The sequence below is a fragment of the Vibrio sp. 1580 genome (assembly GCF_033340055.1).
Genome location: NZ_JAWOVT010000008.1, coordinates 1 through 57671, shown reverse-complemented (window position 1 = coordinate 57671; position 57671 = coordinate 1). Strand labels below are relative to the sequence as shown.

The following is a 57671-nucleotide window of genomic DNA, read 5'->3' as shown; positions in this document are numbered from 1 at the left end:
TCAAACGGGCTGATGTTTGCCATACCTGATGTCGCAACGATTACGCCAGATACTGGTGAGATAGTACGGCCTAGGTTTGATGCTTGAAGCATCGGGATAATTAGGAAAGCAGGGTTTAATCCCATTTTCGCAGCCAAAGATGGTGCTAACTCCACGAACGCATAGAAAGGCGCGTTACCCGAACCCGTTGCAATTGCTGCTGCAACTGTCAATGCAGTTAGAATAAGCATTAAAGCAACGCCGCCTGCACCAGCATTATCTGCTAGATGAAGTAGGTTATCGATAGCTCCGATAGACATCAGACCTTGTGCAAAAACCCCAGCGGCAACCAAAAGCATCACAACGCCTTTGAACGCGTCAGCCATGCCTGCGTAACAAGAATCTAAATCTTCTAGTGATTTCTTACCATCGAACTTATTTACAACATAATGGATCAGAGCTCCAAGGAAAATCGAACCAACCACAATAGTGTAGATGTCTAGACTAAGTCCTGGAATGGTACGACCGTTGAATAGGAAAACGCCGATGATAGGTAGAAAAGGAAGAGCTGCATAAAACGCTGGTGCGTCAGCTTTGATCTCTGATACATCAATTTTTTCCATTGGTGTATTTTCTTTCTTATCTAAGTATTTGTTCCAGAAGAACGCTGCCGCTGCCATGACGATGATTGCGCAAATAGAAACAGGCAACACAGTTTGTACCGCAAACACATCAAGCTCTAAACCAGACTTTTCTGCTGCGATAACAACATCACCAGAAGTAGGAGAAAGGATGATTGCCGCTGGAGAGGCACACACTGCAACGGCTGCTGGACGAGAAATGCCCATCGCGACCATCATTGGGAATAATGTCGCCATTAATAGTACGCCAAGGCCTGTTGCAGAACTTACCGCAAGAGACATTAAACACGCCACAATGTAAGCCGCTACCAAAAGGACGTAAGGAGACTTGATGACAGAAAGCGGTTTAGAGAACTGTTTCACTACCACGTTGTTCGCGCCGATATGAGTCATGTATGACGCAAAACCACAAAGCAGCATGATTTGCATACCAAGACCGCCACCGCGGTATTGAAGCATGTATTTCACGTATTCCAGCGCATCTGTCACCATGTTACCAGTTGAGGTGATTTTTGACGGCAGCACGTCGTGCCCCAAAACGCCAGTCATAAGAAGTAAAGCAATACCAGCTGTCAGTAACACGCCCGCAGCTTTATAGCCTTTGACAATAAAGTAACCCACCGCAATGGTAACCACTAAGCCAATTAAGAGCTCTAACATAGGGATCTCCGAATGTTATGTAAAAAACAAAGAAACTGTTTCAGTTTATGACAAGGAATTTACAGAATTCTTAGCTGTGGCACGAGACAAATATGGGGCTTGCATGATCTGAGACAAATAATAATTTAATAAATAATTTCGTTAGATTGTATTGTTGGAATTTGGTTTTCTAAGTGTTATGTGCTGGTTTGAAGCTATTTATAGGAAGGAAAATATGACTAGGAAAGTGAATGAATAATGAGTGAATTGATTCACAATAGGAAAAAGACTTTACTCAATAAGCAATTATTGGAAAACACTCTTCACAACAAAAAAGCTTCGCCGAAGCGAAGCTAAGTAATCGTAAGAATGAGGATAAACTATGCGTATCGACGAACCATAAGGTTCCAACTACGCTGCTGCCGTTCGAACTCTGCTTTAATTTGCTGATACTTCATTTTTGTTACAGAACATTCGTATTTTTTTACCACACTGGCAGTTTTGGCACCGAGTACTTCTTTGCGCATCTCGTAGTATTCCTGCATGTGATGAACTAAAGTATCAAACTCTTGCTGTAGCTGATCGAGGATCGTTTGCGTGTTCGGTTTCGATTCTAGCTTTTCTCTTGCTTTCTTCAAAAGTTGACTCGCACGGGCTTTTTCAATTCTAAATGCAGGCGTTGTGCGCAACTTAGATGTGAGTCCTAGCCAAGAACATGACTTTATCAACCACTTCGTTGGGTCGTAATGCCACCAATACACGCCATTGCGATAGTCATTCTCGAAAATATGATGGAAATTATGGTAACCCTCTCCAAATGTGAAAAAGGCGAGTACACCATTATCGCGAGCAGTGTTTTTGTCTGTGAAAGTTTGCTTACCCCAAATATGTGCGAGGGAGTTAATGAAAAAAGTCGTATGGTGACTCATAAAGAGTCGAGCCGCACCAACGACCAATAACATCCCCCAGATATCACCGTAGATCAGTCCGAGCATGACTGGGAAACCAATATTAGTCAGTAGCGCAAGTGGAACATAATACTTATGCTGCCACATGACGATTTTGTCGCGCTTTAGGTCACGGCAGTTTGTATATTCGTTTTCCTTTGACTTATTGTAATCACGTAACATCCACCCAATGTGAGAATACCAAAAACCCCGCTTGGCTGAGTACGGATCTTTATCGTTATTGTCGACATGTTTGTGATGCACACGATGATCAGAAGACCAATGTAATGCACTATTTTGCAAAGAAAATGCTCCTCCAATCACAAAAATGGCGCGCAAAATAGGATGAGCTTCGTACGTTTTGTGGCTCCAGAGACGATGATAGCCTGCTGTAATAGAAAGGTTAGTAAAACTAAATGCAATCACTCCCCAAATTAGATGTTCCCAACCCAGCCCAAAATGATATGCATACCAAGGCATTACAATAAAAGTCAGAACAAAAATGGCAGAAAATATTAATGTATTCAACCAGATAACAGGTGGTTTGTTTTGAGTCACAGGTGTATCCCTAACTTTGAGCTAACAACTGTTCGCCAGAATATCAGCGTACACATGTAAGTCAAATTAAAGTTAGACAAATGTGACTATTCCTTTGGGTGTAGATTAAGGAACTTGATGGGATATTTTGCTTTTAATTGAATAATGAGTAGTATTAAAAAATGAGCTCTGGCTTAAGGTGTATAAAATCTGCCAAGAAACAAGTGTTATAAAGGTGGAATATACCGAGACTCTATAAAGAAGCAAAAATGTAAGAAAATAGGAATACGTAATGGATTTACGATTAGCGGAATATAAGGACTACGAGCGCATTGCGCATCTTCATGCGGATAGCTGGAAGCGTCATTACCGTGGCATTCTTAGTGATAACTATCTTGAGAAAGAAGCGATTGACGACAAACTACTGATTTGGCAAACCCGTTTGACCAACCCACCATTCAATCAGCACATTGTCTTGGCGGAGGAGGGAGGTTTGCTACTTGGCTTTGTTTGTGTGTTCGGCAACCATGATTTCGAGCGTGGAACCTTTATTGACGCATTGCATGTTGATGACAGTTACCGTGGTCGTGGGATTGGTAAGCAGCTATTACTTGCTGTCGCAGAATGGCAACAGCAGTACTTTAAAGACACAGGTCTTTATTTAGAAGTTGTGTCGCAAAACATTTCTGCGATTGAATTCTATCGCCACATTGGTGGTCAAGAGGATCAAGAGCGAACTTGGCGCGCACCTGATGGCAAAGAGGTGTTAGAAAAAGTATTCCGTTGGAAGAACGCCCAGTCATTAGTTAGTGGGATTGAGGAAAACGTGATTTACTCCTAACCTAGCGTTCTAAAACATTAGATAAGAGCAGTCTCAACACTGCTCTTTTTTGTTTATGCACCCTAACGTTATGTTTTATTAAAAGCTTTCTAGAAGTTAACCCCCATAGCTTTTAGTTCGAGCTCACATTGCTGAGCATTTTCAAACTGAATAGCAGCCATGCCAACTGCTCGGGCACCTTCAACATTGTAAGGCATGTCATCAATAAATACTGTCTCTTCGGGGTTAAGCTGATACTTTGAAAGTAGAGTTTGGTAGATCTCCGCTTGTGGTTTTAGTAATTGAACTTCAGAAGAGATGATTGCTCCATCAAACAGTGGCCAAAACTCATAGGTAGTACGAAGATGTTCCACAATTTCGTTGATGTTGTCTGTGAGCGCATATACGCCATATCCGGCACTTTTTACTCGTTTTAACAGCTCTATACTGCCGTAAAGTAGTATTTGAGTGTGTTTTACATAATAAAAGAAGCGGTCTATTTCTTCCGTCGTTACTTGGTGTTCACGTTGATAACGCTGTTTTGCTTCCCTTTCGGAGATCGTCCCTTTATTTAAATCTTTCCAGATTTGTGATGAAAATAGCATCTGAGCCATTTTCTCTGACTCTACGGAACCACCAAATGTTAAGCGAACGATTTCTACTGGAGACCAGCGTACCAATACATTACCTACATCAAAAATGACATTTTTTATCTGGACAGAATTCATAACACATCCCAAGCCAATTGTTCTTCACCACGCTATATGCGGTGAGTACTGTTTTTGAATCGTTGGAAAGTCGTGCCAAAGGCGCGACTTAAGTTTCTTGCACAAAATGAGATTAACATCCAATTGGATACAGAGCGATTATCGCAAAATTGCACTAAACTATATGCAACTTTGTTTATTTGGTTGTAAATCAAGTGTAGCTGTCTTAAAAGATTGAAACTAAAGATAAGTATTGCGAGCTGTTTACGTCATTTCGCGCTGCTTATAAATGATGATTAATATATAATTAGTTAATAATAAAACGATAAAAGTGAATCAAAATCACACTATTGTGCGTCAGGCGGAGTAAGCAAAACAGATTATATGGACTCGATACGTAAGGTTTATCAATATGCAGAACCAAACCTAACTCTCGTTGGCTGGATGGGGTTTCTTGGCTTTCCGCTGTACTACTTTGTCTGGGAGTTTGCCTTTCCACAGGCTTATGAAAATTTACCTCTTAGATTGTTTTGCTCGTTATTGTTTTTCGGCATCATTTTTAGAAACCGCTTATCATCGACTTGGAGAGATTATGTTCCTATTTACTACCAAGTGACGATAACGCTGTGCTTACCGTTTTTCTTTTTTTATATGTTACTGATGAATGACTGGTCCAATGTATGGGTTATGTCGTTTATGTCTGCAATTTTCTTACACATTTTACTGGTTCATGTTACTAGGGTCATGTTTGCTCAAACCTTTGCTGGGATAGGTTTAGCAACATTCTTCGCTTGGGTTGCAAAAGGGTTCCATCTTGACTTGACCATGGATTGGACTCATGTGCCAATCTTTCTGTTTATTTATGTCTTCGGTAATTTGTTCTATTTTCGTAACCAAGTTGAACATGAAGCGAAAGTCTCGCTGGCAAAATCATTCGGGGCAGGGATCGCACATGAAATGCGTAACCCGTTGAGTGGGCTTTGCACTTCAATAGATGTTATCCAGTCGATCTTGCCCAACATGAAAGAGGCAGGAAAAGAGCAGTACGTCATGAGTGTAGAGGATGTCACCTTATTACGTGAAGTGAGTCAGGATGCAATGAACATTATCCAATCGGGTAATGAAACCATCGATTTATTGCTAACTTCGATTGATGAAAATCGAGTTTCTCGTTCTAGCTTCAAAAAATATTCAGTTCACTCGGTCGTTGAACGGGCAATTGAAAGCTTCAGTTATAAACGTGCCACTGATCGATTTGCCATATCGCTGGATGCGAGAAGTGAGTTTGAGTTTCTAGGTAGTGATACATTACTTAAATACGTTATGTATAACCTCTTCAAGAATGCCTTCCATCACCGTAAATCTGAAGATTTTCACATACATGTATCCATGATAAGTTCAGAACGCTTTAATCAAATTGTTGTAACCGATAATGGTGCTGGCATTGCTCCTGATGTTCTACGCAATATCTTTCAAGACTTTTACACCACTGGCAAATCAGGAAGTTATGGTTTGGGTCTACCGTTTTGTAAAAAAGTCATGCGTTCATTTGGGGGGAACATTGAGTGTCAATCTCAGTTAGGGGAGTGGTCTCAATTTACGTTAACTTTCCCACTAACGACATCTGATACCGTTACTGAAATCAAAAACGATCTGACTAAACTCAAAACCATTCTAACGGTGACTAGCCAAGATATCTTGGTGTCTAAAGTAACAGATATTAGCCGTTTTATGGGCTTTGACTCGACGATTTTAGATGCCAACCAAGTACTCAAAAAGAAAGAGTACGAGTTCGAATTCGATCTGATTTTTATCGATCTTGAGAGCTTAGATCCAAGAGCAAACCAATTGGATAGATTAGAATCTCTCTTGTCTTTCACTGAAGCACGCATAGTTTATCTTTTTGAGCATCATCCGACTCAGAGAGCACGTAAGGCTGCATATGAACCTATTTGGATCGAAACGCAAGCCTGGTTATTGAATACTAAACCAACTATTGAGCGTCTCTTATATGATTCAAGCTATGTATCGACACCAACGGCCTCGGTGACGTTAGATAATTCAAATAAGCGCACAATTATGGTCGTGGATGATAATGAATCTTTGCGTAAATTCACGGCAATGTTACTTGAAAAGCAAGGCTTTGAAGTGATTCAGAAAGAAGACGGGCAGCAGGCTCTGGATACACTAGAGCAAGAAGATGTTGATCTCATTCTGATGGATATCGAAATGCCAATTATGGATGGTGTAGAAGCGTCTAGGCGAATTCGAAGCTCGGATAAAAACTATGCGTCGGTACCTATTATTGCACATACAGGGGATAGTTCACCTGTCACGTTGGACAAAATTGGGTCTTCGGGTATGTCTGACTTCATCGTAAAACCGGCGGATAAAAATCGCTTGTTCGATAAAATCGCAAACTGGATCTAATCATTCGCGACTTGTTTTCTTGAGGCGAGTTGCTCACAACGAATAACACGAATAAAGAGCTCAGCAAAACTGTTGAGCTCTTTAGTTTTATCTACACACTAACTTACACAAACTCTAAGTCAGGGTGTGCAAATGCTTGTTGGCAGACAGTGAGTACATGATCAACTTCAGCAGCTGTCATGTCGGCATTGACTGAAAAACGGATGATGTTTTTGTTCCTTCCAGTTGCAGGGCGGCAAAACACTGCGCCGTAAACATTTCGCTCTTCGAGAAAATCGCGGACTCGCTCAGTGTTTCTCTCGTTGCCGCATTCTAATGAGATAATTTGTGATTCACTGCGAATAGTAAATCCAATGCGTTTTAAACCAACGGCTAAAGACTTGGCTCTTTCAAACAGAATATCTCGCTTATCATCTGATTTTCTTATGACGTCCAGTGTTTTCTCTAGCCGAATGATCTCTTGCGGTAATACGGTAGAACTAAATATTGCAGGGTACGCCACAAACGGAAGCGTCTTCGACAGTTTTTCTGGGCCTAAAATCGCGCCAGCACGATAAGCAAAGGTCTTGGCAAGACTAACGGTAATAAAATCTACCTTATGAGTTAAGCCAAGACCCTGCAGTATCCCCGCACCTTGTGGACCGTGTGTACCTAAAGAGTGTGATTCATCTACAACCAGGCCGCAGTCAAACCCCTGTGCTATTTCGTAGATATCACGTAGAGGAGCGATGGTCCCGATAGTGCTGTAAACCGAATCCACAACAATGATCCCTGAACCGTGACGTGAAATCTGTTTTCTTAGGTGACTGGTGTTGTTATGCATGAACGGATGAATTTGTGCTCCGGCAATACGTGCGCCTTCCCACAAAGACATATGTGCAAAGAAATCAATGTACACAGGTATGTTCGGTGCACAAATAGTCTGCAATAAACCGACATTCGCAGCCCAACCAGATTGAGAAAGTAGACAACTAGGCATACCAACGAAACTGGCTAGTTGCGTTTCAAATACAGGTTTCGATTCATCGTCTTGTAAGAAAATCGCGGACATCACGACGTTGTCATCGTGCTGGGAAATCGCATCACGATGCGCGTTTTGAATCTCCTTATTATGAGACAGTGCAAGGTAATCATTGCTTTGCAGGACAACGGCATTACACGGTGGGCGTTTACCAAGAACAAGGTGTTTTTTATTCTCATTCGGTTCGATTAGATCTTGAATATAAAAATCTAGGCGTTCCTCGATAAAGGAGGGAAGTGGTTTGCTTTGTATAGTTTCACTCATAATAAATCTCTTCTTCATATGGAAAAACGCCAGCGCTGACACTTATTCATATTGCGGATTTTGGGGAGAGTGTCACTAACCAGGTTGCATAAGTTTGCAGACCCTTGCAAACTCGACATTTGAGGGTTGGATGGTGGCTGTAACTCTATAGGGGCCCGGGGTCTAAACTAGTTTGTGCTTAAAGTTTATACGGCGATTTTGCGGTGTTTTTTCGTGCTTCATATCTGGGATTTTGGATGAGGAATATAAAGTTTGAAAAGTGAAAAAAATGGGCGCATTAGATAACAAAAAAGGCGCGAAAATCGCGCCTTGAAACATGAGTAGATAAGAGACAAGCTTATCGCTTATTACGTAAATAGCGCTTACGACGCTCTTCTTTACGCTTCGCTTTTTCTTCTTCTTTACGGGCGGTCTCAATCTCGACTTCAATCAGCTCTTGAGTGATCATTTCTGGGCGTTCTAATGTAATTTGGCCCAAAGTGCCTTGGCGAAGTTCGTGTAATAAGATCTCTGATACTTTGTGCAAGTCAACACGTCCACCTGCACGTAGTGCACCGCGGCGACGACCAATTTCTTCCATGATCTCGATATCTGATTCTGGAAGCTCTTCAATTTGATAACGCTCTTTAAGCTTGTCTGCATAATGAGCTGCTAGGTATTCAATGGTATAGAATGCGACTTCGTCATATTCCATCGCTGTATCTTTTACCGCGCCAGTAGCCGCAAGGCGGAAGCCACTGTGTGGATTTTCCACTTTTGGCCATAAAATTCCTGGAGTATCAGATAATACGATGCCATTTTGCAGGTTGATACGTTGTTGACGACGTGTAACCGCGGGTTGGTTACCTGTTACAGCGATTGTTCGACCTGCGAGGGTGTTAATGATCGTCGACTTTCCAACGTTTGGGATGCCCATGATCATGGTGCGAATGTTTTTACCAATCTCTTCTCGGTGTGGGGCAAGTTTGCGGCAAAGCTCCATGATTCGATGCACTTCTTGTGGTTCAGAAGTCGTGATCGCCATTGCTTTTACATGTTGCTCTTGCTCCAAGTGCTCAATCCACAGTTGAGTTAACTCTGGATCGGCCAAATCACGTTTGTTCAAAACTTTAACGACAGGTTTGTCACCACGGATTTGAGAAATCAAAGGGTTTTCACTACTGAAAGGAATACGAGCATCCAGTACTTCGATGATCACATCCACTTGAGGGATTGCTTCTTCGATCTCTTTACGTGCTTTGTGCATGTGGCCAGGAAACCACTGGATTGAGTTATTAACCATTTGAATTTAATACCTTAATTTTTCTAATGCTCCAGCGGTTGTAAAAGTAGCAATGTGAGTCTTGAGTAATACAATACTAGAACGCATTTTCTAAAACTGTGTTTACTTCAAGCTGCTCGAAACCGCGGAGTTGAGCTTTCTTTCATGTTAATACGCCAGTTTATCATGGAATGATGATGAATCATTCAAGATGAAAGTAAAAAGCTATGGCGTGCAAACCTAAAAGCACACATCTCTTATATATACCGACTCGCAGTGAATATCCGTCTGGGTGAGAGACCGAACGCAAACGCTGTGTAGTCAAAGGTGGATTGTGTTGTCAGATTGTTCTGACGGATTTTGGTTTTTTGATTTTATATCAAAGCTTTATTTTTATTTCGCTATTGAGCGAAGTTTGACTTTTATCTGACAAAAACTAGTCTGAGCTTCCATTCAGAGGAAGCAGTCATGCTCAGTATTCTTAGAAGTATTACGGTATCGTCCGTCGCCTTAATTTTTTTAGCGAGTTCTTTTTGCTCAACTGCCAAACAGAGTCCTAAACCGAAGGTCATCGTTGGTGTTATTGCGCAAGACGAAGCTAAAGACTCGTTTGACGGTAGCGTTGGTCCTTCGTACGGAATTAGTCTTGAGTATTTGTCTAACATTACTAAAGCTTTGGATTATGAGTTAGAACTTCGGACTTACAAGCATATTCCGTCTTTACTTGCGGATGTCGAAAGCAAGAAGATTGATGGTGCGGTTGGATTTAGTAAAACAGCAGCAAGAGAAAAGCGTTTCTTGTTTTCGATGCCTTTCTTTTCGAGCACTATCGCTGTTTGGTATCGGAATGCCACTTACCGAGATAGTGATGCGCGTGATCTTAAATGGGTGTGTGTTGAGGGCAGTGTGTATTGTGACAACCTCACTGAACGCGGTATCGATAAGATACATTACGTTAAAACACGTTTAGAGGCGTTTAATGAAGTTAAGCGAGGTAAAGCGAACGCGCTGATTTACACTTATGTTGGTATTACCCAATATTTGGATTTGAATGACATTGTAAAAGGGGTTGTCGATATTCCCAGTTGGTTGAAAAACGAAGAGGTGAGTTTTATCGCTTCGTTGGACAAACAGAGTCTGATCGATGACATCAACAAAATCCTTCAGTGGGAGCAAAATGGAAAAAACATTCGCTCCGTCGCCTCGAAAAATCCTTACCATATCAGTGATAAGTTATTGGTAGATTACCGACGTAATCATCAAAACAAACTAGTGATAACTTACAGCAGCAGTGACGAAGCTTATCCGTTTCTCTACCGAGATTCGCAAACGGGCGAGTTAGATGGCTTCTTTCCAGATTTTGTCGACTTATTGCAGTCTCGTACTGGCTTGAGCTTTAAGTATGTGAAGCCGACGTCGAGCCTTTCTAACGGATTAACGGCATTTGATGCCGATATAGTCCCCATCTCTTATGTGGGTGAGCTACCTAAGTCAGATTGGTTGTTCACTAAACCATTCATGCACAGTAATTACGTGGCTATCCAAACGGAGCAGAGCAAGCGCGATAAATCTGCACTGAAAGAAGCGGGTATTCTGCTCACTTTGAAAAAGCAAGGGTTAGTTCATTTGGGCACTTGGCAACAAGGCCAAGTTGATCATTATGATGATTTGAAAAAGCTGCTTACCGATTTGAAATCGGGCGTTTTGGATGTGGCTTACATTCCTGACGACATCGTTCACAACATGATTGCACAAGATCAAGTCGATGGCTTGGTGATCAATGCGGAGGAGGTTTTGACGTTCTCTAATGCATTTGCGGTTGCAAACCACAATACACAACTTCAACACATGTTGAACAGCATCATCGAAACCATTGATTCTAACGAGATCGAAAAACTGCTGCGTTCTCACCGAAGCTTCAAACTGACTTATGGCTATGACGCGGAGCAGATCGCTACATTTGTTGTTGCTGGTTCATTCATATTCTGTCTCATGTTAATTGCGGCGTATTTCATCTTATCTCACATGCGACTTAAAGTGAGGTTAGCCGAATTTAATGCTGACAATGAGGAAGCGGAAAAGCAATGGCTGATGGACATCATCAAAGAGATCAATAGCTTGGTTTTTATCCATAGTGAAAATAACCATATGGAGATGAGCAATTGTGCCAACTACAACAGTAAACAGTGCCAACAATGTAAGTTGAAAAGTGATTCTGCGCACGCTCCTCTGGTGAATAATTTTGATGAACTAACCACTGTTATTGCTGGAAAGCGTATTTCAGAAGAGGTTGCCTCGTCGGGCTGTGAACTTGATATTAAACATGTATATCGAGAACGCAAAGTCATCGCTTCTCCTAGCGGTAAGAACAAGTTTGTACTGACTGTTATTCAAGATATTACCCAGCAAAAAGAACGTGAGCAGGCGTTAATCGATGCGCAAAAAGAAGCGCAAACCGCGGTACGTGCGCGCGAAAACTTTTTGGCAACCATGAGTCACGAATTAAGAACGCCATTGTCGGCAGCACACGGCATCCTCGATTTGCTAAATCGCCAAGTGACGGCAGATTCAAATCGCGAGTTAATTGCCCAAGCCATACGCTCGCTCAATCATTTGAATACGCTAGTAGACGAAGTACTGGATTATTCAAAGTTAGAGGCAGGGCACTTAACCGTCGCCCCAGTTAAGACCGACTTGCTTAAAACCTTGTGCGATGTGTTTCGAAGCTTTGAACCACGAGCGCTTGCGAAAGGTTTGGATTACAAAGTGACAATCAAACCATTTTCGAATGCTTTCATTGAAATCGACGCGCTGCGATTGGTGCAAATTACCACCAATCTGCTCTCCAATGCGGTGAAATTCACTGCCGAAGGAGAGGTTGGAATCAGTGTCATTCTTCATGAAAAGCAGCTTATTTTGAAAGTGGCGGATTCAGGTATCGGCATGACGGATGACCAACTCGAAGGCATTCTCAATCCTTTTGTTCAAGCGGATGACACTATTACGCGTAAATATGGCGGTACTGGATTGGGGCTGAGCATTGTTGACCGATTGATCGACTGCATGGGCGGCGTGCTCTACATCGATTCACAATTTGGCTTGGGCACGACGATTACTGTCAGACTGCCAATTGAGCATTGCGACTCTGAGCCAGACGTTTGTTTGAACTGGACGTATAGCGAGAGCTTACCACTTAATATTCGCCAGTGGTGTGACGCGTGGAAAATGCGTCCAGCGACGTTAAAAACAATGGTGGCGAACCTTCACCCTATACACGACAGCGATGCCAGTTTTAATGGCCTAATGCTGCGTGACGAACAAAGGGTACTTGGCAGTCTTACGCTAAGAGAGATTCAATATCCAGATACATTGTTCAATTTGCTCAGCCAAACGCAGCAAGAAACCAAGCTTAGTGACGTAAATCAAGAAGTGGTTTCTTGGGTTCTCGGCACGGTACTGGTCGCAGAAGATAATCCCATTAACCAAAGTGTGATAGCAATGCAGCTTCATGAACTTGGAATCGAACCTGTCATTGTGAATAACGGCCGCGAAGCATGGGAATACATCAACCAAGATGAAAACGTTGTGTTGCTGCTGACCGATTTTCATATGCCAGAAATGGATGGCTATGAGCTTGTTAGGCACGTGAAAAACTCCGAGTTTAAAGCAATTCCAATCATCGGTGTGACAGCAGAAGATGCTCGTCTTGCCATTGAACGTACACAGGATATCGGCATTGATGATGTGCTCTACAAGCCCTATGACCTTAATCAATTAAAAACCGTTTTGATTCCATTTATTGGCGAAAAAGAGAGGGGTAGGCTGCCCGGCTGGATTAAACGGTTCAAAGCACAGGACGCAAAAGAGATTGCGCGCGTGTTTAGTCAATCAATGTCTACAGATATAAAAAACTTAAACGCCGCATCGACTGAGCGAGACAAAAAACGGGTCATTCATGGCATCAAAGGAGCGGTTGGGGCGATAGGGGTAAGCATGCTGACTGAGCTTTGTATTGAGGCAGAACGAGTTACTGCTGCGGAGTTTGACAGGCGAACAGCGGAGCTAATTTTACGAATCGAGCAGGAGATCGAAAACATAAACTATTGGGTAGAGACAAATGAATACACAATTTAATGTGATGGTGATTGATGACCATCCGCTACAAACCACAATACTTACGCAAATATTGGATCGCTATTGCGCGCAAGTCATCCCTTTTAACTGTGTGGATGCCGCTATTCAGAGTGTGCAGGAACAATATTTTGACGTGATTTTTTGTGATATCCAAATGCCCGGAAAAGACGGCATCGATATGATGGAAATGCTCGATAAAGTCCAGTACCAGGGGCAAGTTGTACTGGTCAGTGCAATGGAATTGACCATTATTTCTGCGGTAAGAGCCATGTGCGAGGGATTTAGTTTTGAAGTATTAGGGAAGCTGCCTAAGCCATACGATGAAAATGAAGTCGTTGATTTGTTGGGTAAAATAAAAGATGAAAAAGCGAAACAAGTCAGCTTTGCGCAACCTATTGAAGTGGAAGATCAAGAATTCCTGTTTGCTCTGGCTGAAGGGCGCGTGAAAAATTATTACCAGCCTTTAGTCGATGTGCAAAGTGGGGAAGTGCTTGGGTATGAAGCGCTCGCGCGTTGGAATCATCCTATTTATGGTGTGTTACCCCCTCATTATTTTTTGCCAATTGTAGAGCGTTGCCGCCTTTCTGGAGAGTTGTTTCAAGCTGTATTGAGTAATGTTATCTATGACATGAAACACCGCGGATTGACGCAAAACGTATCCATCAATGTAGACCATGAAAATTTAGAAGATACGGCGTTCTCTCATTACTTTTTACAGCAATGTTTAGAGAGCGAGATTGACCCATCACAAATCACCATTGAAATTACAGAGCGAGATACATTTCAGACTAGCGCGTCCCTGTACAAGAATTTACTCAAGTTGAGGATGAACGGTGTCACTGTCTCAATAGATGATTTTGGCACGGGGTCATCGACGTTTGAAAAACTGGCTCAACTGCCATTCAACGAGTTAAAAATCGATCGTTCGTTTGTACAAGGTGTCGAATGCGACATCAAAAAACGCAACATCGTTGTTGCTATTTGCGCGTTAGCGAAAAGTTTGAATATACGACTGGTCGCGGAAGGTATTGAAGACGAAGTCACACTGCAAGCGATACGTGAGTATGGGATTGATCTTTGCCAAGGCTTCTACATTGATAAACCCATGCCACTAGAAGCCATAACCATACTAAATGAAAGATATGAATAAATTGAATTACTTGATCTTTGACGATCATCCTCTCGTTTGTGTTGCAATCAAGTCGTTGTTGGAAGAGTTAGGGAAAACAAATGGGGTATTTACTGCAACATCAGCGAAGATGGCATTACAAATATTGAAAAAGGAAGAAATTCAACTGTTGATCTTAGATGTGAACTTGGCAGATTGCGATGGGTTTGATTTCTACAAACGTATCAAATCCCATGGTTATGAAGGCAAAGTCATTTTCTTCTCCGCTGAAACTAGCCAAATGTACAGCCAAATGGCTTTTCGTTCTGGCGCTGATGGCTATGTGTGTAAATCGGAAAATCACGACATTCTTAAAGACGCGATAGAAGCGGTAGAGAAGGGGTATACCTTCTTCAAATTTAAGCAAGTTGTTAACAGCGTTCGAGAAATGCCACAACTTTCAAGCAGAGAAAGTGCAGTAATGAAGTATTTACTACAAGGAAAGTCCAATAGAGAAATCGCTTCAGTGCTATCAATAAGTGACAAAACAGTCAGCACATACAAACGTCGTCTATTGGATAAATTTAACGTAAAGAACATTGTTGAGCTAACAAGAGTGGCGGGGGCGTAAGACCGCATCATGACACTTAAAAGTATCGCGTTGTCTCTTTTCATCGCAACATTACTATTCGTCACTTCTGTCACAATGATTGGTGCGGTGTTAATTTCTTATGAAGTAAAGCAGTTCAACACTTACGCGAATAATTTAGCCAAAATAAAACAAAAAGTAATTCTCATGGGGCTATTGACGGAAGCGCAGCTCGAGCAATACAAAGGCATGAGCGTGAGTGAAGTAGAAGCGCAAACAGAGCTGAGCTTTCAAGATGCGATTTACTCCCTGTCACCTTATGAAAAACTCAATTACGTTGAAGCTGTTGCACGGAAATCGCTTCATCAGGCTGAAGCGTATTTATCAAATGCGTTCAATCGACAAAATGCCGTTATGTATTTTCGTTCTTATACTGGAAACAAACTCATCTTAGAGAGACCGATTGAAGCGCTAGAGGGAGTGAAAGCCACATTTGATGTTGATTGGTGTAAAAGTAACTATTCTTGTGTGTTAGCCGCGTGGAAAGAGCAACTAACGGACCGGGTATTGTTTTCCCTACCATTTAAAACGACATACTCCGATGACATGGCGATAAGCATCATGAGTCCGGTTTACTTTCAAGGTGAGTTAGTGGGAGAGTTCTCGGAACAATTATACCTCTCGCCGCTTTATAATGATGGGAAAGCGGTGGATGTTCAAATAGCGAATGGGAACAAACAAATGGTGATTTATTTCGCTGGCTACCCCTTTCCATCATTCGCGTACACCCAATCATATGTCGCAGACAACAACAATCTTATCGTTTACATGTACCCATTCAGTAAAATTGTATTGGATTACGTGTTCTTGTTTATCATCTTCTTTTTCGTAACCTTAGCGTATTACAACAAAGCTTATGAATCTAAAGAGAGCAAACTTCGCCTCGCGAAAGCACTGACGAACGTGACGAAAGATGATTTAACGGGATTGTTTAACCGCAGAGTCTTTCAAGATAGCGAATTCAAACGTCGTTTGGAAACCGCGCCATATTCCGTCATTGCAATAGATGGCGATAGGATCAAGAGAATCAATGACCATTACGGTCACCATGTAGGGGACGAAGTTATTGGGATTATTGCTGATGCTATGTCTAAAGTGTTTCGAAATAGTGATTATCTAGTTCGAACTGGTGGTGATGAGTTTGTTGCGATTCTGCCAGGTTGCAGTATCAGCCAATCTTCAATATTGGCGAAGAAGCTTCGTAGTGTCGTTAAAGATAACCGACTAAAGACCTTGGATATCGAAGTTAGTGTGAGTACTGGTATCGCGGCGAATGAATTACACGAAACCCTTCAGGACGTTATTGTACGTGCAGATGAAGATCTCTATGAGATGAAAAAACACAGACAAAAGTCCCATTAAGCAGCGCTAGTATTGACTCAATGTTAAGTTACGGAACATAACCATGACATAACTGTTTGATTAATTTGACCAAACAGAATGAGTGGTCTTTTATATTAGAGCAGTCAACAAATAGTGATTGCTCTATTTATTCTCGACCTTACATTTGGTGTCGCACGTGAACAAAGATCTCGACTTAAACTTACTTAAAATACTTGTCTTACTGGATAAGCACCGTCAGCTCAAGCCCGTTGCGAAAGCGATGGGGAAGAGCGAAGCGTCAATTAGCAAATACCTTGCCCGATTGCGACTCCAGCTAAACGATGAATTGTTTATTCGGCATCCTCACCACATGGAACCGACGGACTATTTAAAACGTCAATTACCTAAAATTTCCGATGCACTCGAGAAGCTTGAAACTTGTCTAATTAGAGATGAGTTTGAACCGGAAAATTACGAAAAAGACATCACCATTTGTTTACCGCAAACCGCTCAATACTCATTTGGGCATTTACTTGCAATGGATTTAATGGCGCTGTTTCCCAAGGCGCACATTTCGATAGCAACGATTACAGAGTATACGATAGAAGAGATAATCCTAGGCAAAGTGGATGCGCAGTTACATTACTTCAACGAGGATGTTCCGAAATCTGTTTATCAGAAGTTCATCGGCTATGCGCCTGCTGTGGTAGTTGTCCCTGAAGAGCTGGGAATTGCCACCCTGGAAGAAGCGGCCAAACTTCCCTTTATCATGTTAGAGATTATCGGTTGGAAAGAGAAAGAGCAGCTCGTTAAGCGTGCAATGGAAAGCCACGGTATGGTCATCAACCGTATTGCGGCTCTAGACAACGTAAGCAGCGTATTGAAGCTAATTAAGCAAAAAAGCGCCGCAACCGTGTTACTTGAATATCAGGCGCCAATTGATGGATATAAATTTATAAGAGTGCCAGAGCATTTTTACCCAGATGGCTGGCCAAAAGTGGTTGTACAGGTGAAGCAAAGCTTAAGACATGATGCAATGCACCAGTTGTTAATCGGTGCTATTGCAAAATACATGAGCGCTTAGCGGCAAAACTCAATGTTTTCTGACTGAGGAATAGTATGCAGAAGTTCAATCAACGTGTCCGCATGGTACTTTTTCAGAATACGCGTTTTGTAGGTGCTGATTGTTTTAGCGCTGAGTGAAAGTTGTTCAGAAATCTTCTTATTTGAGTAGCCTTGTACAAGATAATGGAACACCATGGCTTCGCGATTTGAAAGTGTTACGTTACCCGACGATGGTGTGTGAGTCGACTTAAACATTGAGTAACCGCGTGAAACACTCACGATTGCGTCAATAATGGTCTCTCTTGTTTCATGTTTGTTTAAGAAGCCATTTGCGCCCATTTCGTACGCTGCTTTAGAAAGACTCGAGTAGTCGCGTGAAGAAACAAATAACAGTCGGCCACGATATCCCGTCGCTAAAATGTTTTTGGCTAAACGCATACCATCGCGGTCGCCAAGCACTACGTCTAGAATAATCAAATCAATCTTTTGGCCTCGAACAAGATCCATCACTTCCGCACTGTCAGTGGTTTGAATCACTTCAGCTGCGTTGATTACAGATTCAACTAGAGAAGCAAGTGCTTCGCTATACAATGGTTGAGCGTCGATAATAAGAACATTATTCAAAGTTAACCTCACCTAATACATCAACTAGTGTGCTGTCAGGCGACAGCGCAATTGGATGAATAGGATTGTAGGAAAAACCTTGCTAAGATGAAGGAAAATGACTCTTTCCAAAAGTGAAAATCAGTGTCTTGATTATGGGAATAACGATGTCAGGTATTGAAATACCTAGTGATAGGATGATTGCTTAAAACTTACGCTGACAGAAAACTAACAAACTGAAAGTGTTCTTTCAGTGTTCTATGCCTTCAGATTTTCTTGCGATGCCTCTAGCGCTTCGATTTAAACTCGTGTGTTCACAAGCGCAGTTTTATACCATGCCACTTGAAGAGAGCTTGTTCTACACCAGGCATGAGCACAGTAGCCAACTTTGCACTGATATCTGTTGGATAGGTTTGGCTATTGACGCTGAACATCACTTCAAATTATTTCTAAACTTTTCATTGACTCGGTCGCTAAAAGTGGAGGTGTTAATTCGCACTTTGGCCACTCATAATGTCGTGTTCAAAAATGAGACAATTTTACATGGTTTGGTATGGAAATGTGCGTTAGCCGTCCTTTTGATGGTTTACAAATTTTGTTGTAACGACTAAAAAGGACTTTTGGATTTTTAGCCAGAGAATGGCTTCTCATGGCGTTTGCATCAAACTTTTTCTGATGCGTATTTTTGGTTGGATAATTGGCTTTATGAGTAACGTAACCAGCACCATTTTGACAGAAAGTGGTACCAATGAGCTTGAAATCATCGAGTTTCATTTAGAAAAAACATTGCCAGATGGCAGCACAAAAACTTGTTATTACGGCATTAACGTTGCGAAAGTACGAGAAGTGATTCGCGTGCCAGAAACAACCGATTATCCAAACGCACAACCTCATATGATTGGTGTGTTCTCATCCAGAGATGTACTGACGCCTTTAGTGGATTTAGCTGGTTGGTTAGGTGTGCCAACACGACAAGATCTGGAGCGCAAGTTTGTAATCGTTACGGATTTCAACAAAATGACCAATGGCTTCTTAATTGACAGCATTTCGCGTATTCATCGTATCTCTTGGAATGATGTGGAATCACCAAGTCAGTTTTTGGAAGCGGGCGAACAAGATTGTGTAGTAGCCGTTGTCCGTAAAGAAGGCAACCTGATCATGATTCTCGACTTTGAAAAAATCATCGCAGACATCAACCCAGAACTGAGTATGGAAAAATACGATGTGAAAGGGGACAAGTCGGTGGATCTCAACCAGAGAATGGTCGGTAAGCGTAATGCTAAAACGATCATGGTGGTGGATGACTCAGCATTTATTCGCTCTTTGATCCAAGATACATTAGCTTCTTCAGGCTACAATGTGATCACATGTAAAGACGGTGGTGAGGCGCATGAGAAGTTGATGAGCTTGATCGAGGTTGCGAAAGAAGAAAACTTGCCAGTTAAAGAGCTATTAGATGCGGTGGTTACGGACGTAGAAATGCCTCGAATGGATGGTATGCACTTAGTGAAGAGACTACGCGATACCGAAGCGTTTCATGAAATGCCGATCATTATGTTCTCGTCATTGATGAGTGAGGATAACCGAGCGAAAGCACTATCTCTTGGCGCAAATGATACGATTACCAAGCCAGAGATTGGCCGCATGGTGAATATGATGGATAAATACGTGTTTAACTTTGCGTAAAAAACCGATCAGATGAAACAAATAAGGCTGCCGATTGGCAGCCTTATTTTTATTGAGGGCAGGGAAGAATATCTAAGGTGTAACTCTCGTTTGGAGTCTGCGGTGGCCCATATAAAATTCCGCATTGTGTAAGGCTAGCTCTTTTTTCGTCGGCTGCAGCAATGACCATTTCGCGAGTTGTTGAACCAGCCGGGTGATGAAATGTTTTCCAATCCGAGTCTTCTTCGTTCAGTCCTTGCACGAGTAACTTCATCGATTCGCTATCAGAATCAGGATATCCATATAAAAAAACACAGCGCTTTGAACCACCAATATTACAGCCGTCAAATGGTAAATCTGCCATTAAAGCACTGTCTACGAAGTTTGAAACGTAAGGCTTGCTTTCCAATCCCGCAATCGCCATTTTCCCATAACCGACGCCTAATGCTGACGCAATAGCGCCTTTCATTCCTTCCAAACGTGCTTCACGTGCATCGCTTTGAAGGTTTAAAAAGCGTGGCGCGGCAGTGACAGCAAGAATACCGAGCACGACAATAACTACGACTAACTCTATTAGAGTAAATCCCGTTTGTTTTTTCATATTATTTTCACAGCAAGTTAAAGGTAGAAAAACACTGACCGTACACTTGTTTATTGTGTAAATAAGTACGGTAATGATAAATCGATCAGTAGTATAAAGAGGTGAGTTGTAAAGTGCTATACCGACGCCGCACTAATTGACTGAATCCATTAAATGCAATGGAGAATTCACGGGTCTAATTCTGCTAGATTTTAAGAGGTCATTAATTCCGCTGAAGAAATGCTGCGTGAACAGGCGAGCATGAATCCTCTTCGATGTAAGCAAACATGTACATCAGCGGAATGAAATACAAAATGCAAATGAGGGCGAACCGCACAAATGGATTGTCTTTTTATTCACTTTGATGAATGCTACGCGGAATTCATATCGCAGTATGCCTGAGGTATTCATCATGCGAATGTGCTTTGGTTTTGTGTTTATTTTTCAAATATAAGAATAATCTAAATGGAATTCGATTCGATAAACTTCCTTGCAATAGGTTTGATATTTCTTGGCTCTTATGTCCAGACCGCAATCGGTTTTGGCTTGGCTATTGTTGCCGCACCTTTACTGATTCTTTGGGCGCCAGAATATGTTCCTGCGCCAATCTGTTTAGTCGCGTTATTTATTTCGTTGATGAATGCGATGAAGCACCGCAGTAGTGTTGAAATCGGCGGCTTAAAGATGGCGTTGATTGGGCGAGTGCCGGGATCAATTGCTGGTGGCTTGCTACTCTTTTTTGTATCTACACAAACTCTCACGCTTTGGATTGGTTTGTTGGTGCTGTTTGCAGTCTTGGTGAGTGTTTTACCGTTTCGGGTTGAGCCTACGCCTTCGCGTATGACATGTGCTGGTTTCTTTTCTGGGTTGTTTGGTACCAGTTCTGCGATTGGAGGCCCTCCGATGGCGTTATTGTTGCAGCATCAAGAAGCAAATCAGTTACGCGGCAACTTATCGGCTTTTTTTGTTTTCAGTTCGATTATTTCACTAATAGTACAAATCCCAGTGGGCTTCTTCACATTGCATCATTTGGTCATTACTATTCCTCTATTACCTGCTGCGGCGCTTGGTTACTGGCTAGCAATGAAAACTACCCAGTCGTTACCAAAAGAAAAGATTCGGTTTGGGGCACTTGTGTTGTGTTTTGTGAGTGGCTTTACCGCCGTCGTACAAGCGTTGAGCCAATAATGCCATCTGCATCATAAAGTCACTGCGGGATTGCATTCCTTTTTATGTATGGCGGACTTGTTTACTTACGCCAAATTTGGTCGTTTAGATGGGCGATAGTTTTATGAATAACACTCGTTATGGCACTTTTATGGCAGCATTCTCCTTTGTGATCTGGGGATTGCTACCAATTTATTATCGTTATTTACCAAATGCTTCTATGGATGAGTTGCTAGCATGGCGAATCATTGGGTCTGTACCTGTCGGGTTTCTAATTGTACTTGGGATAACCCGTCGAGGGTTGAATTGGAAAGAAATCTGGCTTGATAAAAAATCCTTGTGGTACACGTTTGTGGCGAGCAGTTTGATGTGTATTTCTTGGAGTGCGTTCACTTGGGCTTTGACCCATCATCGGGTCATTGATGCCAGCTTAGGCTTCTTTATTGGGCCATTAGTATCTGTTGCACTAGGCGTATTTATTCTTGGGGATAAGCTCTCAAAAGGCAAACTTATTGCAATCGTGCTGGCAACAATTGGTGTTATGTATCAAGTGATTCACTATGGTCAGCTGCCCGTTATCGCACTAACGATGGGGTTGTTCTTTGCTTTGTATGGGCTTTACAAGAAGAAGATAAATTATGACTGGAGTACAACCTTGTTTGTTGAGGCGTTGTTACTGACTCCAGTTGCACTCGCATATTTGCTCTATAAACAATGGGCAACTGGTGAACTGGCTTCGGGCACAGATACCAAAACATTGCTTTTGTATTTTGGCAGTGCACCTATCACACTTTTACCACTTGTATTTTATTCTATCGCAATACGTATAACTAATTTATCAACCGTCGGTCTAATGCAATACATCGAGCCAAGCTTGCAGTTTGTGTTGGCAGTTATGTTTTTTGGCGAGTTGTTTGACGAAGTGAAAGCGGTGACCTTTGCATTTATTTGGGTAGGGCTGTTGTTCACCATTTTTGAAAGTATTATCAAAGGGCATCGGCGCAAAAAGCTGGTCAAACACCCCTTATAGTGGTTTCAATATTCTCACATATTAGCTTCTTTATTCTTATGCCCTCCATTCGAGGGCATTTTTAATGTCATGAAGCATTGGCTTTCGTTTTTTGCCTGAATAGAAATCATAACTTGAGATTATTTTACGCATTATCATAATGATACCGCTATAGTTATAGCCAAGTGACACGCTTATATAAGTGAAAACCAGATCAAGAAGGACGACATATGATCACTGCTCTGTATGCCAACATTCTCGCAATACTCATTATTTGGTTGGCTGTTCAAGTAATTAAGCAACGTCGCTTAAATCAAATTGCTTATGCCGATGGTGGGGTAGAGGCTCTACAAATTGCTCGTAGTGCCCAGAGTAATGCGACAGAATATATCCCCATCACCCTGATTTTAATGGCACTTTTAGAATTCAATAGTGCTTACCCAACATGGATACATCTCATCGGTGTTATTTTTGTAATTGGTCGAGTTATTCATGCTAAAGGCATATTGAAAAAAGACTTGAAAAAGCGCATTAGAGGGATGCAGGTGACATTTCTGGTGATACTTTCATTGGTTGTGTTAAATATGATTTACCTGCCATACGATAAGTTATGGTAAGTCTGCGACGTTATATTCCATCGCCTTGGGTACTCGTTCTGATTGGATTAGTACTGAATATTGGCGCGATCATCGTTACTAGCTTAGTCCTTGATAAGTTGGGTAAACAGCACTCGCAGCTCGCAGAGCAAACAGCAGAAAACTTGTATTCCATCCAACTCGCATGGAACAGTGTGGAAACCCTAGAAAGAAAAAGAGAAGCTTTACTGCTGCATGTGCACATAAGTCAGAGCGTAGCGATACCTTTAGAGCTAGAAGAGGTATTAGCAGGGCATTTATCTTCCTGGGTTCTCAACGAGTCGGATGAAATAAAAATTGATCAACTTCCTCAACTGATGTCAAAGATAAATCAGGCACAAGCTTCGTATAGAGACCGCATCGATAATTACTACATTGAGAATGTAGAGCTCAATGAGGTAATGGCAAAGCAGGATGAAAAGATCGCTTGGTACAAGAATATCGGACTCTTCTTACAAGTATTCGGACTTGCGTTAATCCTTGCACGCGACTTAGCTAGGAAGCAATAAAAGCAAGAGCTAAAGATCAGGTTTATTGCGAAATGCCAATGGTAGTTTGCAAATTGCAATTTATTCTGTGAGCAAACAGTAGCTATTGGTTAAGTTTTAATGAAAGTGATTAAATAACAACCTGTTTTTGTGCACTGAAAAGTTGGCACGTCTCATGCTTTAGTATGAGTGACCCTTTCTAAGCCGAGGGTCACCTAGCCAACTGACGTTGTTAGTGAACCATCTTGTTCACAAATATATACAGCCAATCACGACTCCTTGTGGTTGGCTTTTTTTTTATGCAGTCTAGAACTGTGCTTTAATCCAGATCATGCGATGGTCGGAAGATACATCCTTACCATCACCATACTTACCGATACGTGCATCGTTAAATAGTTTACGGCCTTCTTCATAAGACGCTGACCAGTACACACCAGAGTCTATTACATTCAAATTTGCTGAAGGCAAGGCATAGTCTACCCCTAAGCCAAACGTTGAAGTGATGCGATTCGGATATGGGTGAGTTGAACTGCGGTCAACAGCGTGTTCAGCTGCACCAAAGCTTGTTGGGTAAAGCTCACCATTCATCACGGTTTGGTTAACTAATGGATCGTTATGCAGCTTCTGCATTACAGAGCTAATGCCGTCACCAGCCACTGGATCAAGGTTTTGATCACCCATCATTACGAATTTAGCGCCGTTCGTTAAGCCACCTGTTTTACCCGCATCGTCGTAAAAATAGTCTTTGCCTTGAATGTAATGATGCCAAAACTCCACTTCTGCTGCGTTTTGCGCTTTGTTTTTACCGGTGTCGAATACTGGTGGAGTAGGATGAGACATCAACAAGTGTACAACTTCCTCGCCATTGCGAGTTGGAATGATGATTGGCGCGTCGACGTGATTTTTCGAAGATAGACGCACTTGATCCCACTCTTCCGCTGAGTACCATTCATCACCACACTTCATGCCGTCTGGAATCTTTTGCGAACCGTCACAGATAGTAATGGTTGGAATTGTCGCACCTTCCATATCTTTCCATTTAAATGCTTGGAATGTACGTGTGTTTGCTGTGTCAATTTTATACTTAGACATAAGGGCAAATGCATATTGACCATGGTACATGCCAAAGCCCCATGCATCACCTGGCATTTGACCTGCGGTTCCGTTGTTGTCGAGATCAAACTCACTCAACAACCCTGTATTAGTTGAATAAGATTCAGCATAAGGGTATTCAATAGGCTCAAGGTTTGCTTCACCGCCCGCGCCATCGATACTTTGCGCGACAGACAAGTAGTTCTTCTGGAATCCTTCAATGGCTGCTTTGTTTTCGCCTGTTCCGTCGTTGTTGTATTCCGCCATCATAAGAACATCAGGACGATTCTTTTGAATGATTGCTGCAACGTTACGAATTTGAATGACTTTTTCCGCAGTGGTTTTGTCTTCGGCTGCGATTGAACCGTCTAAATAAGAGGTGACCAACGCAGCTTGCTGCGTTGGTTCAATTTGCATTTCATCTACCAAAGTTTCGAAGGTAGCGCGGTCAAAAGAGAGGTTGTAAGTCGCTATTTTTACTTCTTTAGGCTGAACATTGACGTATTCAGTATCGTCATTACATCCAGATAGTAGAGCGGCGCCAACAAGGACAGCGATAGAGGTTTTGATTGCTTTCATGGGTACGTCATACCTTATAATTAATTCGGCTGAATATTAAAGTCATCAGTCATTGTTTTAAGCGATATTAGTCACACAAACGTTTTCATATTTACATGTTCAATTAGTTTTTGTGTGATTTGTGCAATAAATGCAACACTTTCAACACCAGAAGGTTATATGTAAATTGTTAAAAAACGGTGTCGTTATTGATGCGAAATAGAGAGTCCGCCACCGTTAAAAAGAAAAGCGTAGAATTTAAGCGTGCATGAGATGTTTGAGTTGTATGCTTATCGCCGTGTTTTATTTTTTATGTTTAGATTTCCGTATATAATAAGCAGTCAATCAGAAGTGAGGACGACCTCACCGCTCTATCTTTTCTCGGGGACGACCCCATCTCGTTGGGAAATGTGACATGGCTTGGGGAATTCTCTTCATTGCGGGCTTGTGTGAAATCGCATGGGCTGTCGGTCTTAAATATTCACAAGGGTTTACCAAATTCGGTGCTTCGGCATTCACTATTGTCTTTATGTTATTGAGCTTTTGGTTGCTTGGCATTGCGTTAAGAACCTTGCCTTTAGGCATTGCTTATGGAGTATGGGTAGGGATTGGCGCAATAGGCACGGCAGTCGTGAGTATTTATCTGTTCAATGAGCCAGCAACACTTATCAAAGCCTTAAGCTTGCTAATGATTGTCGCTGGTATCGCAGGGTTAAAAATATCAGCTTAACGTTAGGCTAAACACAAAACAGCCAGAGTCACTCTGGCTGTTTTTCTAAATGTCGTGTTTACGGTTCTGGCGAGGTATATCAAGCGTTGCGCTTAATAAAAGGTAACCGTAAGTGATGACCAAACGCATTAATTAATGCGCCTGTAACAATCAGACCGCCACCGACGTACGTCCAAATGATCGGAACCTCGCCAAAGAAAATGATGCCTAACAACACAGAAAATACGATCTGGATATACGAATAAGCGGAGGCTTTACCCGCTTGTTGAGTTTGCATCGCTTTGGTTAACCCCAATTGCCCAATTTGGGTAAAGACACCAACTAGAACCAACATGAAAGTCAGATATAGATCGGGCATTACAAAATCGTCGCCAATCAGTAAGAGTGAAGCGGGGAGAGCAACCAACGGGAAATAGAAAATGATCACTGAGCTGTCTTCTGTCTGACTCAGTTTTCTGACAATGACGTAGGCAATTGAGCTACCAAATGCGCCTAAGATCGCAATCATGACGCTAAACATTGGTAAAGCGCTATCTGAGCCTTGCCCAGTTTCTGGGCTTACCATGATATAGATGCCGAGTAAGCACAACGCAATACAAAGGAAAGTTGACGGCTGGATGCGCTCTTTCAAGAAAAATACGGCGAGTAGTGCAGTAAATACCGGATGAATATACTGGAATATCGTCGCTTCTGCCAAAGGTAAGGTGGTCACTGAATAATATACACACATCAGAGCCATCGTGCCCACAGCACCGCGTGCAAATAGTAATGGCTTATTATTGCCCCATACAGAAATTCGTTTTCGCTTTACATCGAAATAACTAATGATAAGTGAAACGAGCGCTCTTGCTGCAACGATTTCAAAAACGGGGATACCGTAGTTGCCGACGTGCTTTACTGTAGCCGACATCAGAGCAAAGCCGAACGCGGAAAGCACCATAAAGCGCACACCGATGGGAATCATAGTGTTGAATGAATTGGACATTTTACTGCTCATTTGTTGCGACAGATCTCACTTTAGCATACTTAGTTAGCGATTAAATCCTCTCAACTCAAACACTTCTGTCGGCAAGATGAATAAACAGTAGAATACGTAGCAATTAATCTGCCTCTCTTCAGCGTAACAATAAAAACTCGATATTTAAGGAGCTTACATGATCCCGATAAAAGCAACGCATGTTTCAGGCGTTGTCATTTCAAAAATTGATGGCATAGAAAAAATGCTGTTACTCAAACGCGTAAAAGGTGGCTATTGGTGCCATGTTGCAGGTGGTATCGAAGCGGGTGAAGCCGGGTGGCAAACCATTTTAAGAGAGTTAAAAGAAGAGACACTAATTGACCAAGTTGAGTTACATACAGCAGACTTTCTAGAGCAGTTCTACGAAGCAAAAAATAACCGTATCATGGTTATCCCATGTTTTGTGCTATTTTGTCCGCCTAACCAATCAGTTGTTCTTAACGAAGAGCATACAGAGTATCGCTGGTGTACGATTGAAGAAGCTAAGCAGCTGGCTCCGTTTGCCAATCAGCATCACCTCTATGAACATGTATGGAAGCATTATGTAGATGTGGCATCACTAACGCCATTTACGCTGATCGATCAAAAGGGCTAAATGAACGGCAACGGCTTTGATTAGTTTTTATAGAGAGGTTTGTTCTCATAAAATGAAGCGTTAGGATTTGCGCTGAGCGTTCACAATAAAAAGGAATAACATCTATGGATGAAGTCACATGCCAAGAGACGTATCAAGGAAATCACTTACAGAAGCGTTTTTCCGTCTCGCAAAGGATCTCAATTGAGCCCCTTAATACGAAACACGCGTCCGCTTTACTAGAGGTTGTGAACACTCACCGAGAGAGCCTTGAGGGCTATCTACCTTGGACGGATTCTGTCACGAATCATCGAGAGGCCGTGAACTACATTTCCCAGCGAGTGAACAGTAACGCGCTGGATTCCCACTGGTGTGCAATTTATTTTGATGAGCAGCTTACGGGTGTTATTGGCATTAAAGGTGTGGATTCACATACACGTGTTACTGAAATTGGCTACTGGCTTGCTAACAATGGGCGAGGCCATCGTGTGATTGATCAAGTACTCGCAGTATTGATCCCTTTCTTGAAGAAGAAAGGGCACGCACAATTCATTCAGTTCCATTGTATGGAAGATAACATCGCTAGCATCAATATTGCTGAGCGTGCAGGCGCCACATTAAAAGAATACGTTGATCATGAGTTCGATATGCTTGACCGCTCTCAACGACTAGGCATTTATGAACTACGTTTGACGTAGTATCCACCCTAGAGATATTTTAATCAGAGTTCGAACTCTAACTTCACGAGCGCTACAATAGTAACATTGTTGCGCTCGTGTTAACTTGGGGCGTCATTGGTAGAAACTAGGCTAGGAGAAGCATCATGAACGCAATCACAGAGGTTGAAGTAGATAACTTGTTACAGCAAAGCCTCGAACGCTTAAAAGCGGCATATGCAGCCGAGCCTTATCCTAGTTTAGATGAACGTAAACAGCGCCTCGTTTTGTTAAAAAAATCGCTGCTTGAGAACAAACAAGCTCTGGTTGAAGCGTTAAGTGACGATTTTGGCTATCGCTCAGAATTTGATACCGCTATGACCGACGTTTTGCCAACGGTCTCGCATATTAATTATACCCTCAAACGACTAAAAAAATGGTGCAAACCCAGCAAGCGCGAATCCGGCTTATTGCTCGCACCTTCTAAAGTCACCGTTCAGTATCAACCGTTAGGTGTCGTCGGGATCATTTCACCGTGGAACTTTCCTGTGATTTTGAGCCTTGCGCCTTTAGTGACAGCATTGGCTGCTGGCAACCGCGTGATGATGAAGCTCAGCGAATTTACGCCAAAAACCAATAAAGTCATCGTCGATATTTGCCGTGGGTTGTCTGAGTATGTCGAAGTTTTTGAGGGTGAAGCAGACGTCGCACAAGCATTCAGCCAACTGCCATTCGCTCACCTTTTGTTCACGGGTTCTACGAGTGTTGGTCGCGCAGTGGCAAAAGCGGCAGCGGAAAACCTTACCCCGGTGACGTTAGAGTTGGGTGGAAAGTCCCCGGTGATCATTGCAAAAGATGCAGACATGAAGAAAGCCGTTGATGCTATCTTGTTTGGTAAATGCATTAATGCAGGCCAGATTTGTGTCGCGCCTGACTACGCATTTGTACCGCAAGAACGTGTCGAAGAGTTCATTTCGCTATTCTTAAAACGTTTTGAAAAGCTCTATTTAAAATCCAACAAGAATCAAAAGCTGACCCATATTGTCAACCAACGACAATATGATCGTTTGACTGCGCTACTTGAGGATGCAAAAGCGCAAGGTGCTAACCTTCACACTGTTGAGGCGTCGCCCCAAGAGGAACGACTTCTGTATCCTCATTTGGTCACGGATGTGTCGCCGAATATGCGAATCATGCAAGAGGAGATCTTCGGGCCATTTCTACCTGTTAAGCCCTACAATGCCGTTGATGAAGCGATTGACTACATTAATCAGCACCAAAGACCACTTGCGCTGTATGTTATGTCGGACGACAAATCGACTATCAAACATATTGTACGCAACACCCACAGTGGTGGCGTCGGCGTTAATGATACGGTTTTACATGTTGGCGCTGAAGATGCGCCTTTTGGTGGCGTTGGTGAATCGGGTATTGGGCATTATCACGGAGAGGAAGGATTCAGAACTTTTAGTCATGCGAAAACCATTCTTCACACACCGAAATGGTTGCCAAGAACGAGCGTATTAATGCGCCGTAGGGCTATGGCGATAAAAGCGATCCAAAAGATCTTTGTTCGATAATAATTATGATTTGATTGATAAAAAACCGCCCGAATAGGCGGTTTTTTGTTTCTATATGCTCTGAAACGCTGGGCACCAAAGTCCGAGAAACTTCCATCGCGTGCTACCAACAAAACAAAGAAAGGCTCTTGTTGATAGAGCCTTGTTCAGGAAGTGTCGAGAGATCTTGGCAAGTTTAATGCAGAACTTCACTGCTGAATCTTAGATATCTACAGTCGTTCATCAGTTCTTTAAACGCCTTTCGGTCCAGCTTAATCAGAGTTTCATGATCGCCAGCTTCAAGGTAGACATGTTCCAAGTTTGCTAGTCTTTCATCGCAAACTGTCGACATGTGGTAAGGGCTACCAATCGGTGGAATAGCGCCGTGTTCACAATCGGTGAAGAGTCGGTAAACCATACGCTCTTTCACCAAGTGGAAGGTGGCATTAAATTCGTCGTTTAATCTCGACAAACTGATTTTGTTGTTGGCAGGTAAGACCGCCATCATATGACGCCCTTCATGATCCTCTAGAATCACACCTTTTGCGATATTCATTAAAGGCACACCTGCTGCAACACCACTTTGTAGCGAGCTATGACTGTGGCTGTGATTCACGGTTTGAAAGTGAATGTTATGCTCAGTCAAATATTCATCTAATCGGGTTGCAATCGTCATATAGCCTCCACGTGTATGAGACCCATAAAAAGTATAGGTTAGTCGGGCGACAATCGCGCATTTTACTCGGCGACACTGACGCTCTTTACGCTCCTGTTCTACGCTTATTGCAAGCCAGCGAGAAAGCATGGTTAACAATAATAAATAGGGGGCAACATGAGCAAGCCAATCATCGCTGATAACAAGCCGATCAAAGTAGAGTTGAAAGCTGGGCAAGAATATTACTTCTGCCGATGTGGGCGTTCTAAAAATCAACCTTACTGCGATGGGGCTCATTCGGGAACCGGCTTAAAGCCAATGAGCTTTAGTGCGGAAAAAGACGAAGATGCCTATCTCTGCCAATGTAAGCATACCGCCAATGCTCCTTTTTGTGATGGTACACACAAGCGATTTACCGCAGAGCAAGTCGGTAAAGAGGGACCGGAACAAAAGCGAGAGAAAAGAGACAAACCAACGGCGTCTGCTACTCAAGAAGAACCAACCCTCGAGTTTATCCACCAATTAGCGAGAGAAGGACTCTCTAAACTCGGTCATCATGGTCCGATGGCTGCAATGGGGGTTCCTAGGCATTTGCTACCACATTGGGATGCTATACAAATCATGATGGCGCAAATGGCGACACAACCGTTGTTGGAAGACGTTCCTGTGTCTACCGAGTTGATTGTGGGACCAAACGCGCGTAAGCCGCTCAGACTCGCCATTCCTTTGTTGGTGTCGGACATGAGTTTTGGCGCACTTTCTGAAGAGGCGAAAATTGCACTAGCAAAAGGTGCAGAGTTGGCAGGGACTGGGATTTGCTCTGGTGAGGGTGGCATGTTACCGGAAGAACAAGCCGCTAATTCACGGTATTTCTATGAGCTTGCTAGTGCTCAATTTGGCTACGACGAATCTAAGCTTCTTAATGTTCAGGCGTTTCACTTTAAAGGTGGGCAAGGAGCAAAAACGGGCACGGGTGGTCATCTGCCTGCAAATAAAAATGTAGGTAAGATCTCTCAGGTGAGAGGCATCCCCGAGGGACAACCAGCGATATCACCACCAACGTTCAAAGATCTTCACACTACTCACGATTTCAGAAAGTTTGCTGACAGAGTTCGTGGCATCACAGGCGGCATTCCAATTGGATTTAAACTCAGTGCCAACCATATTGAGCAAGACATTCAGTTTGCGCTTGATGCTGGGGCTGATTACATCATCTTAGATGGTCGCGGTGGTGGCACGGGTGCGGCGCCAACTATGTTCCGTGACCATATTAGTGTGCCCACCATTCCTGCGTTAGCTCGTGCACGTAAGTACTTAGATGAAAAAGGTGCAAGTGACCGCGTCACATTAATCATCACCGGTGGGTTGCGAGTTCCTACGGATTTTGTCAAAGCGTTGGCACTTGGAGCAGACGGAGTGGCGATAGCAAACAGTGCGATGCAATCGATCGGTTGTGTCGCCGCTCGCATCTGCAACACCAATAATTGCCCGGCAGGCATTGCGACACAAAATGCCGATTTGAGGCAGCGTCTCGACGTTGAAAAGTCATCCCAGCAACTGAAAAATTTCTTCGAATCCTCGGTCGAGCTCATGCAAGTTATGGCAAGGGCGTGTGGTCATCACGCTCTGAGTGAATTTAGTCATCATGATTTAGCGACCTGGGATCACAACATGGCGAGGCTGTCTGGGATTAAGTATTCAGGTATGGACTTAAACTGATCTCTATCCATATTTTCTACATATAGGTACATGTTTGATAACAATTATTTATTCGCTGAAATGTTTGAAATTTTGACTTGGCGTTAACTAAAAAAACAGTGTATGAACTACGCTGTTTGAGGTGGATATTCGATTTATTGAATAACAAAGAGTGGTTACCACAACCACGACACGAAGGAGCATTATATGAGCAAAGCAAACGGCGGTTCGGTAGGTAAATGTCCAGTTATGCATGGTGGGCAAACATCTACAGATAAGTCGGTGATGGATTGGTGGCCGAATGCCTTGAACTTAGACATCCTGCATCAACACGACTCCAAAACCAACCCATTTGGTCAGGACTTTAATTACAAAGAAGAACTGAAAAAGCTAGATGTCGAAGCACTTAAAAAAGATTTAAAAGATTTAATGACTGATAGCCAAGACTGGTGGCCTGCCGACTGGGGACACTACGGTGGTTTAATGATCCGAATGGCATGGCATGCAGCGGGCAGTTATCGTATTGCGGATGGCCGTGGCGGTGCTGCTACAGGCAACCAACGCTTTGCTCCTCTCAACTCTTGGCCAGATAACGCCAACCTGGATAAGGCTCGACGCCTTTTATGGCCAATCAAGAAAAAATATGGCAACAAACTAAGTTGGGCAGACCTGATTGTCCTTGCCGGTAACATGGCGTACGAATCCATGGGCTTTAAGACCTTTGGCTTTGCGTTTGGACGAGAGGACATCTGGCACCCAGAAAAAGACACTTACTGGGGGTCTGAGCAAGAATGGTTAGCCACAAGTGACGCTGATAACAGCCGCTACTCTGGTGAGCGAGATTTAGAAAACCCGCTTGCTGCGGTAATGATGGGTCTTATCTATGTGAACCCTGAAGGGGTAGACGGTAACCCAGATCCTCTCAAAACAGCACATGACATGCGAGTGACCTTCGCGCGAATGGCAATGAACGATGAAGAAACCGTCGCGCTCACAGCTGGTGGTCACACGGTGGGTAAGTGTCATGGTAATGGTGATGCCGCAAACCTTGGCCCAGAGCCCGAAGCAGCAGACGTTCATGAGCAAGGTCTTGGCTGGATTAACCACAAAACACGTGGCATTGGCCGTGACGCGGTAACGAGTGGCATTGAAGGTGCTTGGACAACACACCCTACACAATGGGACTACGGATACTTCCACCTACTATTTAAGTATGACTGGGAACTGAAAAAGAGCCCAGCAGGTGCATGGCAATGGGAGCCAATCGACATTGAAGAAGAAGACAAGCCTGTCGATGTTGAAGACGGTTCTAAGCGCTACAATCCAATCATGACCGACGCCGATATGGCGCTCAAAATGGACCCTGAATATCGTAAGATTGCAGAAAAGTTCCAAAATGACCCTGCGTACTTTGATGACGTTTTTGCTCGTGCCTGGTTTAAGTTGACACACCGCGATCTAGGACCAAAATCATGTTATTTCGGCCCTGATGTGCCAAGCGAAGATCTTATTTGGCAAGACCCAACGCCCGCAGGTAAGACAGACTACGATGTCGATTTAGTGAAAACAAAAATTGAAGCAAGTGGCCTATCCATTAGTGAGTTAGTAAGTACGGCGTGGGATAGTGCGCGTACTTACCGTGGCTCTGACCGCCGAGGCGGTGCAAATGGCGCGAGAATTCGCTTGGCTCCGCAAAAAGATTGGCAAGGGAACGAACCTGAACGTCTAAGCCGTGTTCTTGCGGTGCTAGAAAAAATAGCAGCAGAAGAGGGCTGTAGTGTTGCAGACGCTATCGTGCTTGCTGGGAACGTAGGTATTGAACTGGCTGCGCGTGCCGCAGGTCATAATGTTTCCGTACCATTCGCGCCAGGCCGAGGTGATGCCACCCAAGAGATGACGGATGTGGAATCGTTCGAAGTACTTGAGCCTGTTGCTGACGGTTTCCGAAATTGGTTGAAGAAAGACTACGCGGTTAAGCCAGAAGAGCTTTTATTAGATCGTGCTCAGCTTATGGGGCTAACGGCGCCAGAAATGACGGTACTTATCGGTGGTATGCGCGTTCTAGGCAGTAACTACGGCGGTGGAAAAGAGGGCGTATTTACTGACCGAGTAGGCACTTTGTCGAATGATTTCTTCGTGAACCTTACTGACATGGCATATACGTGGAAACCAGTGAGTGCTAATCAATATGAAATCCGTGATCGTAAAACCGACGCTGTGAAGTGGACGGCTACTCGAGTGGATCTTGTCTTTGGTTCAAACTCGATCCTGCGTTCGTATGCGGAAGTGTATGCGCAAGATGATAATCAGGAAAAATTCATCCATGACTTCATCGCCGCATGGACGAAAGTCATGAACGCGGATCGTTTTGACTTGCAATAAGTGAAACGATGCCCGTCGGTAGATGGGTTGATGAATAAGTAAGAGAGGCGGGCGAAAAGCTCGCCTTTTTCTTTACCTATCTTTTTACTTTGATTGTTACTTTGATTGAAAGTTAAGCTCATTTGAACCATAATAACTGGACCATATGAACCATAGGAGCTTGATATGGCAACTGCAGCATTAAAAAGCTTCAAACCGAAACAACCTCATAAAGCCAATTTCTGGTTTATGTTGGGTATTGAAGACTCTGAAACAGGTCGCACTGATGCGGTTCACAAAGGCTTTGAGCCAAAGGTGTATCGCAATATTGTTGAGCGTGTGAAGCTTTCTCAGAGTGAGTTTCAAAACGTCACATTGATACCTGTCAGCACGGTCAAGCGTCGTCTAAAAAACGATGAACGCTTCAATACGCAAGAAAGTGATGCAATCTATCGATTAGCGATGTTATTGAAACTCGCGACAGAACTGTTTGACGACGAAGAGCGCGCGTTAAAATGGATGAGAGAGAATGTGTATGGCTTAGGTGGAAAACGTCCACTTGATATGGTCTCGACCACGGTGGATTTTGAAATCGTAAAAGATTTGATCGGCCGTTTAGAGCACGGGGTATTCTCGTAATATGAAGCTCTATCGTCTCACACAAAAGAAATTCGCTGACACGCCATTCAGCCCCGTTGGCGCAAAGTTGTTTGGAGGGCGATGGAATTCAAAAGGAACCGAAGCCCTCTACTTCTCTGAATCGGAATCCCTTTGCTCGTTGGAAGTATTTGTTCACGTAAACAACGATCCTGCTATCACCAAACTTTACGATTTATATCGTATTGAAATGCCAGAATACCTCATCGCCACCTTAGATGAAGAAGATCTCCCTGTGACGTGGCGAGCAATACCGGCGAGCGAGTCTACGCAGTACATTGGTGATCAGTTTCTCAATGATCCTCATCCAGAGTTTGCCGCGCTGCAAGTGCCTTCAACGATTTCACCTCGTGATAAAAACTACGTGGTGAATCCAAATCATCCCAAAATGAAAGAGATCATCAAGAAAGCCGAAAAGCTCGATTTCGCGTTTGATCCGCGCATTTTCAAATAGACGCCTAGCTTTGTCTTGCTTTAAAGCATTCAGCGCTTACCTGAGATAAGCGCTGAAGCATAAAAGTTTATTCCCTTGGTTATTGTCGGTCGTAAGTGAACTGTTGCGCTTCATTTGTACTGTTGTGGTAATGCCCAAGCACCAACTCAGCACCTTTGTAAGATAAATGGCTGTCATCCGTATACATCGCATTGTTTGCTCCAACTCTCATTCGACATACGCCATTTCTGCAAATGGCATCGGTCAAGTCGACAAACTCAACGTGCTCAAATTGCTCAAAGTAGTTCACTAACTTCGCCACGTTTTGAGGGTGATGTTGTTTGGGAGAAAAGTCGCAGGTAGACTCTTCTGTCTCGCCAAACAAACGCGCTTTCCAAAGGCATTCTCCTACCGCAAACGGTGCAGAAGGGGTTGGACCGAAAACGACCACTTCCTTTCCTTTCAGTTCATTCAATAATTTGGTTAATGATGCTTCATAATCGGCTTGTGAAAGCTCTTTATTGAAATTAGAAGAGATAACAACGCGACGAATGGAAGGGGTACTTAGAATGGTATCGACAGCCTCATTGAAGAACTGTCGGCAAGAAATTGAGCCAGCAGCTTCTAGGATGTCGACATAACCGACTGCACAGGAATCTTGAGTAAGTTGCACCACGCCAGTTGGTGTTACTTCAGATAGACGCTTCACGTAAACCATGCTGTGACTATTGCCTAACACAGCGATGGTGGGCTGCGGCGCAGACGAGCACACATCGTTAACGTTGGTGTTGCCGTTGCAATCTAAACCATAACCGTTGTTAACGCGCATGGCCTCGAAAAATGCGCTTCTTTCTGGAAAACCACCGTTTTGATGACCAATAACGCCGAGCGTTAGCAAGGGCAACGTCAACAACACAATAACCGCGGACACAGTGCGCATGCTCATGGCTTTTCGGCTACGGAACGGCTTTTCAATAAAGCGCCAAGTGAAGTAAGACAGTACAAAAAGAGCGATAACGTAAAGCGGGATATTGACGTCTTGTGTTGTGTCCAACACGTAGCGGTAAAAGACAAATAATGGAATGTGCCACAAGTATAAGCTGTAGCTGATTAAGCCGACGAACACGACCCACTTTAGGCTCAGTAATCTACCGCAGACATTGCCTTTAGAGGCAAACAAAATCACCAACGCGCTACCGATGACCGGCACCAGCAGCGTAATGCCCGCGCCATCTTGCGATTTTTCAAACAAAAGCGCGGAAGCCAATATCAAAACGATGCCAATGGTTGCTAGAGTATCGTTAGATTGAACTTGGACTTTTCTCATCACTAATGCGAGTAATGAACCGGTTGCCAGCTCCCAAGCGCGAGAGAAGATCATGTAAAAAGCGAAATCAGGATCGTTGCTCGCGTAGACAATAGTCATCAAACTCAGCACAAATACCGTGATAAAAAAAGTCAGGTAAAACGCGTTTTTGCCACGAGCGAGTAGCATGAGTAGCAAAGGAATGACAATGTAGTATTGTTCTTCAACGCCCAAGCTCCAAGTGTGAAACAGCGGATTGGCTTGATCTTCTAAACCGAAGTAATTGTGGCCTTTCAAATACAGAAGAATGTTGGATGAAGAGAGAATGGAAGACACTGCGAACTGACCAACGTCTTTGTGTGCTTGCGGCAAAAATAGCCACCAAGACATCAAATAGCTGACGGCGATCACCACCAGTAAGAGGGGGAGTATGCGACGAATGCGTCGCTCATAAAAATCACCAAGGCTGAACTTCTGGTTTTCTAAGTCGTTAATCACGATGGTGGTGATCAAATAGCCGCTGATCACAAAAAACACGTCGACGCCAATAAAGCCACCAGCGAATTGCTCAACTCCTGCATGAAACAAAATCACCAACGTGACAGCAATCGCCCTTAATCCGTCTACTTCTGCTCTGTAAGTCATATCGTGTTGCTCCAACATTCCGTTTAATGAAGTAGAGCAAAATATGAACCAGAAATAATGTTTATTTAAATCAGTGCCTTAAAGTGATTGTCAAAATGAAAATGCTAGGTGGGTTAACGAATTCCCAAATTGAATTTCAATATGGAAACCCCATAAAGAATGATCTTAAGAAGCGCTAAATCAAAGAACGTAAAGCGCGAGGCACTTAGACTTCATTGAAAATGATTACGCTAAAGAAACGATGACAGAGAATACGATTCAGGAAAAAATTGCCAGCTTTACTTGTATCGAAGAGGCTTTGAATTACTTCGACATCGAGTTTGATAGCCGATTTATAGAAAACAACCGAACCGAGTTGGTTAAGAGGTTTAACGGCTACTTAATCCTCACTAAACCGGATGATTGGTTTTCAGGTCGTCGTGCTTTAAAGAATGCTTACTGTAAAGTACAACGCCGTTTGCTCAGTAAAACGACGCGCTCTGCGTGCCGAGGTTGTACATCTTGTCAAAGACGTTAATTCTGGTGGCTTGCCTAAAAAGAACCCTGCATCTTGGCGTCACAGGGGGAAGAGCAAGGTTCTTTTGGGTTAGCTATTGGTTTGTCGCGAGCTGCGAATCAGCTTTACGTAGATGAATTAACCCGCGTGGTACGCAGGGTAGTCCACTAAGCCTTTTTCACCGCCGCCGAACAATGTGGCAGGGTCATGTTCTGCCAGTGGATAGCCATGCTTGATGCGGCTTGGTAAGTCTGGGTTTGCAACAAACGGACGGCCAAAGCCAATCATGTCAGCTAAACCACTTTCAATCGCGTGTTGCGCCTTTTCTGCGTTGTAACGACCGGCATAGATCAGTGTGCCTTTGTACGCCTCACGAACTGCGGTTTTAAAGTTGTGCGGAGTGTCTGGCGCGTCGTCCCAATCTACTTCTGCAATGTGAATGTAAACCACATTGAGTTTATCAAGCAGCGCTGCAGCGGCGGTGTAGGTTTCGACTGGCGTACTATCAACGGTGCCATTTAACGAAGTGAATGGCGCAAGACGAACACCAACACGCTCAGCGCCAATGGCTTGCGTCATCGCTTCTATCACTTCACCAAGAAAACGCAGACGGTTTTCAATAGAGCCACCGTATTCATCGGTGCGGTTATTCGCTTCAGAATCGATAAACTGGTTAACCAAGTAGCCATTCGCTGCATGAAGCTCGATACCATCGAATCCGGCTTCTATCGCGTTTAGTGCGGCTTGGCGGTACAATTCAATAACGTTCTTGATGTCTTGTTTGGTCATTTCACGTGGCTCAACCACGTCGACAAAGCCCGGTTCGTCTGTGCCGTTATCGACAAATACTTTCACGTTTTCTGCTTTTAGCGCAGAAGAAGAAATAGGTTGCTCACCGCCAATGTTATCAGGGTGAGTCACACGACCAACGTGCCACAATTGCGCGAAGATAGTGCCGCCTTTCTCGTGCACTGCATCAGTTACTTTTTTCCAGCCAGCAATTTGCTCTGGGCTGTAAATGCCTGGTGTCCATGCATAGCCTTGACCCATTGGCGAAATTTGTGTGCCTTCAGCAACGATTAGGCCCGCTTCAGCACGTTGAGCATAGTAGGTCGCCATCATGTCGTTAGCGATATTACCTGGTTGAGAAGCACGAGAACGCGTCATCGGAGGCATAACGATACGGTTTTTTAATGAGAGAGAGCCAAGTTGAATGGGTTGAAATAATGCGTCTGTCATAGGAAACCTCGTTATTTTTGAGTTTGGATGAGTTCGATTTGGTAACCATCGGGATCTTTAATGAACGCGATGTGAGTTTCTCCGCCTTTCATTGGACCTGGCTCGCGAGTAACGTTGCCACCAAGCGCTTTAATTTTTTCGCAAGCGGCGTAAATATCTTCAGACCCCAGTGCCATGTGTCCGAATGCGTTACCCAAGTCGTAACTGTCGGTATCCCAGTTATAAGTTAGCTCGATGGTCGCGCCATCTGGTTGATCAGTGTTACCAACAAACACCAGTGAGTAACGGTATTCTTGGTTTTCAAAACGATCCAAAACACTCATTCCCAGAACTTTTGTATAAAATTCGATAGATTTGTCTAGGTCAGCTACACGGATCATCGTGTGGAGAAACTTCATAAGTCGCCTTTTCATAACGTTGCGTAATCACTATGCAAACCATATCGCCACTCTAAATAAACTGGAAATTATCGTTAATTATTAAAATGATTATTTAGTGTTATGAAAAGCGAGGTTGCTGGCCCTGCAACATGCAAACAAAGATTACTCGCCGTTTCTTTTTAATTGTTGGCATATGCTAATTACTCTTTTGAGAAACCGAGTAACTATCATGTCCACAAACAGCTACTGTCATTACACTCACGAGTCTCATCATCAATGTGCGGTTTGTTCTTCAATTAATGTGAATCCGAACTCTTTGGCCGTGAACTACCAATACCTAGCCGATGGCTCTGTTGTCGGAGAGTTTCACGTTTTACCGCGTCATCAAGGTTACACAGACCTGTTGCATGGTGGTATTGCCAGTTCGCTTCTCGATGGTGCAATGACGCATTGTTTGTTATCTAGAGACATTCAAGCCCTTACGGCGCAGTTGGATGTGCGCTACCATGCACCTATTCAGTTAGATGATCGAGTCACGATTACTGCACTCTGTGAAGGTGAACGACGCGGTATATATCAACTGGTGGCTCAATTGCGGGTCGAAAGCGAAGTTAGAGTGACGGCTAAAGGGAAGTTTATTCGTCCTAAAAAGGCATAAATAAAAACGTGTTCTACGGAGAGGCAATGAAGAAATTTGATGAGCTGTATGCAATTGCGACGAGAAAATCTCAATATGACCAAACCAATACTTGGTTTAAAGGCGTAGAGACTTATCTGGAGGCCATTGGCAAAGAAGTTGATGAAGTCCGCGAAGAGATTCGCGAGGATCGCCTTTGTCATTTGGAAGACGAGTTAGGCGATGTGTTGTGGAACTACCTTAACGTATTAAAAGCGCTGGAAAGAGAAAAGGGTATAGATCCTGAGAAAGTACTCGAAAGAGCCTGCACTAAATACGAGCAGCGTGTATCTGCGATTGAATCGGGACGCAGTTGGGATGAGATAAAACAGCAGCAGAAACAAGCCTTGAACGCGGAACATGAAGCCGCGCAGTTAGAAGATGTAAAGAGCCAATAACTGCGCTTGGTATTGAAAGGATAGGTTAATAGGGAATACCTAGTCAGCCCTTGGAGCTGTTGACCAACAGTAGGTCACAAGGTGGTTGATCAAGTAACGTGTCTACAGTGCTGCCAGACCAAAATTGAGATGACATGCTTCGTTTACATGCCCCCATAATCAAAATCGCTGCTTGTGATTGCTTAACTGCTTTTGGTAACGCCGTTTCAGGGTTTCCTTCTGGCAGCAGTAGTGGTACTCGAGTTAACCTTTGCGCACTAATAAAATCTGTAATGCCTGCTTTTTGGTTGCTTAATATCTCTGCACGATAGCGAGAGAGGTATGGCGCGACGTATCGGCAGTAAACGAGCGTCATTTTCCCGCTTAAGGTTTGTTCTAATTTTGAGCCTCGCGAGACGATGGCTTTATCTACTATCGACTTTTCATCCCCTCGATGAAGTGGGTCGATTGCACAAAGCATGTTGGCGTGAGAAGGCCATGAACGCTCACTCAGTAGCAACAAGTCGCAATCTTGTTGTGCTAGTTCTGTGAGCATCGTTTGAATCTCGTGTTTGTTAAAGTGTCCCACGAGCAGTAAGTCAGTGTGGTCAACAAGTCGTTTCGCAACTTGCTCAACCCAATGACTCCCTTTGAAATGCTCGTAAGAGAGCGTTGGCGTTTCAAGCTCTTCTTCTTCACAAAGTTCGACAATTAATGCGTTGAACTTTAAGGTCCAAGCTTCAAACTCAGCTTGTCTTTTTTCTATATGGTCAGAGTTGAAACTGAGAAAATGAGCGAATGCGTGATCTTCACTTCGGCGATGGTCTTCCACTAAAACCACAATAGGCTGAGCCAACGCTGTCGAAAATTGAATCACTTTACGAAGCACCTTACGACTTGGTAAGGCGGCCTGCTGAGTCAGAAAAAATACAGGTGCCATTGATTACTCCATTATCAAACAAGGCGAATGAGCCTGACACACATTCAAGTCTATACCATGAACTGATGCAGAGGCGTTTTGTTTCTGCGAGCGAAATATAAATTCCGCAATTAAGTCAACTATCGCCTAGAATTTTAACATCAAGAATTCATGCCTTCGGATAGCACATATCGTCAATGCGGCGAATGTGGTAGTGAAAGCTATAGGTAAAAGTAATGATAGATTCCAACCAATTGCAAATTAACCGCAAAGTGCCACATTTGCTTGCTGAGATCATTAAAGCGATAGAATCGACCGAAGACTTGAGCTTTTTGAAAGACTATCAAGAAGCACAGATTGCGAACATTTTGGAATCGGTCAACATTGCTTACCGTAAGCGTGTCATAGAAGCAGTGCCGCCAGAGAAGTACTGGACGGTATTAAATTTGCTGCGATACGACACCGCCAAGCACATTCATCAATCACTCAACAAAGAGCTGCAACATGAACGCTTAGCGTACATCACGGATTCGGAACTGATCATCTTTGCAGACTTTCTACCGACCGAGTTTGTGGATGAGTACCTTATCGACCAAAGTGAAGAGTCGGTCGCGCATATCCAACAAGCATTGTCGTATGAAGACAACAAAGTTGGACGTTATGCCGAGCCTCACTTTCTGGTCGCAAACCCTAAAAACAGCGTAGGAGGCATCAAAACCGAGCTGCTAAAACGTGGGCAAAGTCCAGTGCGGTTGATTATTGTGCGTGATGCAAGTGGTGTGATTGGTACGATAGAGCCGCAAACCCTGTTGCTGCACGAAAATCATATCAAACTTACCGACTTGACCGTAGTTACGCCAATTCTAGAAGATATTCAAACGATTCAAAGCGTCAGCAAACAAGTCTCGATTGATGGTGGAGCACATTGGTTTCCTATCATGGCTGGTGGCAAAATTATGGGCGTCTTGTCGATGGCGACCATCGCGATTACGTTGCGCGAACTCAGCCTACAAGCTGTAGTGGCAGAAAACGTACGAAGCGAAGAAGATTTGTTCACACCATTAAGCGTGGCGACAAGGTTAAGAGCACTTTGGCTAGTGATTAACTTGCTGACCGCTTTTGTTGCCTCTGCCATCATTGGTATTTTTGATAATGTGGTCGAGCAAGTCGTTGCGCTTGCTATCTTAATGCCTGTTGTGGCGAGTATGGGCGGCATCGCAGGTAGCCAAACCTTAGCGGTGGCCATTCGGGGTATCGCATTGAACCACTTGCACCAAAGTAACTTGAAGCTATTGGTGAATAAGGAATTAAAAATCGCCACCATTAATGGTTTAATTATGGGATTGGTGATCGCGGGTGTCGTTTACATGGTGTTTGACTCTTGGCCATTGGCACTTATTATTTGCTGTGCCATTTTCCTCAATAGTTTGGCGGCCGCGGCATCGGGTACGTTGATACCATTCACGTTGAAGAAGTTTAACATTGACCCCGCCGTGGCTGGCTCGGTAGTATTGACGACCGTTACCGACGTCGTCGGTTTCTTTGCGTTCTTAGGCTTAGGTGCCATTTTCTTGATATAGATATCCAATTGACGCGTTAACCAGCAGGACCAATCGCACCATTTCCCAACCCAGTATTTTGGGCGAGCTTGTTTCGCTCAGCATTCCTCCGTTTTCCATAACCGATGAACACGTCGTTTCGGTTCTTACTTTGTATATCTCTTCACTGCCCAGTTCTATTCCCCAAATTTCCCACTACCGATCTCGCTTAACGCTGGCGTGCCAAATGCCAATTTCAAACGCCAGATGATGCCCATTTTCTTGGCTGTACACGCATTACTTCACTCAAACAAAAAATAAGGAAAAGATTTTGAATAAACTTATCGTATTCTCTGGTGGTCCCGGTGCAGGGAAAACTTCGGTAATCGAACAGCTAAAAACACAAGGTTTTATCTGCGCGCCAGAAACCGGCCGTCAAATAATACAAGCGCAGGTTGCCAATCACGGTTCAGCATTACCTTGGAATGACAAACAAGCTTTTCGAGACGAAATGATGAAGGCAGAAGTGAGCAATTACCGAGCTTTCAATGTCCACCAAGGGAATGTGTTTTTTGATCGCAGTATTGTGGACGTATATGGCTACAGTAAGTTGGAACAACTGCCAATCTCGCATGAGCTCATCACGCATTGCCAGACGCTTCGTTATCATTCTCAAGTATTCATTTTTCCACCGTGGACGTCGATATTCAGCAACGACGAAGAGCGAAAGCAAGATTTTTCTGAAGCGGTGGCTACGTATCAACAGATGGTCAACGCTTATCACAAATTTGGTTATCAATTGATCGAAGTGCCCAAAATGTCAGTCGAAGACAGAGTAGCGTTTATTCTCGGCTCAGTCATCGAACAAGGCTGAAAGATGATTGATGCAAACAAATGCGTAAGGCGATTGTGAGCACGACAACAATATGCGTAAAGGGAGTTATTTATACTGGATAAAATTCAATAACTTAATTGAGTGTTATGTCTTTTAAATATCTTACCTTATTGCTCGCAACGACGAGCATGAGCAGCTTTGCTGATGTAGGCCTGCCTTCGGGGGATGATTGGTTAAACCATGTGACGAATGGCCTAGCCCCATATTGGATGATGGAAAGCGCGCATGGACAACCTGCGGGGAATTTTCCGACTTTTCGTTGTGATAACGGTGTCATTCTCGACCCACAAAAGCCGTGTGGAGAATTAAACAAAGGGTGGATTAGCCCGCACTTCGATCGCGAATACACCCGCATGAAATCGCGCCAAACTTACGCTTATGGCGTGCTTTTTCATCTTACGGGTGACAAGCAAGCATTAGAGCTGGCAAAGAAAGGGGCTTATTACCTGATTGATCATCTACAAGATGAGAAAAACGGCGGCTTTGTGAGCTTTACGCGTAGTGGGAAACCGGGGATGGAGTGGCAACAACGAACTTCTCAAGACCAAGCTTACGCCTTGGTGGGTTTGGCGATGTACTACTACTTGACTCAAGATCCAAAGGTCGAACAAGCGCTCATCGACCAGCAAGCGTTTATATTTAAACAATACCGACGAAGCGATGATCGCGGTCTGGCTTGGGTTTTGAAAGACGGTGATGGGGAAAGTGCGAAGCAGCAAGAGCTAGTCGCTCAACTTGACCAGATCAATGGCTATCTGTTGTTAACGGCGCCACTTTTACCAGCGCCAGCGCAAGCCAAGTGGAAGCAAGATCTGCAATGGCTGACGAAAGTGATGCTAGATAACTACCATTCCGTCAAAGAGCAGCGCTTTTATGGCGCGATACACCACAAAGCGGTAATGATGCCAGATGCGAAACACAATGATTTTGGACACACCATCAAAGCGTATTGGATGACGTATCTCACTGGTCAGTTGTTGGAAAATTCCAATTGGACAGAGTTTGGTTTCAAAGGAATGAAACACACGCTTAAGCAAGCGCAATATCAGCAAAACTTTGAGCAAGTCAAAGCACTTTTCTCACCAGAATGGCAGAGTAAATGGGCACAAGAGAGCATTCCTGCTTGGCAATCAAGACCATACAAGCACTATAGCTCGTCTTGGGAATGGGCAGAACTCGATCAAGCGGCGATGACAGTTTCTCTTGTCGATGGTTCGATGAAAGAAACGCTTCAATACACGTTACCCACTTTTATGGACGTATGGGTGGATCATCAATATGGAGGAGTCGGTCTGAGTCCTAAATCAACCAAAGCGTTCCATTGGGGAAATGGTTACCACCAGTTTGAACATGCGTTGGTCGGGTATTTGTACGCGCAACAAATGGCAAAACAGCCCGCCAAGCTTTACTACGCGCGACCAGCAGAGAATAAAATGCCACTTAATCCGTATTACTTTAGCGCAGACGTAAAATCGTTGTCGTCACAAAGTGATGGAGTCGCCACCGCGACATTCACCAATATTCGACCTTAGGTTGGTCGATGGTGATGTGTTAGTTAAAGTCCGCGTAAAAGCCAATAAAGTCCTCCGATAGCAAGGATGACTATTAGCTATCTAGGTCTGTCACTAGATAAGCTTCAAGCAGTAATTGTGTAGGTAATGACCCCTGGGCGCTTATAAAAAGCCGTCAGAACCACTGGTTTTGACGGCTTTTTATTTTATGACAGGTAGAGGATTCAATTTTCAGCGCGATAGGTCCATGAAAACTTAAGTGAGATTCCAATCACGTCGCATAGTCTCACTAGTGTCATTGGAAATAAATGAATTGTTTCTGATACATAGAACGTATTAACATGGTTGCACTGGGCCCATATGAGTAAACTTATTGAATATACAATTTGAGAGAGAGGGTTTAGTTTTAAAAAATAACAGTTAGTTGGAATCTAGGTTAAATGAAAATAAAACTATTTAAAAAGCTACAAGTTGTATTTCTTGTGGTGTTGTTTCTCTAGGTTGTCCAAGCGGAAGCATGATCTAAAACGCTTATTTTATTCAAATAAATGGAAGGAAATGAAAGTGGAATTAAAAAATAACTATTCAGAATCAGAAATAAACCAGCCACCATCGGTACTTCTTGTTACGTCGATGTTGTGTCTGGCGTCCGTTTGTTGGGCTGCATTGCTGTTGGCCATTGAATATATTGTTGGGATAGAAATGAGTGGTACAGGCTTTCTTAGCACGTTAATCCCAGCCATGAGTGTTGGTTATTACTTCGGCTACAAGACTGGAGATGTAATGCCATCAAAAACAAGATGGTATGCTGTTTTACTGTGGACTTTAGCAAGTTTGGTAGTGTTCTCTATTATCTTAATGTCGTTAAATATTTCTCCGTTTTATTTATTATCTGAGCTCGGTGGGGTAAGTATTTTTATTGCTATCATAATGCTAATAACGATTGGCATCGCCTACTTAATTTTAAAAAGTGGTGAGAAAATGGCGATTAGAGTGTTACTCAAAGCCAAGGAAAGTCAGTAGATAAAATACAACAAACGATTCAATTAGGATCATGACAAGACGCCAGCCATAATGTGCTGGCGTTTTAGTTTCCTGTTTGTAGGATTTTTTGTCTAAAAGGCAAACCCATTTATTGTGTTGTAGTTTGAGTTAATGGTTTATGCCTTGTGCGCAAGATAGCTTAGCAGGTTTATGTATCGAGAAACGTGTGTATAATTCGCCACGAATTACGATTTATAGATATGAAAGGTAAGTATGGCAGTCCTCGAAATTCTCTCAATTCCTGATCCAAGGCTTAAAGTAAAAGCAGAAAAAGTCACTGATGTATCGACAATACAAACGTTGATCGACGATATGCTAGAAACACTTTACGCAACGGGCAATGGTATCGGTTTAGCTTCAACCCAAGTGGGCAGAAAAGAGGCGGTTGTTGTCATCGATATCTCTGACGAACGCAATGATCCTTTAATCTTAGTCAATCCAGAAGTGGTGAGCGGAGAAAACAAAGCACTTGGTCAAGAGGGATGCCTCTCTGTTCCTGAGTACTACGCAGATGTAGAGCGTTACACGTCAGTTGTTGTTTCTGCACTAGACCGTGATGGCAACCCGATTACAATCGAGAGCGATGAGTTCTTGGCGATTGTGATGCAGCACGAAATTGATCACCTATCTGGTAACTTGTTCATTGATTACCTTTCACCGCTGAAGCAAAAAATGGCGATGAAAAAAGTGAAGAAGTACGTAAAAGCGAAAGCTAAGTAATATGAGAGGAAGTAACCCTCCATGTCGAGTTACTTCCTTTTAAATCAAGAATAGGAAGGTAGGGAGAGCGGTTCATCTCTGTTTTTGGGGGACATAACGCTTTACGACCTTCATAAGCTTCTGAAATGAAGAACAGTCCATATGTGACTCATGAGGGCAGGTGGCAACATGGTTTAGGCTGTCTCGCACCGCTTTCAAACGTTTTATTTGCTCATCAATCTCAAGTGCCTTTTTCGTTAGTAAGTCACGATCGATATATGGCTTTGAAACTTCTGATTGATTCAACATTTCTGCCATTTCGTTAAGCGATATTCCAGCGATACGCCCCAAACTAATTAAATTGAGTGTATTGAGTACCTTTGGTGAATATTGGCGTCTCAATCCATTCCTTCCTATCGAGCGAATTAACCCCAGCTGTTCGTAGTACCTGAGCGTTGAAGTCGGCAATCCTGATTTTCTAACCACTTCTGCAATATCCATATTATTCCCCATTGACTTCAAGTTGGCTTTAAGTTGTAGCATGCAACTAAGACCTTAACAAATCAAAAACTTGAGGAGAGAAAAATGCTGCTTTTAATGGGATTGCAAGCGGTGCTAATAGGGATTGGTGCCACTTTGATAATGGATTTATGGGCATGGTTACAAAGGAGAGTGTTTGGTATTCCTTCATTAAACTATGCGTTGGTTGCGCGCTGGGTTTTGTACATGCCCCAAGGAAAGTTTATGCATGCGCCAATTATGGCGTCAGAGGCGATGCCGGGAGAAAAGTCACTGGGCTGGTTTTTTCATTATGCCATCGGCGTTACTTTCGCTTTGGCTCACGTTACTGTTTTTGGTCATCATTGGTTGGTAGAGCCCAGTCTAATGCCCAGCTTAATTACAGGCGTGGTAACGTTGATCTTCCCATTTTTGGTCATTCAACCTTGTCTAGGATTTGGTTTTGCTGCGAGTAAAACCCCAACACCTTGGAAAGCCCGTTTTCTTAGCACATTGGCACATTTGGGTTATGGTTTGGGTTTATTCATAGCCGGGTTTGCAATCAAAGTTACGAGCCAGTATTTTGCATAGAGAACATGAGCATCATGCAAACGAGTGGTTTTTATCTATGATGCTCAACTCTTGGTTGTTTTTTGCGCTTTGATCATAGTTGACCGATATGTCTAAAGTCTGTTGCATTTATCCAAGACGTAAAGTCGGCGGACATTTAACATTGCCTTAACGTCAGAATGGCAAGCGGTTTACCAAGAAAAACTAAAATTATCTGGTTTGACATAAAGAATATTAAGGGTTTCAGATGGCTTCAAAAGTGGCAGGGATATCAATACTGAGTTTATTGGCAGCGCCAGTTGCGATGGGAGAAACAGCCAGTGCTTATGATTTATGTTTGCTAGACAAAATAAAGCAAAGCAAAGGTGAGGAAACCATAAAGAGCATTCGCGTGCAGTGTGAGCTTGACACAGTAACCAGCACAGTGCCCGCAGATCCAGAAATTGAAGAGCCTGAAGAACTTCAGGAAAGCTTGGTCGACAAGCGTTTGGAATCAGAACGAGAAAACGCGTTCGAACCGTTTAGCCTAGTCGCGCATCGCGTTAACTATATTCTTCCGTTTACGTACAGTGATCGAGTAAATAAACGCGCGTATGCCGACACCAAATACGGCGATGAACTGCGTAAGGAAGAGGCGGAGTTCCAAATCAGTTTTAAAGTACCAATGAACTATGATGACTTGTTGTTTGATGGCGATGGTCTGTTTTTTGGAATGACTCTTAAATCATTTTGGCAGGTATACACGGGTGCAGCATCTCGTCCATTCCGTGAAACCAATTATCGTCCAGAGCTTTTTTACTACACCCCAACTGACTGGAAACCACTTGATGGTTCGACTTGGTTAGGTTTTGGTATTGAACATGAGTCTAACGGTCAGAGACAGGAGCTATCGCGCAGTTGGAACCGTGTCTATGCCAACTTAACCTTTGCAAAAGACAATTTTGCGGTTTCTATCCAGCCTTGGTGGCGTATACCTGAAGATGAAAAGACATCGCCTAATGATCCCAAAGGTGATGATAACCCGGATATCGAAGACTATATGGGACACTTTGAGCTATCGAGTGCTTACAAGTGGAATGGTTACGAGTTTACCTTTTTAGGTCGCCAGAACTTTCAAACACATAAGGGTTTTGCAGAACTGGGTGTGTCATTTCCGATTTGGGGCAAAGTTCAGGGGTACGCACAATACTCAGCGGGTTATGGTAAGAGCTTGATCGACTATGATCATAATCAGCAGCGGATTGGTGTTGGTATTGCAATCAACGGTGTTTTGTAGTTTTTCGTAGATGGATAGAAATTAACACTGGCAATTGAAATTTCAATATTTAGAATGCGAGGCTGAAATTGATTTCTAACCTAGAGTGATTTTATGCTTCGTGATTACACCTTCGATTGTCTTGTAACTATGCCTCGCCATGAGCTGGAAGAGTTTAGTGCTCGTATGATCAGTAAAATGGTGCCAGAAGACGTGATGAATGAGCTGTTCACTTTTGATCAAGAAGAAGTGGATAGTGAAGACCGCATGTTGTCTGCACGTCTTGATGCAATGCTACGCATGACAGCAATCGCACTGAGTGAAATTCAACAAGCGTTTGATGACTCAGACAACGCAAAGCAAAATAGCGAGCGAATGACGCGATTGGTGCTTTGGCATTTCTACGCGATCTCATTCCGTTTGGAAGAGGTCATCACGCTAGAAACACACTGTGCTCTAGTGGAAAAACTAATCGAAAATGCACCTTCGGATGTTTTTGCGTGGGTAAAAACATTGACGGAGCTGCTGCACACTTACGCTGAAATCAACGCGAAAGAGAATCCTCAAGACTAAACACCTGTCGTTTATCGTTCAGTAAATTAGAAACAAGGCGAGCCATTTGGATCGCCTTGTTTTTTCGCGTTAGATAAACCTTCGGGTTTGAAATACCAAACAAGCCTAGACTCAGATTTGTTCGTTCACTAGCGAACGGCGTGATTCCTTCTTACACTAAATCAAGGTGTTTGTTGCTAAACAAGCAAATGCATGACTAAGTCGTGTATTGTTTTCCACTTAAATGCGGATAATTTATGTCGAAGAACCTTCTGGTTTTTAAATTGGAACCGACTATTGAGCGTGTACGCTTTCCAGCTGAGCTTCATCTATCTAAAGGAAGTGAACGATGGATCCGTTAACGCAAGGTTTATTGGGTGCAGCTTTGCCACTGGCCGTGAGCAACAAGCGAAACCTTGCAGTTGTTGGCGTGTTGGGCGTGGTCTCTGGGATGGCTCCGGATTTAGATGTGCTCATCCGTTCTTCAACTGATCCTTTGCTGTATTTGGAATACCATCGCCAATTTACTCACTCGCTCTTGTTTATCCCGTTTGGTAGTTTCATTTGTGCTTTGGTGTTGTATCCATTGTTCGCAAAAAAGCGAGGACTAAGCTTCCGGCAGAGTTGGTTTTACTGCGCGCTTGGTTATAGTACCCATGCGTTATTAGACGCATGCACCAGTTATGGAACACAGCTTCTATGGCCGATAAGCAACACGCGTTATGCTTGGAACACTATTTCGGTAATCGACCCCGCGTTCACACTCCCTATTTTAATATTGCTTTTGTTTGTTGCACTGAAGCGAAGCCCAAACTATGCCCGCATTGCATTTTTATGGTGCCTGGCTTACCTAAGTCTTGGAATGATCCAGCGAGATAGAGCAGAAGTAGCTGGTTGGGAAATCGTCAAAGAGCGACAACACAACGCTATACAATTAAAAGCCAAACCAAGTTTCAGCAATCTTTTGGTTTGGAAACTAATTTATGAAACGGAAGAGAGCTACTATGTAGATGCCGTAAGGGTGGGGCGTTCAATAAAAATTTACCCTGGCGTATCAACTCCAAAGTTAAATATAAAAGAGCAATTTCCGTGGCTAAACCCGCAATCGCAACAAGCAAGAGACATCGAACGTTTCCGTTGGTTTTCAAACGGTTTTGTAGCGACGGATCCGAATAATGAAATGCGAATTGTTGATATGCGTTATTCCATCGTACCAAACCAAATTAATGCGTTATGGGGCATCAATCTATCCCCAAAAGCCAGCGCAGGCGCGCACGTTGAATACACTGCTCATCGAGGAAGTACTGCAGAAGATCGCCAAGTTTTTTTCAACATGCTTACGGATTTTGAGTGATGGTTTTACTTTGGATGTCGATGCGGTTTCGTAATAACTATTACGCAGACTGAAAGTCCTTTACTAGGGTCGGCTTGCTAGCGAAGAAAATCTTGCCAAACAGGGACTTGTACTTCCAGCCAAGAGACAAAAGCCGTTTAGCTAAGTTCTTGTTTTCAATGATTGCAACCTCAACACCTTGGTAGTGGTAAGGATTGCTTTTGATGTAGTCGATAAATGCAGTAAGCACGCCTTGCCCGCGAACGGAGGGTGCAAAGTTGACTGCTACAATAGAAAAGCGTTGGCTACCTGCTGGGCAACGGACTAAACAGTGCCCAAGAGGATGAGTAATAGTCTCAGAAAATTCAGGAAAAGGGCGAGACTCAAGCTCTTGAGAAAGCGCATCGTATCGCTGACATAGATAAGAAAATAGTTGTTTCGCTTCGCTGTTCATATCGGTGCCGCTTTTGTGTTGCTTGGTTTGAAGGCATTGATGTCTCAAACATTGTAACCATAGATAGCAACACAAAACGCGGTAAACTTTTTCAGTACTGATTTCCTATTTTTGAAACCTGAATTGTTACAAATGAAGTTGATTGGGTTTTATATGGTAGTTGTGAACGAGTGTTTCTAGTTGAAGGGAGAATACGCTGGTTACTGGATTCTTACTGGAATTCCTTTGTTAAAAGGCGAGCTGCTTGGTTTAATGCCGCTCGTTTAACTGCGAGTGGCATCTTTTGTATTTCGTCACCTTGTACAGCGACGATGGGACATGATGTGGGATCTTCTATCCTAGCTCTTCATGGTCTAAATTATCTCATTAACCACTCAGAGCTAGATTCTTAGTCTCGCCAAGGCTCGCTGGACTGACACAAAAACATCGTTAAACTCCTGTTATTAAATTATTTGGTCCGCCTTTGTTTACTTTTGAACGCTTAACTAGGCGTTACTCCAAGTGCTTAAATTGCAATGCCACAAGTCGCTGATACAACTCACAGCTTTGCATTAATGATTGGTGGTTACCAACATCGACTAACTCGCCATTGTCGAGCACCGCAATTTTATCCGCATGTTGGATAGTCGAAAGACGATGAGCAATAATCAGCGTTGTGCGTCCTTTCATTAGAGCTTCAAGTGCTTGTTGAACGTGATGTTCACTTTCACTATCAAGGGCGCTGGTAGCTTCGTCTAGCAGTAAGATTTTTGGATCTTTTAGAATCGCGCGAGCAATCGCAATACGCTGCTTTTGTCCGCCCGATAGCCTAACGCCGCGCTCCCCTAAAAAGCTGTGATAGCCTTCGGGAAGCTTCTCAATAAACTCATGGGCATGGGCTTTTTTCGCGGCTTCGATAACTTGTTCATCCGTCGCTTCAGGATTACCGTAGCGAATATTATGGAAAACATCATGGCTAAACAGCGCTGGTTGTTGTGGTACGAGCGCCATTTGACGTCGAAGTTCGTTTGGGTCGAACTGTCGAATATCTTCACCACCAAACAACACTTGCCCTTGCTGTGGGTCATAAAATCGTTGCAGCAGTTCGAATAGTGTTGTTTTACCTGCACCAGAAGGGCCGACTAACGCCAGTACTTTTCCTTGTTCAGCGGTTAGATTTAATTCTTTGATTGCTGGTTGATTTGGGCGAGAAGGGTAGTTGAAACTCACCGAATTAAAGTTAATCTCAGCAGGCATGTCGGAACGGACAGGCAAATGGTTGCTTGGCGCTTTAATATCACTGTCTACTTGAAGGATCTCAATCAGCCGTTCGGTAGCACCTGCGGCTCTTTGCAATTCACCCATGACTTCGGAAATGGTTGCAGTCGATGAGGCAACCATAATGGCATAAAACACAAATGCGGCTAGGTCACCCGCAGACATTTTTCCGTGAATCACATCGCTGCCGCCTACCCAAAGCATGCCTGCAATCGCGCTGAACACAATCACAATAACGCCTGATATCAGGATCGCTCGCTGCTTTACTCTCTGTCTACCTATTTCATAAGCTTTTTCCACCTCGACAGCGAAAGCCGCTCGTTCATGCGACTCTGAGCTAAAACTTTGCACGGTTTTAATATGTTCTATCGCTTCTCCAGCGTAGCTTCCGACATCGGCCATTGAATCCTGACTTTTGCGAGAGAGCGCACGCACGCGTCGTCCATAAAACAAAATTGGTACCAAAACCAAAGGCACAGAAGCAAGCACAATCAGCGTGAGCTTAACGTTAGTGGCAAACAACATTATGATGGCCCCAAAGCACATCAAAGCGCTACGCATCGCCATTGAGAACGATGAACCGATAATGCTTTGCAGCAATGTGGTATCGGTAGTCAGGCGCGACATAATGTCGCCACTACTGTTGGTCTCAAAATAGCTCGGATGCAGCGTAATCACATGGTTAAACACCGCAAGGCGAATATCCGCACTAACGCGCTCACCTACGGAAGAGACAAGGTAAAAGCGAAAGAAAGTCCCAATGGCAATACACAATGTTACACCGACAATAAACTGAATCGCATTGGTAAGCTCTTGCAGTGATTGCTGAGCAAAGCCTTGGTCGATAAGAATACGTACTCCATAGCCAACGGATAACGTCAAACTTGCTGTCGCGACAAGGGCAACCAAGGCCGCCGCAACCCGCCATTTATAGGGTGCAATAAAGGTGTTGAGTTTAAGAAGAATGCTGAGATTTTTGTTATTTTTTCTGCTCATGAGTGACTCACAAAGCGTTTTAGGTACCTGGCATAGTAAGCCAGTTTGGTTGGTGAGACCAGCGAACTACCGCTTTCGGATTAGGAAATTCACTGGGATAACCAATATCGCATGTATATCGAAAATCACTTAAACGTCGAAGAGACTAGAATCAGCTTTTAGTTCGGAGGGGGTTACGCACGGCTTTTGGCGAGTAGCAGGTCGACTTTTCCTTTGGCTGTTTTACTAACTGTTTGCATCAACTGAAAACTTGGTTTTTCGACGCCTGAGTTTTCTATCCCTTCGACCATTAAGAGCCAAAGCTTGGCTGTCATTTGCGCATCGGCTAGTGCACGGTGGAAAACACCGTCGTTGTCGATATTTTTATAGCGAACAAGTTCACCTAGCTTATGTGATGGGGCTTCTTGAATGAGCCGTCTTGCTACCAGTAAGGAGCAAGCAAACTCACCCGAATAACCACAGTTGATTCGTTCAAGCTCTGCATCTAAAAATCGTTTATCGAAGGACGCGTTGTGAGCGATAAGGTTCTCGCCAGCAATGAACTCACTAAATGACGCTATTACCTCTTCGCAGCTTGGTGCCGATCGCAACATATTGTTGGTAATGCCGGTGTAGTTCTCAATGAAAGAACTCACTCTGAAACCGGGATTCATGAGTTGCTGAAAACTATCGACAACCTCGCCATTGACTAACTTTACTGCACCAATTTCTATTGCGCGATCACCTAAAGTAGGAGAGAGACCTGTGGTTTCAAAGTCGAGTACGACCACAGAGTTTGCTTGAGGCATAAAATTTTCCAGCTGAGTAATATTGTGCAAGAGTATTATCGAAAGCGACAGAAAAAGAAAGGCGAACACAATGGTGAATATCTGTCTATCTTTACTCCACAAAGTCAGTGTTCGTCGTCCACTGTTTATGGACAGGTACGTTCTGGCTTACCCATCGCGGCTTGTGCGGTAGCCTTATATTTCAAATGTTTTTCGGCTTTTCGATTCATTTCAATTAAGCATTAACTTTCGATACAACATACTGATTATAAATTGATTTTATAAATCAACTTCGGCATCATTCACGGCTTGATTTTGAGGATGAATATCATCACAGCAAAAAATTAGAACAACTTATAATGCGAGGCTAGGGAACGATGGAAACAATAAGAAATCACTATTTAGATATACCTGAAGAAAGAAAATTGCGTATTTTTCGTGAAGAAGATGAAAATTTTTACAGCTTCTGGGAAAGGATGCTTGATGAAAAACAATTTTTTTATAAGCAACCTCTTAAAAGAATGAAAGGCGATGCTTGGGATTCGCTTGAGGCATTCTTCACTGCTTCAAAATATGGACAACATCAGGCCTCGCCAGATTACATAAAAAGGGCGCTTGAGTTACTGAATAACGTGTATTTGCTGGCCAATCATTCAGACCAAGTGGTTGAATTCTCCGTTGGGCACCGACACTTTTCGGAAGTGGGTAACCGTTCTGTTGCAGAAGGAACAATGGATGGATGGTTGGATGAAATCTGTTTAGCGATGGCCGCGAGAGATTGGCGCTGCGTAGAGCTGATGACCATCATGGATGAGTCATTAGTGCGTTTAAAAGATCCTTTTGATGTTGCACTGGTCGAGTTCGTTAAAGGTGTATTTAGTAATTCATCAGCGCTACCTGCGTTATTGCAAACTGTGATGGAGAAATCCTCCCCGCAATATTTAGAATCAACCAGAGTGCCATATGTACATTCTTTGTTTATTCCTTTTGTGAATGTGTTTGTTGCCATTATCGATGGCGATGAGTCACATTATCAAGAAGCATTGAGAGATGCGTTAGAGGCGCATTACCAGTTCTACATGAATGAAGATGTTCGCTATTCGCCAAAAGGAAATGTTTCTCTGAAACTGACTGGTCTTGCTGCATTGGCATACGATAAGTATGGCTGGACAATTCCAGAAACCGCATATTTGCCAAAGTGGCTCGTTTACGGTGAGCATGATCTCTGTTCTAAATAAATCATTAATGGAACACCTTATGTAGTGTCTGCGGCAATGCCGTTCGATGAAAGGTTGGCGCAGCTGCCGGCTCTGTTTGAGCGAACAAAACAGATCTACAAGATCATTGATGAGTTCCCATCTTTGGCGGTAAGACCAACCCAACCGAAAGCAAACATGTTGCACCTAATCCTACCTTTCAGCTGTGAAAAGTTGAAAGAACTCCAACACACGTTTGCCATGGAAAAGGGCATTTGATTTGGTAACCCGCAAGTCACGGCACATCCAAATCAATCGATTGTTGAATGGTATATTGGTGACTACCTGCTCAATCTTGGTGATGACGAATTAAGGTCGTTTTTCAATCAGTTACTCGGTAAGAAGGCATAAACTTATCAATATGCGAGCTTACTAACACGCCATACGCGACACTTCATGTATTCTTAATTGAAGCGAAGAAGAGGATTTATCAATGTCAAAAAGCTCCAAACTTCACAATGAAGACAAACTGGTTAAGAAGGCACTAGAGATTGGTGGGAAGATGGCGAAGCTACAAGGCTTTGACCTTCCTCAGTCACCACAACCTCTAAGAGTAAAAGCGATTTACCTATTCTTGGTTGATGCCAAACAGATCACCCCATTACCGGAAAGCAAGCTAGACGGCGCAAGCATCAAACACCGACTGGCAGTCTGGATACACAGTGCATTGCCAGACAACGACCCTCTAAAGTAGAAAACCTCATAAGTCATATAGGTCATTAATTAACTAGGCGAGCCAAATGGTTCGCCTTGTTTGATATTGGCGAGTGCACCGAGGTCTTTTGGCGTGGCGGTATCATTGATTTACAAAACAGAATCAAAATGACTAAAGATAAATCCCGAGAAGCGCTACAATGCAGGCGTTGCGAGAGTGCAACCAAGATTACTCATTTACAGAAGCCTTGAAGTAACCATACATGTCTAAAGATTTCGAATTCACTACAGAATACACACTCGACAAACCTTTCTTTGCTGAATGTTATGATCAAACTAGCCAGCCAACGAAGTTCCCACAAGCGTACCTAAAAGGGATGCTGTTTCTTATCTTTGGTGTGGTTTTATTGGAGTTTGAACTGCTACCAAACGGTTATGTCGGTTGGTTCTTTATCGTATTGAGTGTGATTGAAGCGTGCAGCGTTTACTTCAAAAGAACTTGGTGGCTGTGGCGTCAAACCATCAGCTCAAGTCGCGGCAGTAAAGTGGTGTTTGAAGTGAATGCAGATGGCGTACGCTACAAAAGCGGTAAAGTTGACCGCAGCCTCGCTTGGAATGATATCGACCAACTCGAACAAACTGATTTGGGCTTTATCCTTCACCTTGGTAAACAACGCCAATACATCAGCAA

Annotated in this window: 53 protein-coding genes and 1 pseudogene (1 of these 54 running past the window's edge); 36 read left to right on the top strand and 18 right to left on the bottom strand. The window is 43.4% G+C overall.

The features are described from left to right. Positions 1-1280 carry the 5' portion of an anaerobic C4-dicarboxylate transporter DcuC gene (gene dcuC, locus R7093_RS14300; protein ID WP_005376528.1) on the bottom strand. The gene continues 88 nt to the left of window position 1, outside the view, so the window shows 1280 of its 1368 coding nt (coding positions 1-1280); its start codon is at positions 1278-1280; its stop codon lies off the left edge, out of view. Between the two features lie 359 nt (positions 1281-1639). Then, entirely contained in the window at positions 1640-2764 is a 1125-nt protein-coding gene (locus R7093_RS14295) for an acyl-CoA desaturase (protein ID WP_318146708.1), read from the bottom strand. Positions 2765-3035: 271 nt separating this feature from the next. Here R7093_RS14295 and R7093_RS14290 point away from each other — a divergent pair, with 271 nt between their 5' ends. Then, positions 3036-3584: a GNAT family N-acetyltransferase gene (locus R7093_RS14290; RefSeq protein ID WP_005376525.1), complete on the top strand. Its 549-nt coding sequence runs from the start codon at positions 3036-3038 to the stop codon at positions 3582-3584. 89 nt (positions 3585-3673) lie between these two features. Here the strand turns inward: R7093_RS14290 and R7093_RS14285 are convergent, their stop codons facing one another. After that, entirely contained in the window at positions 3674-4291 is a 618-nt protein-coding gene (locus R7093_RS14285; protein WP_171345646.1) for an HAD family hydrolase, read from the bottom strand. Positions 4292-4654: 363 nt separating this feature from the next. Here R7093_RS14285 and R7093_RS14280 point away from each other — a divergent pair, with 363 nt between their 5' ends. Then, complete coding sequence (locus R7093_RS14280; protein ID WP_025767846.1) at positions 4655-6700, top strand: response regulator; 2046 nt, start codon at positions 4655-4657, stop codon at positions 6698-6700. Positions 6701-6803: 103 nt separating this feature from the next. Here the strand turns inward: R7093_RS14280 and cqsA are convergent, their stop codons facing one another. Together cqsA and ylqF are read right to left on the bottom strand one after the other, a co-directional pair. Then, on the bottom strand, positions 6804-7985 hold the full coding sequence (gene cqsA, locus R7093_RS14275) for an alpha-hydroxyketone-type quorum-sensing autoinducer synthase (RefSeq protein ID WP_318146707.1): 1182 nt from the start codon (positions 7983-7985) through the stop codon (positions 6804-6806). 337 nt (positions 7986-8322) lie between these two features. Further along, on the bottom strand, positions 8323-9267 hold the full coding sequence (gene ylqF / locus R7093_RS14270; RefSeq protein ID WP_005376521.1) for a ribosome biogenesis GTPase YlqF: 945 nt from the start codon (positions 9265-9267) through the stop codon (positions 8323-8325). 447 nt (positions 9268-9714) lie between these two features. Here ylqF and R7093_RS14265 point away from each other — a divergent pair, with 447 nt between their 5' ends. The 5 genes from R7093_RS14265 to R7093_RS14245 all read left to right on the top strand — a co-directional run bounded on the left by R7093_RS14265 (position 9715) and on the right by R7093_RS14245 (position 17544). Then, positions 9715-13380 (top strand): ATP-binding protein, encoded by a 3666-nt coding sequence (locus R7093_RS14265; protein WP_213907691.1) that lies wholly within the window; start codon positions 9715-9717, stop codon positions 13378-13380. Next, positions 13364-14530, top strand: a complete 1167-nt coding sequence (locus R7093_RS14260; RefSeq protein ID WP_064354730.1) for an EAL domain-containing protein — start codon at positions 13364-13366, stop codon at positions 14528-14530. Before R7093_RS14265 ends, R7093_RS14260 begins: the two co-directional genes overlap by 17 nt. Next, positions 14523-15119, top strand: coding sequence for a response regulator transcription factor (locus R7093_RS14255; RefSeq protein WP_017635347.1), 597 nt, complete (start codon positions 14523-14525; stop codon positions 15117-15119). Before R7093_RS14260 ends, R7093_RS14255 begins: the two co-directional genes overlap by 8 nt. Before the next feature lie 9 nt (positions 15120-15128). Beyond that, positions 15129-16499 (top strand): GGDEF domain-containing protein, encoded by a 1371-nt coding sequence (locus tag R7093_RS14250; RefSeq protein WP_005376517.1) that lies wholly within the window; start codon positions 15129-15131, stop codon positions 16497-16499. Between the two features lie 157 nt (positions 16500-16656). Further along, complete coding sequence (locus tag R7093_RS14245; RefSeq protein WP_005376516.1) at positions 16657-17544, top strand: LysR family transcriptional regulator; 888 nt, start codon at positions 16657-16659, stop codon at positions 17542-17544. Here the strand turns inward: R7093_RS14245 and R7093_RS14240 are convergent. Then, the gene (locus tag R7093_RS14240) at positions 17541-18149 is read right to left on the bottom strand and encodes a response regulator transcription factor (RefSeq protein ID WP_318146706.1); all 609 of its coding nucleotides are present in this window, start codon (positions 18147-18149) and stop codon (positions 17541-17543) included. The genes R7093_RS14245 and R7093_RS14240 overlap by 4 nt on opposite strands. Positions 18150-18833: 684 nt before the next feature. On the opposite strand from R7093_RS14240, the gene R7093_RS14235 reads away from it, so the two are divergent. Further along, complete coding sequence (locus R7093_RS14235) at positions 18834-19814, top strand: chemotaxis protein (protein WP_025998672.1); 981 nt, start codon at positions 18834-18836, stop codon at positions 19812-19814. A gap of 49 nt (positions 19815-19863) precedes the next feature. On the opposite strand, the gene R7093_RS14230 is transcribed toward R7093_RS14235, so the two are convergent. Then, entirely contained in the window at positions 19864-20394 is a 531-nt protein-coding gene (locus tag R7093_RS14230; RefSeq protein WP_005376513.1) for a prepilin-type N-terminal cleavage/methylation domain-containing protein, read from the bottom strand. A 444-nt stretch (positions 20395-20838) separates the two neighbouring features. Here R7093_RS14230 and R7093_RS14225 point away from each other — a divergent pair, with 444 nt between their 5' ends. The 4 genes from R7093_RS14225 (at position 20839) to R7093_RS14210 (ending at position 23693) form a co-directional block, all read left to right on the top strand. Continuing rightward, positions 20839-21561, top strand: a complete 723-nt coding sequence (locus R7093_RS14225; protein WP_047101431.1) for a sulfite exporter TauE/SafE family protein — start codon at positions 20839-20841, stop codon at positions 21559-21561. A 103-nt stretch (positions 21562-21664) separates the two neighbouring features. After that, positions 21665-22570 carry an EamA family transporter RarD gene (gene rarD, locus R7093_RS14220; protein ID WP_025767839.1) on the top strand — a complete coding sequence of 302 codons (906 nt, stop codon included), beginning with the start codon at positions 21665-21667 and terminating at the stop codon, positions 22568-22570. A gap of 209 nt (positions 22571-22779) precedes the next feature. After that, positions 22780-23166: an MAPEG family protein gene (locus tag R7093_RS14215; RefSeq protein WP_047101434.1), complete on the top strand. Its 387-nt coding sequence runs from the start codon at positions 22780-22782 to the stop codon at positions 23164-23166. Beyond that, a complete protein-coding gene (locus tag R7093_RS14210) occupies positions 23160-23693 on the top strand; it encodes a hypothetical protein (protein ID WP_047101435.1) in 534 nt (177 codons plus the stop codon). Before R7093_RS14215 ends, R7093_RS14210 begins: the two co-directional genes overlap by 7 nt. A gap of 285 nt (positions 23694-23978) precedes the next feature. On the opposite strand, the gene R7093_RS14205 is transcribed toward R7093_RS14210, so the two are convergent. Beyond that, a complete protein-coding gene (locus R7093_RS14205; protein ID WP_017635340.1) occupies positions 23979-25343 on the bottom strand; it encodes an endonuclease/exonuclease/phosphatase family protein in 1365 nt (454 codons plus the stop codon). Positions 25344-25737: 394 nt separating this feature from the next. Between R7093_RS14205 and R7093_RS14200 the strand changes: the two genes are divergently transcribed. Next, on the top strand, positions 25738-26052 hold the full coding sequence (locus R7093_RS14200; protein ID WP_005376506.1) for a DMT family transporter: 315 nt from the start codon (positions 25738-25740) through the stop codon (positions 26050-26052). Positions 26053-26131: 79 nt separating this feature from the next. Here the strand turns inward: R7093_RS14200 and R7093_RS14195 are convergent, their stop codons facing one another. Continuing rightward, complete coding sequence (locus R7093_RS14195) at positions 26132-27037, bottom strand: DMT family transporter (RefSeq protein WP_005376505.1); 906 nt, start codon at positions 27035-27037, stop codon at positions 26132-26134. Between the two features lie 169 nt (positions 27038-27206). On the opposite strand from R7093_RS14195, the gene R7093_RS14190 reads away from it, so the two are divergent. From R7093_RS14190 to R7093_RS14180, 3 genes are all read left to right on the top strand, one after another. Next, positions 27207-27665, top strand: coding sequence for an NUDIX hydrolase (locus tag R7093_RS14190; protein WP_017635339.1), 459 nt, complete (start codon positions 27207-27209; stop codon positions 27663-27665). A gap of 104 nt (positions 27666-27769) precedes the next feature. Then, complete coding sequence (locus R7093_RS14185) at positions 27770-28342, top strand: GNAT family N-acetyltransferase (protein ID WP_017635338.1); 573 nt, start codon at positions 27770-27772, stop codon at positions 28340-28342. 125 nt (positions 28343-28467) lie between these two features. Beyond that, entirely contained in the window at positions 28468-29880 is a 1413-nt protein-coding gene (locus R7093_RS14180) for a coniferyl aldehyde dehydrogenase (protein ID WP_017635337.1), read from the top strand. Between the two features lie 175 nt (positions 29881-30055). Here R7093_RS14180 and R7093_RS14175 read toward each other — a convergent pair whose 3' ends face one another. Continuing rightward, on the bottom strand, positions 30056-30535 hold the full coding sequence (locus R7093_RS14175; protein WP_005376501.1) for an aminoacyl-tRNA deacylase: 480 nt from the start codon (positions 30533-30535) through the stop codon (positions 30056-30058). A gap of 156 nt (positions 30536-30691) precedes the next feature. On the opposite strand from R7093_RS14175, the gene R7093_RS14170 reads away from it, so the two are divergent. The 4 genes from R7093_RS14170 (at position 30692) to R7093_RS14155 (ending at position 35684) form a co-directional block, all read left to right on the top strand. Beyond that, on the top strand, positions 30692-32233 hold the full coding sequence (locus R7093_RS14170) for a glutamate synthase-related protein (RefSeq protein WP_047101447.1): 1542 nt from the start codon (positions 30692-30694) through the stop codon (positions 32231-32233). 186 nt (positions 32234-32419) lie between these two features. Continuing rightward, the gene (gene katG, locus R7093_RS14165; protein ID WP_047101448.1) at positions 32420-34594 is read left to right on the top strand and encodes a catalase/peroxidase HPI; all 2175 of its coding nucleotides are present in this window, start codon (positions 32420-32422) and stop codon (positions 34592-34594) included. Positions 34595-34759: 165 nt separating this feature from the next. Continuing rightward, entirely contained in the window at positions 34760-35212 is a 453-nt protein-coding gene (locus R7093_RS14160; protein WP_047101449.1) for an antitoxin Xre/MbcA/ParS toxin-binding domain-containing protein, read from the top strand. A gap of 1 nt (position 35213) precedes the next feature. After that, entirely contained in the window at positions 35214-35684 is a 471-nt protein-coding gene (locus R7093_RS14155) for an RES family NAD+ phosphorylase (RefSeq protein ID WP_005376497.1), read from the top strand. A 79-nt stretch (positions 35685-35763) separates the two neighbouring features. Here the strand turns inward: R7093_RS14155 and R7093_RS14150 are convergent, their stop codons facing one another. After that, positions 35764-37614 (bottom strand): acyltransferase family protein, encoded by a 1851-nt coding sequence (locus R7093_RS14150; protein ID WP_047101455.1) that lies wholly within the window; start codon positions 37612-37614, stop codon positions 35764-35766. Positions 37615-37855: 241 nt separating this feature from the next. On the opposite strand from R7093_RS14150, the gene R7093_RS14145 reads away from it, so the two are divergent. Then, positions 37856-38131, top strand: coding sequence for a nitrogenase-stabilizing/protective protein NifW (locus R7093_RS14145; protein WP_047101457.1), 276 nt, complete (start codon positions 37856-37858; stop codon positions 38129-38131). Between the two features lie 117 nt (positions 38132-38248). On the opposite strand, the gene R7093_RS14140 is transcribed toward R7093_RS14145, so the two are convergent. Then, positions 38249-39349 (bottom strand): alkene reductase, encoded by a 1101-nt coding sequence (locus R7093_RS14140; protein WP_047101459.1) that lies wholly within the window; start codon positions 39347-39349, stop codon positions 38249-38251. Positions 39350-39360: 11 nt separating this feature from the next. After that, entirely contained in the window at positions 39361-39747 is a 387-nt protein-coding gene (gene gloA, locus R7093_RS14135) for a lactoylglutathione lyase (protein ID WP_017635331.1), read from the bottom strand. Positions 39748-39958: 211 nt separating this feature from the next. Here gloA and R7093_RS14130 point away from each other — a divergent pair, with 211 nt between their 5' ends. Then, on the top strand, positions 39959-40387 hold the full coding sequence (locus tag R7093_RS14130; protein WP_170893197.1) for a PaaI family thioesterase: 429 nt from the start codon (positions 39959-39961) through the stop codon (positions 40385-40387). A gap of 26 nt (positions 40388-40413) precedes the next feature. Further along, positions 40414-40803, top strand: coding sequence for a MazG nucleotide pyrophosphohydrolase domain-containing protein (locus R7093_RS14125; protein ID WP_047101463.1), 390 nt, complete (start codon positions 40414-40416; stop codon positions 40801-40803). 43 nt (positions 40804-40846) lie between these two features. Here R7093_RS14125 and R7093_RS14120 read toward each other — a convergent pair whose 3' ends face one another. Further along, positions 40847-41722, bottom strand: a complete 876-nt coding sequence (locus R7093_RS14120) for a universal stress protein (protein ID WP_047101465.1) — start codon at positions 41720-41722, stop codon at positions 40847-40849. 215 nt (positions 41723-41937) lie between these two features. Between R7093_RS14120 and R7093_RS14115 the strand changes: the two genes are divergently transcribed. From R7093_RS14115 to def, 5 genes are all read left to right on the top strand, one after another. Further along, positions 41938-43281 (top strand): magnesium transporter, encoded by a 1344-nt coding sequence (locus R7093_RS14115; protein ID WP_170890121.1) that lies wholly within the window; start codon positions 41938-41940, stop codon positions 43279-43281. Positions 43282-43570: 289 nt separating this feature from the next. Next, entirely contained in the window at positions 43571-44113 is a 543-nt protein-coding gene (locus R7093_RS14110) for an AAA family ATPase (protein ID WP_318146705.1), read from the top strand. A gap of 107 nt (positions 44114-44220) precedes the next feature. Beyond that, positions 44221-45666 carry an AGE family epimerase/isomerase gene (locus R7093_RS14105; RefSeq protein WP_085569062.1) on the top strand — a complete coding sequence of 482 codons (1446 nt, stop codon included), beginning with the start codon at positions 44221-44223 and terminating at the stop codon, positions 45664-45666. A gap of 537 nt (positions 45667-46203) precedes the next feature. Continuing rightward, complete coding sequence (locus R7093_RS14100) at positions 46204-46668, top strand: ABZJ_00895 family protein (RefSeq protein WP_318146704.1); 465 nt, start codon at positions 46204-46206, stop codon at positions 46666-46668. A 234-nt stretch (positions 46669-46902) separates the two neighbouring features. Beyond that, positions 46903-47409, top strand: coding sequence for a peptide deformylase (def, locus tag R7093_RS14095; RefSeq protein WP_047101472.1), 507 nt, complete (start codon positions 46903-46905; stop codon positions 47407-47409). 72 nt (positions 47410-47481) lie between these two features. On the opposite strand, the gene R7093_RS14090 is transcribed toward def, so the two are convergent. Beyond that, a complete protein-coding gene (locus tag R7093_RS14090) occupies positions 47482-47889 on the bottom strand; it encodes a helix-turn-helix domain-containing protein (RefSeq protein ID WP_047101535.1) in 408 nt (135 codons plus the stop codon). An 84-nt stretch (positions 47890-47973) separates the two neighbouring features. Between R7093_RS14090 and R7093_RS14085 the strand changes: the two genes are divergently transcribed. The 4 genes from R7093_RS14085 to R7093_RS14070 all read left to right on the top strand — a co-directional run bounded on the left by R7093_RS14085 (position 47974) and on the right by R7093_RS14070 (position 51617). After that, positions 47974-48477, top strand: a complete 504-nt coding sequence (locus R7093_RS14085) for a DUF2938 domain-containing protein (RefSeq protein WP_047101474.1) — start codon at positions 47974-47976, stop codon at positions 48475-48477. A 226-nt stretch (positions 48478-48703) separates the two neighbouring features. Next, on the top strand, positions 48704-49732 hold the full coding sequence (locus R7093_RS14080) for a phospholipase A (protein ID WP_047101475.1): 1029 nt from the start codon (positions 48704-48706) through the stop codon (positions 49730-49732). A 93-nt stretch (positions 49733-49825) separates the two neighbouring features. Beyond that, positions 49826-50284, top strand: a complete 459-nt coding sequence (locus tag R7093_RS14075; protein WP_047101477.1) for a hypothetical protein — start codon at positions 49826-49828, stop codon at positions 50282-50284. 328 nt (positions 50285-50612) lie between these two features. Further along, positions 50613-51617, top strand: coding sequence for a metal-dependent hydrolase (locus tag R7093_RS14070; protein ID WP_047101480.1), 1005 nt, complete (start codon positions 50613-50615; stop codon positions 51615-51617). A gap of 40 nt (positions 51618-51657) precedes the next feature. On the opposite strand, the gene R7093_RS14065 is transcribed toward R7093_RS14070, so the two are convergent. The 3 genes from R7093_RS14065 to R7093_RS14055 form a co-directional block, all read right to left on the bottom strand. Next, complete coding sequence (locus R7093_RS14065; RefSeq protein WP_005376463.1) at positions 51658-52050, bottom strand: hypothetical protein; 393 nt, start codon at positions 52048-52050, stop codon at positions 51658-51660. 492 nt (positions 52051-52542) lie between these two features. Beyond that, positions 52543-54303: an ABC transporter ATP-binding protein/permease gene (locus tag R7093_RS14060; protein ID WP_047101481.1), complete on the bottom strand. Its 1761-nt coding sequence runs from the start codon at positions 54301-54303 to the stop codon at positions 52543-52545. A 173-nt stretch (positions 54304-54476) separates the two neighbouring features. Beyond that, positions 54477-55091: a PolC-type DNA polymerase III gene (locus tag R7093_RS14055; protein WP_047101483.1), complete on the bottom strand. Its 615-nt coding sequence runs from the start codon at positions 55089-55091 to the stop codon at positions 54477-54479. 356 nt (positions 55092-55447) lie between these two features. On the opposite strand from R7093_RS14055, the gene R7093_RS14050 reads away from it, so the two are divergent. The 4 genes and pseudogenes from R7093_RS14050 to R7093_RS14035 all read left to right on the top strand — a co-directional run. Continuing rightward, positions 55448-56308: an immunity 49 family protein gene (locus tag R7093_RS14050; RefSeq protein WP_047101486.1), complete on the top strand. Its 861-nt coding sequence runs from the start codon at positions 55448-55450 to the stop codon at positions 56306-56308. Between the two features lie 12 nt (positions 56309-56320). Then, positions 56321-56677 (top strand): annotated as a pseudogene (locus R7093_RS14045) (threonine aldolase); the annotation flags it as partial. 82 nt (positions 56678-56759) lie between these two features. Then, a complete protein-coding gene (locus R7093_RS14040) occupies positions 56760-57020 on the top strand; it encodes a DUF5062 family protein (protein ID WP_005376453.1) in 261 nt (86 codons plus the stop codon). 223 nt (positions 57021-57243) lie between these two features. Beyond that, positions 57244-57671: YcxB family protein (locus tag R7093_RS14035; protein ID WP_318072026.1), on the top strand; the 428-nt coding region annotated here is incomplete at its 3' end.

Coding starts and splice junctions, on each gene's coding strand:
- R7093_RS14290 (WP_005376525.1), top strand. CDS start 3,036: ATGGATTTACGATTAGCGGAATATAAGGACTACGAGCGCATTGCGCAT.
- R7093_RS14285 (WP_171345646.1), bottom strand. CDS start 4,291: ATGAATTCTGTCCAGATAAAAAATGTCATTTTTGATGTAGGTAATGTA.
- R7093_RS14280 (WP_025767846.1), top strand. CDS start 4,655: ATGGACTCGATACGTAAGGTTTATCAATATGCAGAACCAAACCTAACT.
- cqsA (WP_318146707.1), bottom strand. CDS start 7,985: ATGAGTGAAACTATACAAAGCAAACCACTTCCCTCCTTTATCGAGGAA.
- ylqF (WP_005376521.1), bottom strand. CDS start 9,267: ATGGTTAATAACTCAATCCAGTGGTTTCCTGGCCACATGCACAAAGCA.
- R7093_RS14265 (WP_213907691.1), top strand. CDS start 9,715: ATGCTCAGTATTCTTAGAAGTATTACGGTATCGTCCGTCGCCTTAATT.
- R7093_RS14260 (WP_064354730.1), top strand. CDS start 13,364: ATGAATACACAATTTAATGTGATGGTGATTGATGACCATCCGCTACAA.
- R7093_RS14255 (WP_017635347.1), top strand. CDS start 14,523: ATGAATAAATTGAATTACTTGATCTTTGACGATCATCCTCTCGTTTGT.
- R7093_RS14250 (WP_005376517.1), top strand. CDS start 15,129: ATGACACTTAAAAGTATCGCGTTGTCTCTTTTCATCGCAACATTACTA.
- R7093_RS14235 (WP_025998672.1), top strand. CDS start 18,834: ATGAGTAACGTAACCAGCACCATTTTGACAGAAAGTGGTACCAATGAG.
- R7093_RS14230 (WP_005376513.1), bottom strand. CDS start 20,394: ATGAAAAAACAAACGGGATTTACTCTAATAGAGTTAGTCGTAGTTATT.
- R7093_RS14225 (WP_047101431.1), top strand. CDS start 20,839: ATGGAATTCGATTCGATAAACTTCCTTGCAATAGGTTTGATATTTCTT.
- rarD (WP_025767839.1), top strand. CDS start 21,665: ATGAATAACACTCGTTATGGCACTTTTATGGCAGCATTCTCCTTTGTG.
- R7093_RS14215 (WP_047101434.1), top strand. CDS start 22,780: ATGATCACTGCTCTGTATGCCAACATTCTCGCAATACTCATTATTTGG.
- R7093_RS14210 (WP_047101435.1), top strand. CDS start 23,160: ATGGTAAGTCTGCGACGTTATATTCCATCGCCTTGGGTACTCGTTCTG.
- R7093_RS14205 (WP_017635340.1), bottom strand. CDS start 25,343: ATGAAAGCAATCAAAACCTCTATCGCTGTCCTTGTTGGCGCCGCTCTA.
- R7093_RS14200 (WP_005376506.1), top strand. CDS start 25,738: ATGGCTTGGGGAATTCTCTTCATTGCGGGCTTGTGTGAAATCGCATGG.
- R7093_RS14195 (WP_005376505.1), bottom strand. CDS start 27,037: ATGTCCAATTCATTCAACACTATGATTCCCATCGGTGTGCGCTTTATG.
- R7093_RS14190 (WP_017635339.1), top strand. CDS start 27,207: ATGATCCCGATAAAAGCAACGCATGTTTCAGGCGTTGTCATTTCAAAA.
- R7093_RS14185 (WP_017635338.1), top strand. CDS start 27,770: ATGGATGAAGTCACATGCCAAGAGACGTATCAAGGAAATCACTTACAG.
- R7093_RS14180 (WP_017635337.1), top strand. CDS start 28,468: ATGAACGCAATCACAGAGGTTGAAGTAGATAACTTGTTACAGCAAAGC.
- R7093_RS14175 (WP_005376501.1), bottom strand. CDS start 30,535: ATGACGATTGCAACCCGATTAGATGAATATTTGACTGAGCATAACATT.
- R7093_RS14170 (WP_047101447.1), top strand. CDS start 30,692: ATGAGCAAGCCAATCATCGCTGATAACAAGCCGATCAAAGTAGAGTTG.
- katG (WP_047101448.1), top strand. CDS start 32,420: ATGAGCAAAGCAAACGGCGGTTCGGTAGGTAAATGTCCAGTTATGCAT.
- R7093_RS14160 (WP_047101449.1), top strand. CDS start 34,760: ATGGCAACTGCAGCATTAAAAAGCTTCAAACCGAAACAACCTCATAAA.
- R7093_RS14155 (WP_005376497.1), top strand. CDS start 35,214: ATGAAGCTCTATCGTCTCACACAAAAGAAATTCGCTGACACGCCATTC.
- R7093_RS14150 (WP_047101455.1), bottom strand. CDS start 37,614: ATGACTTACAGAGCAGAAGTAGACGGATTAAGGGCGATTGCTGTCACG.
- R7093_RS14145 (WP_047101457.1), top strand. CDS start 37,856: ATGACAGAGAATACGATTCAGGAAAAAATTGCCAGCTTTACTTGTATC.
- R7093_RS14140 (WP_047101459.1), bottom strand. CDS start 39,349: ATGACAGACGCATTATTTCAACCCATTCAACTTGGCTCTCTCTCATTA.
- gloA (WP_017635331.1), bottom strand. CDS start 39,747: ATGAAGTTTCTCCACACGATGATCCGTGTAGCTGACCTAGACAAATCT.
- R7093_RS14130 (WP_170893197.1), top strand. CDS start 39,959: ATGTCCACAAACAGCTACTGTCATTACACTCACGAGTCTCATCATCAA.
- R7093_RS14125 (WP_047101463.1), top strand. CDS start 40,414: ATGAAGAAATTTGATGAGCTGTATGCAATTGCGACGAGAAAATCTCAA.
- R7093_RS14120 (WP_047101465.1), bottom strand. CDS start 41,722: ATGGCACCTGTATTTTTTCTGACTCAGCAGGCCGCCTTACCAAGTCGT.
- R7093_RS14115 (WP_170890121.1), top strand. CDS start 41,938: ATGATAGATTCCAACCAATTGCAAATTAACCGCAAAGTGCCACATTTG.
- R7093_RS14105 (WP_085569062.1), top strand. CDS start 44,221: ATGTCTTTTAAATATCTTACCTTATTGCTCGCAACGACGAGCATGAGC.
- R7093_RS14100 (WP_318146704.1), top strand. CDS start 46,204: ATGAAAGTGGAATTAAAAAATAACTATTCAGAATCAGAAATAAACCAG.
- def (WP_047101472.1), top strand. CDS start 46,903: ATGGCAGTCCTCGAAATTCTCTCAATTCCTGATCCAAGGCTTAAAGTA.
- R7093_RS14090 (WP_047101535.1), bottom strand. CDS start 47,889: ATGGATATTGCAGAAGTGGTTAGAAAATCAGGATTGCCGACTTCAACG.
- R7093_RS14085 (WP_047101474.1), top strand. CDS start 47,974: ATGCTGCTTTTAATGGGATTGCAAGCGGTGCTAATAGGGATTGGTGCC.
- R7093_RS14080 (WP_047101475.1), top strand. CDS start 48,704: ATGGCTTCAAAAGTGGCAGGGATATCAATACTGAGTTTATTGGCAGCG.
- R7093_RS14075 (WP_047101477.1), top strand. CDS start 49,826: ATGCTTCGTGATTACACCTTCGATTGTCTTGTAACTATGCCTCGCCAT.
- R7093_RS14070 (WP_047101480.1), top strand. CDS start 50,613: ATGGATCCGTTAACGCAAGGTTTATTGGGTGCAGCTTTGCCACTGGCC.
- R7093_RS14065 (WP_005376463.1), bottom strand. CDS start 52,050: ATGAACAGCGAAGCGAAACAACTATTTTCTTATCTATGTCAGCGATAC.
- R7093_RS14060 (WP_047101481.1), bottom strand. CDS start 54,303: ATGAGCAGAAAAAATAACAAAAATCTCAGCATTCTTCTTAAACTCAAC.
- R7093_RS14055 (WP_047101483.1), bottom strand. CDS start 55,091: ATGCCTCAAGCAAACTCTGTGGTCGTACTCGACTTTGAAACCACAGGT.
- R7093_RS14050 (WP_047101486.1), top strand. CDS start 55,448: ATGGAAACAATAAGAAATCACTATTTAGATATACCTGAAGAAAGAAAA.
- R7093_RS14040 (WP_005376453.1), top strand. CDS start 56,760: ATGTCAAAAAGCTCCAAACTTCACAATGAAGACAAACTGGTTAAGAAG.